Source organism: Flavobacterium zhairuonense, from assembly GCF_004352915.1.
Classification (GTDB): Bacteria; Bacteroidota; Bacteroidia; order Flavobacteriales; family Flavobacteriaceae; genus Flavobacterium; species Flavobacterium zhairuonense.
Map to the genome: position 1 here is coordinate 115,344 of NZ_SJSY01000069.1, position 57,671 is coordinate 173,014.

At 32.3% G+C, this 57,671-nt stretch carries 51 protein-coding genes and 1 tRNA gene (2 of these 52 cut by a window edge); 37 read left to right on the top strand and 15 right to left on the bottom strand.

Annotated features, from left to right (window positions below; genetic code table 11):
- The 5 genes from gdhA to EYY60_RS07300 all read left to right on the top strand — a co-directional run.
- On the top strand, positions 1–469 hold the final stretch of the coding sequence (gdhA, locus tag EYY60_RS07280) for an NADP-specific glutamate dehydrogenase (RefSeq protein WP_132988724.1). The gene continues 875 nt to the left of window position 1, outside the view; only the last 469 of its 1,344 coding nucleotides appear in the window; its start codon lies off the left edge, out of view; it ends in the stop codon at positions 467–469.
- 131 nt (positions 470–600) lie between these two features.
- Positions 601–2,883 (top strand): type IX secretion system anionic LPS delivery protein PorZ, encoded by a 2,283-nt coding sequence (gene porZ / locus EYY60_RS07285; RefSeq protein WP_132988725.1) that lies wholly within the window; start codon positions 601–603, stop codon positions 2,881–2,883.
- An 86-nt stretch (positions 2,884–2,969) separates the two neighbouring features.
- Positions 2,970–3,683 (top strand): DNA repair protein RecO, encoded by a 714-nt coding sequence (gene recO / locus EYY60_RS07290; RefSeq protein ID WP_132988726.1) that lies wholly within the window; start codon positions 2,970–2,972, stop codon positions 3,681–3,683.
- A 130-nt stretch (positions 3,684–3,813) separates the two neighbouring features.
- Positions 3,814–7,215, top strand: a complete 3,402-nt coding sequence (ileS, locus tag EYY60_RS07295; RefSeq protein WP_132988727.1) for an isoleucine--tRNA ligase — start codon at positions 3,814–3,816, stop codon at positions 7,213–7,215.
- A 10-nt stretch (positions 7,216–7,225) separates the two neighbouring features.
- A complete protein-coding gene (locus EYY60_RS07300; protein WP_012022792.1) occupies positions 7,226–7,606 on the top strand; it encodes a TraR/DksA family transcriptional regulator in 381 nt (126 codons plus the stop codon).
- A 254-nt stretch (positions 7,607–7,860) separates the two neighbouring features.
- Here EYY60_RS07300 and EYY60_RS07305 read toward each other — a convergent pair whose 3' ends face one another.
- Both EYY60_RS07305 and EYY60_RS07310 read right to left on the bottom strand, forming a co-directional pair.
- Positions 7,861–8,241, bottom strand: a complete 381-nt coding sequence (locus tag EYY60_RS07305) for a hypothetical protein (protein WP_132988728.1) — start codon at positions 8,239–8,241, stop codon at positions 7,861–7,863.
- Positions 8,242–8,275: 34 nt separating this feature from the next.
- Positions 8,276–8,632, bottom strand: a complete 357-nt coding sequence (locus EYY60_RS07310) for a roadblock/LC7 domain-containing protein (RefSeq protein WP_132988729.1) — start codon at positions 8,630–8,632, stop codon at positions 8,276–8,278.
- A 180-nt stretch (positions 8,633–8,812) separates the two neighbouring features.
- Between EYY60_RS07310 and EYY60_RS22495 the strand changes: the two genes are divergently transcribed.
- The 7 genes from EYY60_RS22495 (at position 8,813) to EYY60_RS07340 (ending at position 19,716) form a co-directional block, all read left to right on the top strand.
- Positions 8,813–8,947 (top strand): hypothetical protein, encoded by a 135-nt coding sequence (locus EYY60_RS22495; RefSeq protein ID WP_262711201.1) that lies wholly within the window; start codon positions 8,813–8,815, stop codon positions 8,945–8,947.
- A gap of 204 nt (positions 8,948–9,151) precedes the next feature.
- Positions 9,152–9,757 carry a lipoprotein signal peptidase gene (locus tag EYY60_RS07315; protein WP_132988730.1) on the top strand — a complete coding sequence of 202 codons (606 nt, stop codon included), beginning with the start codon at positions 9,152–9,154 and terminating at the stop codon, positions 9,755–9,757.
- Positions 9,758–9,896: 139 nt separating this feature from the next.
- Positions 9,897–13,055: a UvrD-helicase domain-containing protein gene (locus EYY60_RS07320; RefSeq protein ID WP_132988731.1), complete on the top strand. Its 3,159-nt coding sequence runs from the start codon at positions 9,897–9,899 to the stop codon at positions 13,053–13,055.
- A 79-nt stretch (positions 13,056–13,134) separates the two neighbouring features.
- Positions 13,135–14,328, top strand: a complete 1,194-nt coding sequence (gene kbl / locus EYY60_RS07325) for a glycine C-acetyltransferase (RefSeq protein WP_132988732.1) — start codon at positions 13,135–13,137, stop codon at positions 14,326–14,328.
- 113 nt (positions 14,329–14,441) lie between these two features.
- A complete protein-coding gene (locus EYY60_RS07330; protein ID WP_132988733.1) occupies positions 14,442–15,920 on the top strand; it encodes an OmpA family protein in 1,479 nt (492 codons plus the stop codon).
- A 63-nt stretch (positions 15,921–15,983) separates the two neighbouring features.
- Positions 15,984–18,749, top strand: a complete 2,766-nt coding sequence (locus EYY60_RS07335) for a PD-(D/E)XK nuclease family protein (RefSeq protein ID WP_132988734.1) — start codon at positions 15,984–15,986, stop codon at positions 18,747–18,749.
- Positions 18,750–19,041: 292 nt separating this feature from the next.
- On the top strand, positions 19,042–19,716 hold the full coding sequence (locus EYY60_RS07340; protein WP_132988735.1) for an ATP-binding cassette domain-containing protein: 675 nt from the start codon (positions 19,042–19,044) through the stop codon (positions 19,714–19,716).
- A 558-nt stretch (positions 19,717–20,274) separates the two neighbouring features.
- On the opposite strand, the gene EYY60_RS07345 is transcribed toward EYY60_RS07340, so the two are convergent.
- On the bottom strand, positions 20,275–21,051 hold the full coding sequence (locus EYY60_RS07345; RefSeq protein ID WP_132988736.1) for an alpha/beta fold hydrolase: 777 nt from the start codon (positions 21,049–21,051) through the stop codon (positions 20,275–20,277).
- 168 nt (positions 21,052–21,219) lie between these two features.
- Positions 21,220–22,023, bottom strand: a complete 804-nt coding sequence (locus EYY60_RS07350) for a TIGR00266 family protein (RefSeq protein ID WP_132988737.1) — start codon at positions 22,021–22,023, stop codon at positions 21,220–21,222.
- A gap of 179 nt (positions 22,024–22,202) precedes the next feature.
- Here EYY60_RS07350 and EYY60_RS07355 point away from each other — a divergent pair, with 179 nt between their 5' ends.
- Together EYY60_RS07355 and EYY60_RS07360 are read left to right on the top strand one after the other, a co-directional pair.
- Entirely contained in the window at positions 22,203–22,556 is a 354-nt protein-coding gene (locus EYY60_RS07355) for a hypothetical protein (RefSeq protein WP_026728297.1), read from the top strand.
- An 89-nt stretch (positions 22,557–22,645) separates the two neighbouring features.
- Complete coding sequence (locus EYY60_RS07360; RefSeq protein ID WP_132988738.1) at positions 22,646–23,161, top strand: ferritin; 516 nt, start codon at positions 22,646–22,648, stop codon at positions 23,159–23,161.
- A gap of 62 nt (positions 23,162–23,223) precedes the next feature.
- Here EYY60_RS07360 and EYY60_RS07365 read toward each other — a convergent pair whose 3' ends face one another.
- On the bottom strand, positions 23,224–24,516 hold the full coding sequence (locus tag EYY60_RS07365) for an aminopeptidase P family protein (RefSeq protein WP_132988739.1): 1,293 nt from the start codon (positions 24,514–24,516) through the stop codon (positions 23,224–23,226).
- 230 nt (positions 24,517–24,746) lie between these two features.
- Here EYY60_RS07365 and EYY60_RS07370 point away from each other — a divergent pair, with 230 nt between their 5' ends.
- The 7 genes from EYY60_RS07370 (at position 24,747) to EYY60_RS07400 (ending at position 29,825) form a co-directional block, all read left to right on the top strand.
- Complete coding sequence (locus EYY60_RS07370; RefSeq protein WP_132988740.1) at positions 24,747–25,922, top strand: DUF5018 domain-containing protein; 1,176 nt, start codon at positions 24,747–24,749, stop codon at positions 25,920–25,922.
- A 328-nt stretch (positions 25,923–26,250) separates the two neighbouring features.
- On the top strand, positions 26,251–26,880 hold the full coding sequence (locus tag EYY60_RS07375; RefSeq protein ID WP_132988741.1) for a hypothetical protein: 630 nt from the start codon (positions 26,251–26,253) through the stop codon (positions 26,878–26,880).
- Positions 26,881–26,915: 35 nt separating this feature from the next.
- Positions 26,916–27,356 (top strand): GNAT family N-acetyltransferase, encoded by a 441-nt coding sequence (locus EYY60_RS07380; RefSeq protein WP_132988824.1) that lies wholly within the window; start codon positions 26,916–26,918, stop codon positions 27,354–27,356.
- 149 nt (positions 27,357–27,505) lie between these two features.
- The gene (locus EYY60_RS07385) at positions 27,506–28,246 is read left to right on the top strand and encodes a LytTR family DNA-binding domain-containing protein (protein WP_132988742.1); all 741 of its coding nucleotides are present in this window, start codon (positions 27,506–27,508) and stop codon (positions 28,244–28,246) included.
- A 101-nt stretch (positions 28,247–28,347) separates the two neighbouring features.
- Entirely contained in the window at positions 28,348–28,896 is a 549-nt protein-coding gene (locus EYY60_RS07390; protein WP_132988743.1) for a hypothetical protein, read from the top strand.
- Between the two features lie 315 nt (positions 28,897–29,211).
- The gene (locus EYY60_RS07395) at positions 29,212–29,583 is read left to right on the top strand and encodes a hypothetical protein (protein ID WP_132988744.1); all 372 of its coding nucleotides are present in this window, start codon (positions 29,212–29,214) and stop codon (positions 29,581–29,583) included.
- Positions 29,584–29,669: 86 nt separating this feature from the next.
- On the top strand, positions 29,670–29,825 hold the full coding sequence (locus tag EYY60_RS07400) for a hypothetical protein (protein ID WP_394346640.1): 156 nt from the start codon (positions 29,670–29,672) through the stop codon (positions 29,823–29,825).
- Between the two features lie 262 nt (positions 29,826–30,087).
- Here EYY60_RS07400 and EYY60_RS07405 read toward each other — a convergent pair whose 3' ends face one another.
- Positions 30,088–31,449 carry a hydroxymethylglutaryl-CoA synthase family protein gene (locus tag EYY60_RS07405; RefSeq protein WP_132988746.1) on the bottom strand — a complete coding sequence of 454 codons (1,362 nt, stop codon included), beginning with the start codon at positions 31,447–31,449 and terminating at the stop codon, positions 30,088–30,090.
- Positions 31,450–31,784: 335 nt separating this feature from the next.
- On the opposite strand from EYY60_RS07405, the gene EYY60_RS07410 reads away from it, so the two are divergent.
- From EYY60_RS07410 to EYY60_RS07420, 3 genes are all read left to right on the top strand, one after another.
- Positions 31,785–32,450 (top strand): succinate dehydrogenase cytochrome b subunit, encoded by a 666-nt coding sequence (locus EYY60_RS07410; protein ID WP_132988747.1) that lies wholly within the window; start codon positions 31,785–31,787, stop codon positions 32,448–32,450.
- Positions 32,451–32,461: 11 nt separating this feature from the next.
- A complete protein-coding gene (locus EYY60_RS07415) occupies positions 32,462–34,462 on the top strand; it encodes a fumarate reductase/succinate dehydrogenase flavoprotein subunit (RefSeq protein ID WP_132988748.1) in 2,001 nt (666 codons plus the stop codon).
- Between the two features lie 95 nt (positions 34,463–34,557).
- Entirely contained in the window at positions 34,558–35,304 is a 747-nt protein-coding gene (locus tag EYY60_RS07420; RefSeq protein WP_026728310.1) for a succinate dehydrogenase/fumarate reductase iron-sulfur subunit, read from the top strand.
- A gap of 280 nt (positions 35,305–35,584) precedes the next feature.
- Here the strand turns inward: EYY60_RS07420 and EYY60_RS07425 are convergent, their stop codons facing one another.
- The gene (locus EYY60_RS07425; protein WP_132988749.1) at positions 35,585–37,879 is read right to left on the bottom strand and encodes a family 20 glycosylhydrolase; all 2,295 of its coding nucleotides are present in this window, start codon (positions 37,877–37,879) and stop codon (positions 35,585–35,587) included.
- Positions 37,880–38,023: 144 nt separating this feature from the next.
- Here EYY60_RS07425 and EYY60_RS07430 point away from each other — a divergent pair, with 144 nt between their 5' ends.
- Together EYY60_RS07430 and EYY60_RS07435 are read left to right on the top strand one after the other, a co-directional pair.
- Entirely contained in the window at positions 38,024–38,800 is a 777-nt protein-coding gene (locus EYY60_RS07430; protein WP_132988750.1) for a DeoR/GlpR family DNA-binding transcription regulator, read from the top strand.
- A 36-nt stretch (positions 38,801–38,836) separates the two neighbouring features.
- Positions 38,837–39,604 carry a nitrilase family protein gene (locus EYY60_RS07435; protein ID WP_132988751.1) on the top strand — a complete coding sequence of 256 codons (768 nt, stop codon included), beginning with the start codon at positions 38,837–38,839 and terminating at the stop codon, positions 39,602–39,604.
- Here the strand turns inward: EYY60_RS07435 and EYY60_RS07440 are convergent.
- A complete protein-coding gene (locus tag EYY60_RS07440; RefSeq protein WP_132988752.1) occupies positions 39,601–41,289 on the bottom strand; it encodes an Ig-like domain-containing protein in 1,689 nt (562 codons plus the stop codon). The genes EYY60_RS07435 and EYY60_RS07440 overlap by 4 nt on opposite strands.
- 283 nt (positions 41,290–41,572) lie before the next feature.
- Between EYY60_RS07440 and EYY60_RS07445 the strand changes: the two genes are divergently transcribed.
- The 4 genes from EYY60_RS07445 (at position 41,573) to EYY60_RS07460 (ending at position 45,402) form a co-directional block, all read left to right on the top strand.
- Positions 41,573–42,448, top strand: coding sequence for a hypothetical protein (locus EYY60_RS07445; RefSeq protein ID WP_235832304.1), 876 nt, complete (start codon positions 41,573–41,575; stop codon positions 42,446–42,448).
- On the top strand, positions 42,408–44,765 hold the full coding sequence (locus EYY60_RS07450) for a hypothetical protein (protein ID WP_132988754.1): 2,358 nt from the start codon (positions 42,408–42,410) through the stop codon (positions 44,763–44,765). The genes EYY60_RS07445 and EYY60_RS07450 overlap by 41 nt, the downstream gene beginning before the upstream one ends.
- A gap of 10 nt (positions 44,766–44,775) precedes the next feature.
- On the top strand, positions 44,776–45,180 hold the full coding sequence (mce, locus tag EYY60_RS07455; RefSeq protein WP_132988755.1) for a methylmalonyl-CoA epimerase: 405 nt from the start codon (positions 44,776–44,778) through the stop codon (positions 45,178–45,180).
- Between the two features lie 148 nt (positions 45,181–45,328).
- Positions 45,329–45,402 (top strand) — tRNA-Ile (locus tag EYY60_RS07460).
- 120 nt (positions 45,403–45,522) lie between these two features.
- Here EYY60_RS07460 and EYY60_RS07465 read toward each other — a convergent pair.
- The 5 genes from EYY60_RS07465 to EYY60_RS07485 form a co-directional block, all read right to left on the bottom strand.
- Positions 45,523–46,809, bottom strand: coding sequence for a tyrosine-type recombinase/integrase (locus EYY60_RS07465; protein WP_132988756.1), 1,287 nt, complete (start codon positions 46,807–46,809; stop codon positions 45,523–45,525).
- A 27-nt stretch (positions 46,810–46,836) separates the two neighbouring features.
- A complete protein-coding gene (locus tag EYY60_RS07470; RefSeq protein WP_132988757.1) occupies positions 46,837–47,184 on the bottom strand; it encodes a hypothetical protein in 348 nt (115 codons plus the stop codon).
- Positions 47,185–47,362: 178 nt separating this feature from the next.
- Positions 47,363–47,671 (bottom strand): hypothetical protein, encoded by a 309-nt coding sequence (locus EYY60_RS07475; protein ID WP_132988758.1) that lies wholly within the window; start codon positions 47,669–47,671, stop codon positions 47,363–47,365.
- Positions 47,672–47,891: 220 nt separating this feature from the next.
- Positions 47,892–48,371, bottom strand: a complete 480-nt coding sequence (locus EYY60_RS07480; protein WP_132988759.1) for a hypothetical protein — start codon at positions 48,369–48,371, stop codon at positions 47,892–47,894.
- A gap of 150 nt (positions 48,372–48,521) precedes the next feature.
- On the bottom strand, positions 48,522–48,839 hold the full coding sequence (locus tag EYY60_RS07485; RefSeq protein ID WP_132988760.1) for a hypothetical protein: 318 nt from the start codon (positions 48,837–48,839) through the stop codon (positions 48,522–48,524).
- Between the two features lie 382 nt (positions 48,840–49,221).
- On the opposite strand from EYY60_RS07485, the gene EYY60_RS07490 reads away from it, so the two are divergent.
- Positions 49,222–50,607 carry a hypothetical protein gene (locus tag EYY60_RS07490; RefSeq protein WP_132988761.1) on the top strand — a complete coding sequence of 462 codons (1,386 nt, stop codon included), beginning with the start codon at positions 49,222–49,224 and terminating at the stop codon, positions 50,605–50,607.
- Between the two features lie 23 nt (positions 50,608–50,630).
- Here the strand turns inward: EYY60_RS07490 and EYY60_RS07495 are convergent, their stop codons facing one another.
- On the bottom strand, positions 50,631–50,903 hold the full coding sequence (locus tag EYY60_RS07495; RefSeq protein ID WP_132988762.1) for a helix-turn-helix transcriptional regulator: 273 nt from the start codon (positions 50,901–50,903) through the stop codon (positions 50,631–50,633).
- Positions 50,904–51,021: 118 nt separating this feature from the next.
- Between EYY60_RS07495 and EYY60_RS07500 the strand changes: the two genes are divergently transcribed.
- Both EYY60_RS07500 and EYY60_RS07505 read left to right on the top strand, forming a co-directional pair.
- Entirely contained in the window at positions 51,022–51,996 is a 975-nt protein-coding gene (locus tag EYY60_RS07500; protein WP_132988763.1) for a hypothetical protein, read from the top strand.
- Positions 51,997–52,069: 73 nt separating this feature from the next.
- A complete protein-coding gene (locus EYY60_RS07505; protein WP_132988764.1) occupies positions 52,070–53,173 on the top strand; it encodes a hypothetical protein in 1,104 nt (367 codons plus the stop codon).
- An 89-nt stretch (positions 53,174–53,262) separates the two neighbouring features.
- Here the strand turns inward: EYY60_RS07505 and EYY60_RS07510 are convergent, their stop codons facing one another.
- Positions 53,263–53,889 carry a recombinase family protein gene (locus EYY60_RS07510; protein ID WP_132988765.1) on the bottom strand — a complete coding sequence of 209 codons (627 nt, stop codon included), beginning with the start codon at positions 53,887–53,889 and terminating at the stop codon, positions 53,263–53,265.
- Between the two features lie 302 nt (positions 53,890–54,191).
- On the opposite strand from EYY60_RS07510, the gene EYY60_RS07515 reads away from it, so the two are divergent.
- The 4 genes from EYY60_RS07515 to EYY60_RS07525 form a co-directional block, all read left to right on the top strand.
- Complete coding sequence (locus EYY60_RS07515) at positions 54,192–55,190, top strand: DNA cytosine methyltransferase (protein WP_132988766.1); 999 nt, start codon at positions 54,192–54,194, stop codon at positions 55,188–55,190.
- Between the two features lie 357 nt (positions 55,191–55,547).
- Positions 55,548–56,942 carry a hypothetical protein gene (locus tag EYY60_RS07520; protein ID WP_132988767.1) on the top strand — a complete coding sequence of 465 codons (1,395 nt, stop codon included), beginning with the start codon at positions 55,548–55,550 and terminating at the stop codon, positions 56,940–56,942.
- A gap of 461 nt (positions 56,943–57,403) precedes the next feature.
- The gene (locus EYY60_RS22260) at positions 57,404–57,562 is read left to right on the top strand and encodes a hypothetical protein (protein ID WP_162847860.1); all 159 of its coding nucleotides are present in this window, start codon (positions 57,404–57,406) and stop codon (positions 57,560–57,562) included.
- 58 nt (positions 57,563–57,620) lie between these two features.
- A protein-coding gene (locus EYY60_RS07525) for a DUF3883 domain-containing protein (protein ID WP_132988768.1) crosses the window boundary here: on the top strand, positions 57,621–57,671 show its 5' end (the start). Its footprint extends 4,764 nt past the window's final position; the window shows 51 of its 4,815 coding nt (coding positions 1–51); the start codon lies at positions 57,621–57,623; its stop codon lies beyond the right edge, outside the window.

Genomic DNA, 57,671 nt, shown 5'->3' on the forward strand with positions numbered 1-57,671 from the left:
AAGATATTTGGAGAAATATCCAAACGCAATTTTCCATAAAGGAAAAAGCCCTTGGGAAGTAAAAGTAGATATCGCAATTCCATGTGCTACTCAAAATGAATTAAATGGTGATGATGCTAAGAAATTAATTGACAATGGTGTTTTGTGTGTAACTGAAGCCGCGAATATGCCTTCTACATTAGATGCAATTAAACTTTTCTTAGATAATAAAGTTCTTTTTGCTCCTGGAAAAGCGGCTAATGCTGGTGGTGTTGCTGCTTCTGGATTAGAAATGACTCAAAATTCTATCCGTTTGAACTGGACGAGTGAAGAAGTTGATTTAAGATTAAAAGACATTATGGTTGGAATTCACAATCAATGTAAAAAATATGGCGCTGAAGAAGATGGCTATGTGAACTACGTAAAAGGAGCAAACATTGCAGGATTTGTTAAAGTTGCCGATGCTATGCTTGCACAAGGTGTAGTGTAATTTTTAGTTATAGTTTTTTTGAAATGTCTTCATTTGTCATTGACAATTGAAGGCATTTTTTTTATTTATAAAAAGAACAAAAAGCAAATACTTCTGTTTGTGTTATATTTGCTATCTGAACACATAAAATAATGAGAGGAAAGTTTCTGTATATTTTGTTTTTAATCCTGTTTCAATTTAGCTTTTCGCAGAATAAATTGTCATGGCAGGGTTATTTCTCGTTTAACGAAATAAAAGATATTTCAGAATCTTCAACAACCGTTTATGTGGCTTCAGAGAATGCTTTGTTTTCTAAAAATGCTTCATCAAATACGGTTAAAACCACCACTACAATTGACGGGCTTTCAGGTCAGACTATTTCGGCGGTTTATTATAGCGAGGCATTTAAAAAAACAATTATTGGTTACGAAAATGGCTTGATGATCGTAGTAAATGAAGCCGATGGAAGTATGCTAAAAATAGTTGATATTATCAATAAACAATTGGCGCCAAATCTTAAAAAAATCAATCATTTTATGGAACATAATGGGTTGGTTTATGTTTCCTGCGATTTCGGGATTGTTCAATTTAATTTAACGACTTCACAATTTGGAGACACTTATTTTATTGGTGATAATGGTGCCGAAATTAGTGTCAAGCAAACAGCCTTTTTTAACGGATTTATTTATGCCGCAACTTCCAGCGGAATAAGAAGAGCAGATATCACAAATCCAAATTTAAATGATTTTAAGCAGTGGACTGTTGTGAATGCAGGAAACTGGTATGGTGTAGAAGCGTTAGATACAGAGTTGATTGCCGTAAATAATTCGGGCTATGTGCATCGATTCAATTCAAGCGTATTTGTAGGTTTTTCGCAATTGCCACAAACGGCTGTTGATATCAGAGCCAAAAATCACAATTTGTTTATTACGACTGCAAATACAGTTTATGTTTACAATAATCAAATGGTTCTGATTCGACAAATTGCAAACACGCAGGTTTTAGATAATACAATTAATTTTACTTCTGCAACTGCAGTTGGAAGTTCGATTTATATCGGAACAAAAGAAAAAGGGTTGTTTTCATCATCGCTTTCAAATAGCGCCGCTTTTATTAACGATACACCTTCTGGTCCGGCTCGAAATAATGTTTTTTCTATGGATGTTACTCCAAGTGTGCTTTGGACGGTTTATGGAGATTATGACACCTATTATAATCCGTATGATTTGGATAGTTATGGTGTCAGTAAATACAATACTTCAGGCTGGCTTAATATTCCATATTCCGATGTTTATAATGCGAAGTCAATGACCAGAATTATTGTTAATCCAAAAAATGAAAAGCAAGTTTATGCGAGTTCTTTTTTCTCTGGATTATTGCGAATCGATGATGATGTTCCGAATTATTTGTATAATGAAAAAAACAGTGGTTTAGAATCGATTACTACTGAAGGTCCAAATTACATTGATGTTCGTATCAATGCCACAGCTTTTGATAAAACCGGGAATTTGTGGGTGACAAATAGCCGAATAAAAAACGGCTTGAAAGTTTTAAAAACGAATGGACAATGGGGAAGTTATGCCATGACGTCAATTTTAGATGATGCTCAAGCCAGTAGTTATGGTGCAATTCTCGTAGATCGAAACAATGTAAAATGGATTGCGACAAATCGCGATGGTGTTGTTGGTTTTAATGAAACAAATAATACGTTCAAAAAAATGACTTTTGGCGCCGATGCAGGAAACCTTCCAGTTGCCGATGTCAGAGCGCTTGCAATTGATAATAAAAATCAACTTTGGATTGGAACAACAAAAGGATTGCGCGTTTTGTCGAATGTGAGCAATTTTCAGAATGAAAGTCAGCTAAAAGCAAATCCGATAATTATTATGGAAGATAATTTAGCTCAAGAACTTCTGTATGAGCAATTCATAACTTCTATCGCTGTTGACGGCGCAAACAATAAATGGATTGGAACAAGTGACTCTGGAGTTTTTATGGTTTCGCCTAATGGTCAGGAAACGAAATATCATTTTACAAACAGCAATTCGCCTTTGCCAAGTAACGCTATAAATGATATCAAAATCAATAGCACAACGGGTGAAGTCTTTATAGCAACCAACAAAGGAATGATTTCTTTTGGCGGAATTTCAACGGAAGCCAATGAAGATTTGAATAATGTGTATGTATATCCAAATCCAGTTCGTCCAACGTATTCCGGAACCGTAAAAGTTGCTGGGCTTTTGGATAAAGCCAATATTAAAATCACAGACATTGAAGGGAATTTAGTTTACGAAACAACTTCAGAAGGGGGGACAATTGAATGGGACACAACTGCTTTTGGAAAATATAAAGTTTCTTCAGGCGTATATATGATTTTTATTTCGGCGCAAGACGGCAGTGAAACAAAAGTCAAGAAAGTTATGATTATTCGTTAGTATTCAGTCGCAGTTTTCGGTCACAGTCTCAGTTTTTAGTTTTGGATAGGGATCTAAAATCTAAAATCTACAATCTAAAATTAAAAATGCTCGTAAAAACCAAAGCCATAGTAATCTCCTCTTTAAAATTTCAGGAAAAAAGCTTGATCGTAAAATGTTTTACACTTTCAAGCGGACTGAAGTCTTATTTTGTGCGCGATGCTTTTTCGAGCCGAAAAGCAAGTCAAAAGATTGCTTATTTTCAGCCATTTTCGATTTTAGAAATCGAAGCCGTTCATAAAAACAAAGGAACGTTGGAGAATTTCAAGGAGATAAAAAGCGCTGTTCCTTTTCAGAGTATTCATACTGATATTGTGAAAAGTACAATGGTGATGTTTTTATCTGAAATGCTTCATTATTCCATTCAGGAAGAAGAAAAAAACGAACAACTTTTCCTCTTTTTAGAAACCGCTCTGACTTGGCTGGATCATCATGAAGAAATTTCCAATTTTCATTTAATTCTACTTTTAGAAATCACAAAATATTTAGGTTTTTATCCCGATGTTTCAGAAATAAATTTGCCTCATTTTGAAATGATTGATGGTGTTTTTACACATTTTTCTGGAGTGAATACGCTTTCAGAACACGAAACAAGTTTGCTTAGAAAACTACTCGATTTGAAATTCGATAATGATCAAAAAGTCTTTCATGTTTTAGAAAGACAAATTCTTCTAAAAATTATAATTGATTATTACAGTCTTCACCTAGAAGGATTCAAAAAACCTAAATCTTTAGAGATTTTAAAAGAAGTTTTCTCTTAAATCAATTAAAACGACAATATTTGTTGCGGAATCTACTCGAAATTTCCTGAAATCGGTCTTTTTTCCGTTATATTTTCTCTATTTTACTCAAAATTCCTTACTTTCGCACCTCGTTTAAGAAAAGGATAAAATGAGTACAAAATTTACTGAATACAAAGGACTTGACTTACCAACTGTAGCGTCTGAAGTTCTTGATTTTTGGAAGAAAGAAAATATATTTGAAAAGAGTGTGACAACTCGCGAAGGTGCTGAGCCTTTCGTATTTTTTGAAGGCCCACCTTCAGCAAACGGATTACCTGGAATTCACCACGTAATGGCACGTGCGATTAAAGATATTTTTTGCAGATATAAAACTCAAAAAGGCTTTCAAGTAAAAAGAAAAGCTGGATGGGATACTCACGGTTTGCCTGTTGAATTAGGAACCGAAAAAGAATTAGGAATTACAAAAGAAGATATTGGCAAGACCATTTCGATCGAAGAATATAACGAAGCGTGTAAAAAAACCGTTATGCGTTATACTGACGTATGGAATGATTTGACCGAAAAAATGGGGTATTGGGTTGATATGGATGATCCATATGTGACTTATAAACCAAAATATATGGAGTCTGTTTGGTGGCTTTTGAAACAAATCTACGATAAAGGTTTGTTGTACAAAGGTTATACAATTCAACCATACTCACCAAAAGCAGGAACAGGATTGTCTTCTCACGAGGTAAATCAGCCTGGAGCTTATAGAGATGTTACAGATACTACAATTGTAGCGCAGTTTAAAACTTTACCAGAAACGCTTCCAAGATTTTTACAAGGTTTTGGGGATATTCACATTTTAGCTTGGACGACAACTCCTTGGACATTGCCATCAAATACCGCTTTGACAGTTGGTCCAAAAATCGATTATGTTTTAGTTAAAACTTTCAATCAATATACTTTTGAGCCAATCAATGTGATTTTGGCTAAAAACTTAGTTGGAAAACAATTCGGAAAAGGATATTTCGTAAGTGAAGATGACGCTGATTTTGACAATGTTAAAAACGGTGATAAAAAACTTCCATACAAAATCTTAACCGAAGCAAAAGGAGCAGATTTAGTAGAAATCCGTTACGAGCAATTATTGCCTTATGTATTGCCATATCAAAATGCTGAAAATGCATTTAGAGTAATTTCAGGAGATTTCGTTACAACAGAAGATGGAACAGGAATCGTGCATACAGCGCCAACTTTTGGTGCAGATGATGCTAAAGTAGCAAAAGAAGCGAAACCAGAAGTTCCGCCAATGTTGGTTCTTGATGAAAACGGAACAGCAGTTCCTTTGGTTGATTTACAAGGAAAATTCACTTCTCATGTTGGTGATTTGGCTGGTAAATACGTTAAAAACGAATATTACGATGCAGGACAAGCTCCAGAGAAATCTGTAGATGTTGAAATCGCTATTCGTCTTAAAGAAGAAAACAAAGCTTTTAAAGTTGAAAAATACGTGCACAGTTATCCACACAGCTGGAGAACAGATGAGCCGTTATTATACTATCCATTAGATTCGTGGTTTATTAAAGTAACCGACGTAAAAGATAGAATGTTCGACCTGAACGAAACTATCAATTGGAAACCTAAATCTACTGGTGAAGGACGTTTTGGAAATTGGCTTAAAAATGCTAACGACTGGAACTTATCTCGTTCTAGATATTGGGGTATTCCTTTGCCAATTTGGAGAACAGAAGATAAAACAGAAGAAGTTATTATCGGTTCTGTTGAAGAATTGTACAATGCAATCGAAAAATCAATCGAAGCAGGTTTCCAAAAAGAAAATCCATTTAAAGGATTTGAAATCGGAAATATGTCTGAGTCAAATTATGATTTAATTGACTTGCACAAAAATGTTGTTGATGCCATCACTTTGGTTTCAGCTTCTGGAAAACCAATGAAGCGCGAAAGTGATCTAATCGACGTTTGGTTCGATTCTGGGGCAATGCCTTACGCACAATGGCACTATCCTTTTGAGAACAAAGACAAAATTGATGGAAACAAAGATTTTCCAGCGAACTTCATTGCCGAAGGAGTAGACCAAACACGTGGATGGTTCTATACATTACACGCTATTGGAACTTTGGTTTTTGATAAAATTGCATACAAAAATGTAGTTTCAAACGGTCTTGTTTTGGATAAAAATGGAATTAAAATGTCTAAGAGTAAAGGAAATACCATAGACCCATTTAAAACCATTGCAGAAAATGGTCCAGATGCTACACGCTGGTATATGATTATGAATGCAAATCCGTGGGATAACTTGAAGTTTGACCTTGAAGGAATTGCTGAGGTTAAACGTAAATTCTTTGGAACACTTTACAATACCTATTCGTTCTTCTCGTTATATGCAAACATCGACGGATTCAAATATGCTGAAGCTGAGATTCCGTTAAACGAAAGACCAGAAATCGATCAGTGGATTATTTCTGAATTACATTCGTTAATCAAATTTGTTGACGAATGTTATGAAGATTATGAGCCAACGAAAGCTACAAGAGCCATTTCTGACTTCGTTCAGGAAAACTTAAGTAACTGGTACGTTCGTTTGTGTCGTCGTCGTTTCTGGAAAGGAGAATATGCAAAAGATAAAATTGCAGCTTACCAAACGCTTTATACTTGTTTGCTTACAATCAGTAAATTAAGCGCTCCAGTAGCTCCATTTTTTATGGATAAATTATACAGAGATTTGACATCATCTACGGGAACCGAGGATTTTGCTAGTGTTCACTTGGCTGAATTCCCGAAATTTGTCGAAAACTTTGTTAATAAAACGTTAGAAAGCAAAATGCAGAAGGCTCAAACGATCTCATCTTTGGTTTTATCACTACGTAAAAAAGAGATGATCAAAGTTCGTCAACCTCTGCAAAAGGTAATGATTCCGGTACTTGACGATAATCAGCGTGCTGAAATCGAGGCGATTTCTGACCTTGTAAAAGCCGAAGTAAACGTGAAAGAAATCGAACTTTTAGACGATGCTTCAGGTATTTTGGTAAAACAGATTAAGCCAAATTTTAAAGCTCTTGGACCACGTTTTGGTAAAGATATGGGTCTGATTTCTAAGGAGATACAAGGCTTTTCTGCAGATCAGATCAACCAGCTGGAAAAGCAAGGAACGCTAGATATTGTTATTTCTGGAAATAATGTAACTTTATCATTAGAAGACGTCGAAATAACATCTCAGGATATTGAAGGTTGGCTGGTTGCAAATTCAAACGGAATTACGGTTGCACTTGACATTACAATATCTGAAGAATTGAAAAATGAAGGTATCGCGAGAGAATTAGTAAACAGAATTCAGAATATCCGTAAAGATTCAGGATTTGAAGTTACTGATAAAATTAAGGTACAGATAAAGAGAGACAGCATTTTAGAAGATGCAGTTTTGAAAAACTTAGACTATATTAAGTCTGAGACACTAACAGATGATTTGGTTTTTGTGGATACTTTAGAAAACGGCACAGAAATTGAGTTTGATGATATTAGAACAATGATATTAATTTCAAAATAAGTATAATACCATGATAGATGAAATTACAAGATACTCAGACGCTGACTTAGCGGAGTTCAAAGAGATAATCCAAGCAAAAATTAAAAAAGCACAAGAAGATCTTGATTTGATCAAAAGTGCCTATATGAACGATTTGAATAACGGAACTGACGATACTTCTCCAACTTTTAAAGCTTTTGAAGAAGGAAGTGAGACCATGTCTAAAGAAGCAAACTCTCAGTTGGCTATCAGACAAGAGAAATTCATTCGTGACTTAAAAAATGCTTTATTCCGTGTAGAAAATAAAACTTACGGTATCTGCAAAGTAACAGGTAAATTAATTAGCAAGGAAAGGCTTAAAATCGTTCCTCATGCAACAATGAGTATCGAAGCTAAAAACTTGCAGAGATAATTATAAAATATCTTTAGATAGAACAAAAAACGCTCCTAAAAAGGGGCGTTTTTTTGTTTAATGTTTGCGTGCGAAAAAAATAACCATATAATGGGGATTTATGAGCGAAATTATTTATAATTTAATGAAGTCAGTTGGTTTTAAGGTTTGCTTTTTTTGTAAGAATAAAAACAAGCAGAATGGCCTAAGATTTTTTAGAATAATTTCATAAAAAAACCGCCTTAGTTAGAGGCGGTTTCTTTTAAGTAAAATTGTTATGCAAGATTTTTTTCAACATCAGCTTTGTGTTTTCTTAAAATGGCTCTTGTCATTCCAAGATTTGCTTTAGATGAATCTGCTGCAAGGTAAATCATGAATTTTTTGTTTGGTGAAATGTCGATAATGTGAATTTGATTTGTAAGTGTAATCAAAATATCTTCGATATTTTGATCTAGACCTAAGGCTTTTACAGCATTCAATTTAGCTTTTACAACTTCAAGGTTGTATGCGGCAGCCAATTCTGGATCAAATTCAGAATCAATTGTTAAATTGCCAAAACTTAATCCAGATTCAATTTCTGTTACTGCTACAGCGATAAAGCCGTTTACGTTGGTTTTCATTTCATTCAAAAACACGTTTAAAAAATCGTTGCTCATAATTTAGTGGGTTTGTTGGGTTAATAGATTTATGTTATTTCAATAGTGAATTCTTGCTCAACTCAGTTGATAATTCTTCTGTTGAACGCATTAATAAAGCTAAATTGCTTCCTTCTTTAGAAAAAGCAATTACAAAATTGGTACCGCTGATTTTGTTTCCAACCATAACTCCTTGTGAAGTTTTTAGTAGAAGCTGTTTCAGAGCGCCTTTGTCTAAGTCGGTCAAAAACTTTTCACTCATTGATAAAATAGCGGCACTCATTGCGGCTACGCTGTCGCTGTAATCAACATGCAACGAAGTAATCATTTTTCCTTTTCCGTTTAAAATTAATGCAGAGGTGGATTTGGTATTAACTAAAAAATCGTTTAAAGTAGAAGTTATTTCATTCATTTTTTTGTAGGATTTAGAAGTTTTTGTTGAACTGTTTTAAGGCTGATGGCTGTTTAGGGGCTTTTTCTGTGTTTTTAAGTGAACAATTGTTAAATTTTTATTAACAAATATAGATTAAATTATGTATCATTGTAGTATCAATCTGTTAATTATTTTGTTTTAATATAAAAAACTTATATTATGGCTAAAATATTGAAATTCAAAGATATGAATTCTGATGTCGAACATAGAATGAAGAATTTTGAAAAAATGCGTTTAAAATTGAAGGCAGATATTAAAAAGGACGAGGCTAAAAAGACAAATACAGAAAAATAGAACAAAGGTTTGTTAAAATCTATTTCTGGCCTCTTTACGAAGACTCCATAGGCTTCTGCAAACGTCTCAGATAAGAAATATGCTTTTTTGTGGCTTAAAATATATGTTTAAGCTGTAATTGCTATTATTGTAAAAGAATTAACGCTCTATATGGAGCGTTTTTTTTGATTTAATTGTTATTTTTGCCCATCAAAAATTTATAAAATGTCATTACGAAAAGCGTATTTCCTTATATTCCTAGTTTTAATTGTTGATCAGTGGTCAAAAATTTATGTCAAAACAAATTTTTTTCTTGGTGATGAAGTAAAAGTGATGGGAGCTGAGTGGTTCAAAATTCACTTTATTGAAAATGAAGGAATGGCTTGGGGGACAAAAATTCCTGGAGAATATGGAAAACTGATTTTGACAGTTTTTAGGATTTTTGCCGTTTTCGGAATCGGGTGGTGGCTTGCAGATGCAGTTAAAAAGCGCCATTCTACTTATTTGATAGTTGCAATCGCATTAATTTTTGCCGGAGCGGCGGGTAATATTATAGACTCAGTTTTTTACGGAGTTATATTTGACGGAAGCGAACATAATGTTGCAACGCTTTTTTCTCCTAATCCATACGGAACTTGGTTTCATGGTTTGGTGGTTGATATGTTTTATTTCCCGATTTGGGAAGGAAATCTGCCAACTTGGCTTCCTGTTTTTGGAGGAAAACATTTTGCATTCTTCAATGCTATTTTTAACGTTGCCGATGTAGCGATTTCTACAGGAGTTGGTATTTTATTAGTTTTCAATAAAAGGGCTTTCCCAAAGCATTCATAAATTTAAAAATTCCAATATTTTCAAAATTCCAAATTCCAATATTTGAGGCATTCGCAGCAAACAGATATTGGAATTTGGAATTTTTCATTATTGAGGGTTAAATATTTTGTGTTATTTTTACAAGACAAAAAAACTAACTATGCAAAGTCCGTCTTTCTCTATTTATGATGCTTCTGCAGGATCTGGAAAGACCTATACTTTGGTTAAAGAATATCTTAAAATTATTCTCTCTTCGCCAAAAAATGATGCTTATCGAAATATTTTGGCGATAACCTTTACCAATAAAGCGGTTCATGAAATGAAAAGCCGTATTGTTGGAAGTTTGTCTGAATTTGCAAAAGATGAACCTTCAGAAAAATCCATTGCTTTAATGGAGGATTTGTCTCGAGAAACTGGACTTTCGATTATTAAAATCAAAACAAAATCTCAAAATATTATAAAGCATCTTATTCATAATTATGCTGCTTTTGATATTTCTACTATTGATAAATTTACCCATAAAGTGATTCGCGCTTTCGCTCATGATTTAAATCTTCCAATGACTTTTGAAGTTACATTGGATACTGAAAATCTATTGGTTGAAGCGGTTGATGCCATTATTGCCCAAGCTGGCCAAGATGAAACTTTGACAAAATTGCTTATCGATTTTACGATGGAAAAAACCGATGACGACAAAAGTTGGGATGTTTCTCGTGAAATTTTGGAAACCGGAAGATTGGTTTTGAACGAAAATAATCGGAACGAGATTTTGCATTTTCACGATAAATCGATCGAAGAGTTTATTGAGATCAAAAAGAAAATGCTCGCTCTTTGCAAAGATTTAGAGTTAGAGAATGAAAATTGGGCAAAAGATGCACTTGAATTAATCGATAAAAACGGAATTGATTTAAAATCATTTTCTCGCGGTACTTTTCCAAATCATTTAGAAAGTATTCGTGACGGAAAATTCAATCCAAGAAACAAGACTTTTCACGAGTTCGATGATATTGCGATTAATAAAACTGCAAAAGACAGGGCTTTAATTGAAAATATAATTCCAGAACTGCTCCAGATTTTAAGCAAGATTTATAAGAATTTTGAAAAAAGAGATTTTTACAAAGCCTTTCTTAAAAATATAACGCCGCTTTCTTTGCTAAATACAGTGAGCAATGAGTTGGCAAAAATTCAATCGGAACAAAATATTTTGTCGATTTCAGAATTCAATGCAATTATCCATCGCGAAATTCAAAATCAGCCTGCGCCTTTTATCTATGAGCGTTTAGGTGAGCGGTATCGTCATTTTTTTATTGATGAATTTCAGGATACTTCTGAAATGCAATGGCAAAATTTAATACCGCTGATTGACAATTCGCTTTCTGGTTTAGATGATTTAGGAAATAAAGGAACACTAATGATTGTTGGTGATCCAAAACAATCTATTTATCGCTGGCGCGGAGGAAAAGCAGAACAATTTATTGAACTTAGTAAAGACACAAATCCATTTAATAATCCAGATAAGCAAATTCGGCATTTAAATACTAACTATAGAAGTTATAGTGAAGTCATTGATTTCAACAATAAATTTTTCAAGCTTATTGCTTCGGAATTTTCAAATGAAGATTATAAAGATTTGTATGAAAATCACAGCTTTCAGAATGCAAATTCAAAAGAAGGCGGTTATGTAAATATTTCATTTCTACCTATTATTGAAAAAACAGATTCAGATGATGAGGATGAGGCGCTTGAAAAATCAGACTTATATGTTTTAGCAACTTTAAATACGATTTTGAAAGTTGTTCGAGAAGGATTTCAATATAGAGATATCGTTGTGCTGACCCGAAAAAGAGATCAAGGAATTGCGATCGCAAATTATTTGACAGAACAAAATATTCCGCTTTTGTCTTCGGAAACTCTAATGATTCAAAATGCGACAGAAGTCCGACTAATTATTCATCTTTTAAAATATTTGAACAATAGCGCTGATTTAGAGTCGAAAGCAAATTTTCTTCATTTTTTGGCTTCAAATGTAAATTCTGAAATGCCAATTCATGATTTTATTGCTCAAGGAATGGCAAATAAATCTGAAGCTGATTTTGAAAAATGGCTTTTGACTTTTGATGTTTCGTTGTCTTTTGGAGATGTTCGGAAAAAGTCACTATATGAAGCTGTAGAAATCATTATTTCTAAATTTATTTTGCCTTCTGAAGGAAATGCGTATGTCCAGTTTTTTATGGATATAGTTTTAGAAAGAGATATCAGAAATCAGGCTGGCGTTGCTGATTTTTTGGTTTACTGGGAAAAAAATGCAGAGAAATTTAGTATTCCGTCGCCAGAAGGAAATAACGCTGTCCGAATTATGACGATTCATAAATCGAAAGGTTTGGAGTTTCCGGTCGTGATAATGCCTTTTGCCGAAGAAGATTATAATCGAAAGCCAAAAGATAAATTATGGCTTGACACCGAAGATGCAGCTTTAGATGTTCCCAAAGCTTTGATTGACAACAGCAGTGCGGTCGAAGGTTTTGGCGAAAGTGCTTCGGCAGTTTTTAATTTGAAAAAACAAGAAGAGCTTCTGGATAATATCAATGTTTTATATGTGGCTTTGACACGTGCAGAAGAGCAGTTGTATGTTATTTCGCAATCTTTGAAAGAGAGAAAAGATGGTGAATTCCCAAATAATATGGCTTCTTTTTTTATTAAATATTTGGTTCGCCAGAATATTTACGACCCAGAAAAATTGGAGTATGAATTTGGGAATCCGGTGAAATTATCAGCTTCTGTTGAAGTGATTAATTCTGTAAAAGAAATTCCAATTGTAAAAGAAGTTTTAAATCCAAAAAATATAAAAATTGCGCAGCGCGAGGCTTTAATGTGGGGGACGCATCAGCAGGAAGCGATATCTTATGGGAATATCATTCATGAGATTTTAGCTTTTATCAAAGATAAATCTGATGTTGAATTGGCAATTACTAAAGCAATTGAAGGAGGTTTGATAAGGCTTGATCAGAAAGATCAGGTTTTTAAAACACTACAAGAAATTGTAAATCATTCTGAATTGAGTGTTTGTTTTGAAGGGAGTAATAAAATTTTGAACGAACAAACGATAGTTCAAAAAGAAGGAAAAATCCTTAAACCGGATCGGGTTGTCCTGACTGCTGCTAAAAATGCTTATTTATTGGATTATAAAACGGGCGCAATAAATCCGAAATACAAGCAACAAATTCAAGAATATCAAGATGCTATTGAAGATTTAGGATATAAAGTGTTAAAAAAGGCTTTGGTGTATATAGGGACCGAAATCGATGTAGTAAATTTGTGAAAAAATTAATCAGAAGTTAAAGAATTAATGACTTTTTTATGGTTAAGTTGTTAATTTTTAACGTTTTAAATATAAGGAAATGTACGGTAAAATTAAAGAGCATCTGCAAAATGAATTGCAGACTATTGAAGAAAATGGAATTTTCAAAAAAGAGCGTATCATAACTTCAGCTCAAGGAGCTGAAATTAAAATTTCAACAGGAGAGACTGTTTTGAATTTTTGTGCGAACAATTATTTAGGGCTTTCTTCTCACCCTGAAGTTGTTCAGGCAGCAAAAGACGCAATGGATACTCATGGTTTTGGAATGTCTTCTGTTCGTTTTATTTGTGGAACACAAGATATTCACAAGACTTTAGAAAAAAAGATTGCCGATTTTTATGGGACAGAAGATACTATATTGTATGCGGCGGCTTTTGATGCAAATGGTGGTGTATTTGAGCCATTATTAGGAGAAAACGATGCAATTATTTCTGATAGTCTAAATCATGCTTCAATTATAGACGGAGTTCGTTTGTGTAAAGCGGCTCGTTATCGCTATGAAAACAGCAATATGGAAGATTTAGAGCAGCAATTGATTAAAGCTACAGAAGCTGGTTCTCGCTTTAAGTTGATTGTTACTGATGGTGTTTTCTCTATGGATGGTTTAGTGGCTCCTTTAGATAAAATTTGTGATTTAGCAGACAAATACGATGCGATGGTAATGGTTGACGAATGTCATGCTGCTGGATTTATTGGTGCAACAGGCAAAGGAACTCTTGAAGCGAAAGGCGTAATGGGACGTGTTGATATTATAACAGGTACATTAGGTAAAGCTTTAGGAGGCGCGATGGGAGGTTATACAACAGGGAAAAAAGAAATTATTGAGATCTTGCGTCAGCGTTCAAGACCGTATTTGTTTTCAAATTCATTGGCTCCCGCGATTGTTGGTGCTTCTATTAAGGTTTTTGAATTATTAGAAAAAGATACTACCCTAAGAGATAAATTGGAATGGAATACCAACTATTTTAAAGAAGGTATGAAAAAAGCCGGTTTTGATATTATTGATGGTGATTCTGCAATTGTTCCTGTTATGTTATATGATGCAAAATTGTCACAAACTATGGCCAATGAATTGCTAAAAGAAGGAATTTACGTAATCGGATTCTTTTTTCCTGTGGTTCCAAAAGATAAGGCAAGAATACGAGTGCAGCTTTCTGCAGCGCATACTAAAGAGCACTTGGACAAGGCGATAGAAGCCTTTACATTAACAGGCAAAATGTTAAAAGTTATATAATTACCATATTCTGTAAATTTTTGTAGGTTTTTTTTAACATTTCATTTTGTATTTAAAAAATTTGGTGTTACTTTTGCTTGTAATTAACTAAATTGTAATTAAAAAAATTAAGTATGAAACATCTTAACAAACTTTTAGTTGCTGTGATGATGGTGATGGGTTTAAGTTCTCACGCACAAGACAGCAACAATCCATGGGCGATCTCTTTTGGAGTTAATGCAGTGGATACTAGAACAAGTTCTGGAGCAGGACATGGGTTCTTTGATCAGCACTTTTCTCAGCCATTTGCAGTAAAAGACAACTGGAACATTTTGCCTTCTTTGTCTTATATTGGAGTGTCTAGATATGTTGGTCACGGTTTCTCTGTTGGTTTGCAAGGTTCTGTAAACAAAATTGATAAAGCAGTTTATTTCAGACCAACTGCTCCAGGGCATGATGGAAGAGGTAATGTGGTGACTAATCCTGGTGATTTAATGTACTACGGAATTGATGCTACTATCAAATACAGCTTCCAAGAATTAATCAAATCTAAAGTAATTGATCCTTCGTTATCTATTGGTGGAGGTTATGTTTTCTTAGGTGATGATAGTTTTGGTGTTGTAAACCCAGGTGCAGGAGTTACTTTTTGGTTTACTGATGCTATTGGTCTTGAATTGGCTACAAAATACAAATGGGCAGTTGCTGCTGGTGATGGTGTTCCTGGAAGAAATGATTATAATGGAGAAATCGATTCTCCATCTCACTTCCAACACACAGCTGGTCTTATCTTCAAATTCGGAGGTAAAGATACAGACGGAGACGGAATCTACGATAAAGATGATGCTTGTCCAGATGTTGCTGGTTTAAAACAATTCAACGGATGTCCTGATACAGACGGAGACGGAATCGTTGATGCTTCTGACGCTTGTCCAGATGTATTTGGTTTAGCTGCATTAAACGGATGTCCTGATACAGACGGAGACGGAATTGCTGATAAAGATGATGCTTGTCCAGATGTTGCTGGTTTAGCTGCTTTAAAAGGTTGTCCTGATACTGACGGAGACGGAATCGCTGATAAAGATGATAAATGTCCTACAGTTGCTGGTCCAAAAGAAAACGGTGGTTGTCCTTTCTTAGACGCTGATAAAGATGGTGTTGCTGATAAAGATGACGATTGTCCTACAGTTTACGGTCCTGCTAGTAACAGAGGTTGTCCAGAAGTAACTTCTGAGGCTTTAGAAGATCTTAAAGTTCAAGCAAGAGCGGTTTACTTCAACTCAGGTAAAGCTACTTTCAAAACTGGTGACAAAGAAACTCCAGCTAGATTAGATGCTATTAAAGAAATCCTTAAAAACTATCCAAACGCGAAATTCTCTATCGAAGGACACACAGATAGTACAGGTTCTGCTAAAATCAACCAAAAACTTTCTGAAGACAGAGCTAAAGCTGTTATGGATGCATTAATCGAAAGAGGTGTTAACCCAGAAAACTTAGAGTCTAAAGGATTTGGTTCTAGCCAACCAGTTGCAAGTAACAAAACTGCTGCAGGTAAAGCACAAAACAGAAGAACTGAAATTAGACACATTGGTTCTAAATACCAAGGTAAACTATAATTTACTTTGTAAATAATACTTAAAAGCCATTCTTAATTGAATGGCTTTTTTTATTTTTATAAAATGATAAATAATTCTTTTTTAGATAAAATTGCTACAATAGTTGTTCAGGATTATGGAAGAAAGCTTGATGAAACAACAATTATCCTGCCTAATAAAAGAGCTAAAGTATTTTTAATCGAAGCTTTAAAAAAACAGACTGAAAAAACAATTCTTTCGCCAGAGATAATTAGTATTGAGGATTTTGTACAAGATGTAGCTTCAATACGTTCAGTAGATTCAATTGAGCTCTTGTTTGAATTTTACGAAGTGTATTTGTCTGTTACTGAAAAGCAACATCAACAATCTTTTGAATTATTCGCGAATTGGGCAAAAACACTTTTACAAGATTTTAATGAGATCGATCGATATCTTCTCGATCCGATTCATGTTTTGTCTTATTTAAAAGATATTGAGGATATAAAAAAATGGGGCATTGAGGTTGAAAATAAAACAAAACTTTTAGAAAATTATATCGACTTCTGGAAATTGTTGCCTTTGTATTATGATGCATTGTATAATCATTTGCTAAACAAAGGTATTGGATATCAAGGATTGATTTATCGTGAGGCAGTAAACAATCTAAATCATTTTTCAAATTCAGTTGCTAATCGATCTTTTATTTTTGCAGGTTTTAATGCTTTGAATGCGGCAGAAGAAAAAATTGTGCAGCATTTATTAGCGTTAGATCAAGCGAAAATATACTGGGATGCAGATCAGACCTTTTTGAATGATCCGTATCACGATGCCGGTCTTTTTTTAAGACGATTTAAAGAAAGTTGGAAGCATTATAAATTTCATCCTTTTGAATGGATTGTGGATGATTTTTCGCAATCTAAAAACATTCAAGTGATTGGGTCTCCAAAAACTATTGGTCAGGCAAAAATAGCAGGAAGTATTATAGAAAAACTTATCGATGAAAATCCTCTGGGATCACTTGACAAAGTTGCTGTTGTTTTGGGAGAAGAAAATTTGCTGATTCCGGTTTTGTATTCGCTGCCTTCTTCAGTAGGTGCATTGAATATTACCATGGGTTATTCGGGGAAAAACAATCCTTCTCAAATCTTGATTGCAAAATTGTTTAAAATGCATACAAATGCGCTTTCACGAAAGGGAGAAAGTTATGTGTTTTATTACAAGGATGTTTTGGATGTTTTAACGCATCCTCTTGTGGCGCCTTATGCAAATGCCAGCCATTTAGTGAGAATTATCAAAGAGAATAACTATACTTTTATTACTCAAAACAGGATTGTTGAGCTATATGGAAAGTCTTCGGACTTGTTTGATATGCTTTTCAATAAATGGGAAAATGGTTCAGTAGCGGTTCTTGAAAATATTTCAGAACTTCTGCTTTTGATCAAGAAGAATTTTGACAATGATAATGAAGCAGAAAAAATAGCAAAATCTTTTGTTTATGCTGTTTTTAAGGTAATAAACAAACTGATTAATTATTATTCCAATCATAATCACATTGATAATATTGATACGCTTCATGCTATTTACAAGCAAATTATTGATGTTGCTGAAGTTTCGTTTGAAGGAGAGCCTTTGCGCGGTCTCCAGATAATGGGAGTTCTTGAAAGCCGTGTATTGGATTTTGATACGGTAATTATCACGTCAATGAATGAAGGAAAGTTTCCGGCTGGAAAGTCTCAAAATTCATTTATTCCTTATGATGTGAAAAAGGAATTGGGCTTGCCGACTTTTAAAGAAAAAGATGCTATTTATACCTATCATTTTTATCATTTACTTCAAAGAGCAAAAAATATTTATCTGATTTACAATACTGAAAACGATGGGCTAGATGCTGGGGAAAGAAGCCGATTTATTACGCAGTTGGAAGTTGAAAGACAGATCAAGCATAATTTGACTTTTGATATTTATAATCCCGTTTTGCCATCAACAGCTTATCTTCCTATGGTGATTCCGAAATCGGAGGAAGTTATGGTTCGTTTGAAAGAAATTGCTACAGCAGGTTTTTCTCCGTCAGCTTTGACAAGTTATATTCGGAATCCAATTGATTTTTATTTTCAAAAAATACTTCGCATTCGTGAAGTTGAAGAAGTGGAGGAAAATATTGCTCTAAATACACTCGGAACTATTATTCACGAAACTCTAAAAGGACTTTATGAGCCTTTTATTGGGAAGTTTATATCAGAAGAAGATATTACAAAATGTTTTACGCTTCTTGATGACGAGGTTTTAAAGCAGTTTAAAGTAGTTTATAAAGAAGGCGAAATTAAAAAAGGTCGAAACCTTTTGGCTTTTGAAGTGGCAAAACGAAATGTTTTTAATTTTCTGAAAATGGAATTAGAGGCAATTAAAAATGGAGATGCAATTAAGATCATTGCTTTGGAACAGACTTATCAACGTGAATTAGTACATCCAAGTTTGCCATTTCCGGTTCTCATAAAGGGAAATGTCGACCGTATCGAACAACGAAACGGGAAAATAAGAATTATTGATTATAAGACCGGAAAAGTTGAAAAGAACAATGTTGTATTGAAAACATGGAATGGGTTGGCTAAAGAGCTTAAAAATGATAAAATTATTCAAGTTTTGGCTTATGCATTTATGTTTGAAAAAGAAGCAGGAGAAATGCCAATAGAAGTTGGGATTATTTCTTTTAAAAATCTAAAGTCTGGGTTTTTGCCTTTTGCATTCAAAGATGATAAAGATTTGGATATGATTGTCTCACATCAAATTCTGAATTCTTATTTGGAAGAAATCGTTTTGCTTTTAAATGAAATTTTTGATGTTGCAATTCCTTTTGAAGAGAAAACAAATTAATAATGAGGAAATTTTTAAATGTATTGGAGTTTTTTAAAACCACTTTGTGGGTGAATTTGCTAGTTTGCTTTGGTGCTGTTTTTTTAGGCGGTTTTGACTATTTCTTTATATATTTTCTAAGTTTTGGTTTTATTGCTAGCGTGATTTATAAGGAATATTATCGAAAGAATGATTATTTGTTTTATTTCAATAATGGAGTTTCTAAATTGCAACTTTTGATTTTCAGTTATATTTTGACTTTTTTCACGGCGGTTTTATTTGGTTTGATCATCTTTTTGAAAAATAAATTATTTTGAATAAACATATTTTAGAGATCAGTGGAATTCAGAAGAGGTTTGACGAAAGATCAATTCTTTCAGATATTTATTTAAAGTGCGAGACTTCTGAAATTATTGGATTATTAGGACGAAATGGTTCTGGAAAATCAACTTTGTTGAAAATTGTAGCAGGACTTGAACCTGCTCCTGACAGATGTGTAAGGATAAATTCAGATTCATTAAATGCTAAAAATGTACTGATGAATATGGTTAGTTATTTAGGGCAAGATCAGTTTTTACCAAATCACTTGTCTGTTCAAAAAGTCATTTCGTTATCAATTGATAAAAAGAATAGAATAAGTTTTTGTGAAGATGAATTTATTAAAGGCTTGCTTGGGAAAAAAATCAAACATTTATCGACCGGTGAGTTGCGTTATCTCGAAGTAAAGCTTGTGCTTTCTAATCCTTCCTTGTTTGTTTTGCTGGATGAACCCTATAATGGCCTTTCTCCGTTGATGATTGAAAAGATTACCGAAATGATTAATGTCAACTTAAACAAAAAAGGGATTATTGTTACGGATCACAACTATCAGAATGTAATCAAAATTGCAGACAAGCTTGTTTTAATTAAAGACGGGAAGACACATCAAATAAAGGAAAAAAGTGAACTCGTAGCGAAAGGATATCTTTCCGATATGGTTTTTATTTAAAAACTGTAATTAAATATTTTTAAAGAAGTCTTTCTTTTTGTGTCTTTTACATTTGTTGTTTGTGTTTTTGTTTTCAACTTAAGCTTTTTCTTTTTTAACTCAAAACCGACGTTATCCTGACGTTTTTATTTTGTCTTTTTTTGGAAAAATCGGTTTTAAAAACTTCATTTTGTGTTATTTACATGAAATTATGAATTTTTCAAATGAATTTAATGAAAGAAAATGTTACGTTTTTAAACAAATCTCTTTTTCTTGTTGGATTTTTTTATACATCTTCTTTTAATAAATGCGAATTATTATACTATAAATAAAAGTGATTTAAAGAGCGTTTTTAGATGAATTTTTAACAAGTGTTTATCGCACAATAATGTTAATTAAAATATCTTTGACGCTTCTTAAAAAGAAAACCAATATTGAATTAACAACAGCAATTTTGCCAAAATTTTAGAAGACATGATTGCTTTATTATAATTTTTTGCCCCCACAAAAGAAGAAAAGGCTGTTTCGATGTTTATTCGAAATGGCCTTTTCTGATTTTTAAAGATTTGTTTAGTTATTTTAATTGAAAAAATCGGATAGGATTTTTTTGAGTTCTTCTTTGTTTTCAATGTGGCTCATATGGCCGTCTTCAAAAGAAACCAATTCGACAGTTGTGTCTTCAATTTGTGAAAGACTGTCTTCATAACTTAGGACAGGATCTTTTTTTCCTAAAATAAGCAAAACGGGAAAACGGTTTTGGTGTAAAAGACTTTCTCTGTCTTTTCTGATTTTCATACCCTCCAGAGAGGCAATAATTCCTTGCAAAGGTGTTTTTAAGGCTTCTTCTTTTACTTTTTCAATTTCGTTAGCAAGACGAATTCGGTTATTTTCACTGAATAAATTTGCGATAGCTAAGCTTACAAAACCTATGTAGTTTTGTTTTACTGCTTTTATCGCACGAGTTCGGTTTAGTTTTTTCTCGGCAGTGTCTTCTTTTGAAGTAGAATTCAGCAAAACCAATTTTTTGATTTTGTTTGGAAATAATTCGGCGAAAGCCAAACCAACATAACCGCCCATTGAATGACCTAGAATAATGGCTTTTTCAATTTTCAAATGTTCCAAAACTTCATTGACAACATTGGCGTTATCTTCCATTTCATGGACATAACCCAAGCATTCAGTTTCGCCGTGACCTAATAAATCAATTGTAATAATTCGGTTGTTTTTTGAGAAAAGATCGACATATTCTGTCCACATTTTTTTGTTTTCCAAAAAGCCGTGAAGTAATACAATTGCATTTCCTTCTCCCGAATCTGAGTACGATATTTTGGTGTTTTTGTATATAAGCGTTTTCAAAATGAACTTTTTTTGTTGTGAAGGGCAAAGTTAAGAAAGCTGAAATAAAATATCGAAATGTCTTGATTTAATTGGGAAATCTTTAGAATAGGAATAAATTTATTTATGGCAGAATGTTATTTGTGATCTAATAAAAAATGGCTTTCGTTTCTGAAAGCCATTCTTAAATTAAAATCGATTATCTCCATCCAGCAGATTTCCTAATCCGCCAAGCAAGCTTCCTTCTTCGCGACTGTTTCCTCCAGATCTTGGTGCCGATGCTATTATTCTGTCTGCCAATCTTGAGAATGGCAACGATTGTATGTAAACTGTTCCCGGACCTTTTAAAGTGGCATAAAATAATCCTTCGCCACCAAAAATTGAATTTTTGATTCCGCCAATAAATTCAATATCATAATCTACATCTTTGGTAAAGCCAATAATGCATCCCGTATCTACTTTTAGAACTTCGCCGTGAGCTAATACTTTTTTAGCCATTGTTCCTCCTGAATGTACGAAAGCCATTCCGTCTCCTTCGATTTTCTGCATGATGAAGCCTTCACCACCAAATAAACCACGTCCTAGTTTTTGAGAAAATTCAATTCCTACTGAAACGCCTTTGGCGGCACATAAAAATGAACTTTTTTGACAGATGAATTTGCCTTGAAATTCTGTTAAATCAATTGGAAGAATTTTTCCTGGATAAGGCGATGCAAAAGAAACTTTGCTTTTGGTGTTGCCTTGGTTTAAAAATGCAGTCATAAATAAGCTTTCGCCTGTAAGAACTCTTTTTCCAGCATTTAAAAGTTTGCCAAACAAACCTGATCCCTGTTGCTGAGAACCATCTCCAAATATGGTTTCCATCTGGATATTGTTTTCCATCATCATAAAACTGCCAGCTTCGGCAATTACTATTTCTTGCGGATCCAACTCGATCTCGACATATTGCATTTCTTCTCCAAAAATCTGATAATCTATTTCGTGTGCTTGCATGATTTCTAAGTTATTTGTTTTTAAAATTAGACTCAGGATGCTTTAGAATGTTACAGTTTTTAATGCATTTCAGTTGTTTTTAAAAACATTAACAGACTTTGTTATTTTAAATTAGTCTTAATTATGTGTTTAATTGGTTGGAATTATATATTTTTGCGTCGTTATTATATTTTATTAGAATGCTAGTTAGTGATTTGACCACCAAAGTATTATTTGAAACAGAAAAAGGATACAGTTATCAATGTGATTTGACCAATAGTATAATTATCAATTTTGTTGATACTGTGTCAAGTTATAAAATTCACGACTTTTTGATTTTTCAAAGAAAGGTTAATAGCGTTGACATTCTTAACATGCTTTATGACTTGTCTGATCAATCTGATGCACAGTTAATAGAAACTACTAAAAGAAATTTTTCCAGAAATCTTACCATTTGCGAAATAGTGCAATTAAGAGATTTATTAAACGGAACAAAATTCACCCTCAATTTACATTCTCTGCTTTGTAATACGGTTAACGTAGAGCTTATTTAGATTCTTACTTAGATTAAATCCAAATTTTCAGGCAGTTAGATATGCCTGCTTTAATTTTTGTAATTTTACACGTATAAAAATTTAAGGTTATGAAAGATTTACTAAGAACACGTACTTCATTAGTTGAAGGTGTAGAAAATATATTGAACTTACAGGCAAAATTAGAAAGCGATGCTTCTAACAAATATTTAGCTATGGCAGCATGGTTGGATAGAAATGGTTATGCCAATACAGCATCTTATTTGTACAAGCAAGCCGAAGAAGAAAGAGAGCACTTTTTAAAAGTTTTCAAATATATTACAGATATGGGAGGGATTGCTGTTACGCCATCTATTCCTGAAGTGCAGCAAGAATTTGCTTCTTTAAGAGAAGTATTTGAAATTGCTTTGCAAAACGAAATTGCAGTTACACAAGCAGTGAATAAAGTAATCGCAAAATGTAGAGCTGAAAACGATTATGCTACAGAGGATTTTATGATGTGGTATGTTGCTGAGCAGAGAGAAGAAGAGAAAAACGCTAGAAGAGCCTTAGAGCTTTTTGATTTGATCGATGAAAATGAAGCTGCTGGTAAATTCCAATTAGATGTACAGATCGCAAAAATCTGATAATAAACGATTTATAAAATTAAAAAAGCCCTTAATGATTTTATTAAGGGCTTTATTTTTATCTATTCATTCATCAAGCTTTCAATCTCGTCAGCTTCAACAGGAATGTTTCGCATTAAGTTGAAAGGTTCTCCTTTTTCTTGAACCACAACGTTATCTTCTAAACGGATTCCGAATTTTTCTGCCGGAATATAAATTCCTGGCTCAACCGTGAAAACCATATTTGCTTTCATTGGCTCGTGAAGCAAACCGTAATCGTGCGTGTCAAGTCCTAAATGGTGAGACGTTCCGTGCATGAAATATTTTTTATAAGCTGGCCATTCTGGATTTTCGTTCTGAACATCGGCTTTGTCTATTAAACCTAAACCAAGTAATTCAGAAGTCATGATTTTACCAACTTCAACGTGATATTGTTTCCAAAGTGTTCCTGGAGTCAACATTTTAGTTGCTTCATTTTTAACTCTTAAAACAGCATTGTAAACCGCTTTCTGACGATCTGTAAAACGTCCAGAAACTGGAATTGTTCTCGTCATATCGCTTGAATAGTTTGCGTATTCTGCAGCAACGTCTAATAATAACAAATCACCTTCTTTACATTGCTGATTGTTTTCGATATAATGCAAAACATTCGCATTGTTTCCAGAAGCAATAATTGGCGTATATGCAAAACCTTTAGAACGGTTACGAATGAATTCGTGTGCTAATTCAGCTTCAACTTCATATTCGGTAACATTTGGTTTTACAAATCCTAACAATCTGCGGAAACCTTTTTCTGTAATATCACAAGCGTGCTGAATCAAATCGATTTCTTCGCTTTCTTTTACAGAACGAAGTCTTTGTAAAATTGGGTTGCTTTTTGCAACATTATGCGCTGGATAACGCTCTTTCCACCATTTTACAAAACGAGCTTCGCGAGTTTCAGTTTCAACAGTTGCGCGGTAATGTTCGTTGGTGTTGATGTACATCGTATCGGCATACGTCATCATTTCGTTCAAAACTTTATGAAAATCCTGCAACCAATAAACGGTTCTAATTCCTGAAACCTGAAAAGCACGTTCTTTAGTCAGTTTTTCACCTTCCCAAACTGCGATATGATCGTTTGTTTCTCTCAGGAATAGAATTTCTCTTTGGCTTTCATAAGGCGCATCCGGAAACAAAAGCAAAACGCTTTCTTCTTGATCTACACCACTCAGGTAAAAAATATCTCGATGTTGTGCAAATGGCAAAGTACTGTCGGCACTAATTGGGTAAATGTCATTTGAATTGAACACGGCAACCGAATTAGGTTTCATTTCTGCCATGAATTTTCTGCGGTTTTTTACAAAAAGAGCGCTGTTTATTTGATGATATTTCATAATTATTTCGTTTTTGAACTTCGAATTTCAAAATTAATGATTTTTGAATTAGTGGCATATACTAGATTTATTAAAGTTTTCTTATTTGTTTTGGTTCTAATTTTTTAGCCACAGATTGCACAGATGAAAAAGGTTTTTTTTCTCATTTTATATGAAAATACGGTTTCCCGTAAAGAAATGATTTTGTAAAGAACAATATTTGCAGCAAATAAAACAGCCTCAAATAATTCATGAAAAATAAAATTAACCTATTTGGAATCTTCCTTTTTATCGCTGTCTTAATGACTTCTTGTGTTTCAGAAGTAACGTTAAGTTCTGATAACAAAATCCAATCTTTCTCTATAACAAGAGAAAATGTAGCTAAGGATTTTGTAATTGGCGAAAAATCAATCGTAGGTTCTGTAGAAAGTACGTTTGAACTAGAAAACATAAACTTAACAATTGCGATTCCAAAAGGAGCAAAAATAAGTCCAGATCCAGCAACCATTAAATCTATTACGGGTCCATTAGCTTTTGTAGTTACAGCTGAAAATGGCGAAATAAAAAATTATGACGTAGATATAAAAAGAGAATTAAGCACTGATAATTTTATTTTAGAGGCAAATGTTAAAACGCCAAATTTAGTGTTGAGTGGAGATATTGCTAAGGAAACAGGATTAGTAACAAAACGAATTCCGGAGAGCAACGACCTTAAAAATTTAATTGTCGAAATTAAGTTTTCAAAACATGCCACGATAACGCCAGATCCTAACACGATAAAAGATTATTCAGCACCAGTAAATTTTACAGTTAAGTCGGAATCAGGTGTAGAAAAAGTATATCAAGTAAAATTACAGCTTATGGACAGCTACATTTCAAGATCATGTTCTGAAGCAAATGCTTGGAAATGGTTTGGTGGAGATAACAGAAATAATGCACCAGATATAGTGGCTTTTGATAGAAATGTGGGAACTGGACAAACTGTAATTGTAAATAAAAATTTAGTTCCTTCTACTTTCAGGATTCACCTTCGCGAAGGATTTTCATATGACAATGAGAAACAAGCATACAATAAGCCAGTAACATTGAAATTAATTGTTAGAGATGCAAGCTTAAATGTTTTAGCGACTACAACAACAGATATTTCTGCACAATTCAATGGCGGTTTTATTCCATTTGATCTTCAAAAACTTAATTTGTTTTTAGAAGCAAATAAAACATACAACTTTTATTGGTATTTGGTTGATGGCGAAAAACTGGGGGTTACAGCAAGCAGTTCAGGTAACACCAATTCAGGAACTGGATTCTGTTTTAACAGCGGTTATTCTGGAGAATCTAAAATAAGCAAAAAAAATACTCTTGATGATGCAAACGTTTGGACTAAACATGAATGGCATTTTAATATTGAATTAGAAGGTAAAGAGTAATTCTGAAAGCGAGGTTTAAAATTTAAACTTCGCTTTTTTTTATGCATTATATTTTGCTTTTGAAACTTCGAATATTTCAAACCACAATTATAAAAACTTAGCAACTTAAAGTCTTAGCATCTCAGAATCTTAATAATGGCGTGTCCCTCCGGGCCGGGCTTTCGGCTATATTCCCGATTTATAAAAACTACGGCTAAAAAGCCTTGTTTTTATAAATCGGGAGATACCGCCTCTATCCCTCGCGCTTACGGTTTCACAAGACGTTTAATGGTTGAATAATGTTTTAATTATCCAATTTTGTATATTGTGATGAATTATTGAGGTAAAAATGAAAGAACTAATAATTGAAAGTAAAGGAATAAGAACCAATCAATATTTTATACCGCCTTTTGAGTTGAGAGAAGGAGAGTTGGTTGTTTTGTATTTGGAAGTAGGATGTCATTTTGATGATATGAAAGAGCAATTGATTGCTGTTTTTACAGGGAAAGTTCAACACGAAAATGTAAAAATAATAAAACCTTTAACTTTCGCAGAACCTTTTAAAGAATCGATTTCTAAAAAAATATTCAATCCAATTACAGTGGAACATTATTTAAAAAAGCATGCAAATGTAAATGCTCCAATTGTATCGAAAATTTTTGAAATAGATACTTTTACTAAAAAAACTAAAGTAAAAGATTTAGGAATAAGTGAACAAAAAAGGCTTTCATTAACAGCTGTTTTTTCAAAAACAAAAAATGTGGTTTTTGATTTAAGAGGAGAAGGTGCTTCTTGTTTTTTTAAAACATATGAGTTTGCTAAAGATGAAATTAAAACTGAAGGTGCTGCAATTTTGATTGACTGGTCTAATGAACTAAAAAATGATTGTTCGAAATTTATAGCTATTGAATGGTTAGTAGGTATCGATGAACAAATAAAAATTGGCAATAGAAGTGTGAGTCTTTCAAAAATGTATTAATGAATTAATATTGCTAATTCTTTATTTAATTGAAGATGATAAAGTCGGGAATCAAAATCAGAAAAATAAAAATTCAAGACCTAGACTTCGTCTACAAATCAATCTGCGAACTCGAAAATGAAATTTTAGATTTTGAAGTTTTCAAAGAAATTTTCAATGAAAACATTTCAAACCCAAAAAATCTGTATCTAATTGTCGAAAATGAAAATGAAGGTTTAGGATTTATTAGTTTTCACACTCAAAATCTTCTTCATCACTGCGGATTAGTTGGTGAAATTCAAGAGTTTTTTATTCATCAAAAATATCGTGGTCAAGGTGTTGGAAGATTATTGTTAAATGAGATTCTAGAATTTGCAGAGAAAAATAATCTAAAAAGTATTGAAGTAACAACAAATAAAAAACGAGTAGAAAATGTCGCAATCTATGAAAATCTAGGTTTTACTTTGAGTCACAATAAGTTTACGATTTATAGGTAAATCAAGAATTATCAGTCTAGTTTGTCATTTCGACCGAAGGGAGAAATCACACAAGAAGCTCCGCATGCAAAATCACCAATCTTTGTCGAGTCACTAGTGTGATTTCTCCCTTCGGTCGAAATGACAAGATTGTGAAAAAAACGATTAGAATGTATAAACTAAATTCATCAATAAAGCATCATTTGGTAATTGCCATTCTCATAAGTTTATGGCTTTTCGTTTTTGCTTTCATTATAAAACCTTTTGACGACGGAACTATAAATTTCAAAGCTTGGCTTTTTATAAGTTTTGGTTTTAGCGTTATGGCGTTTTTATGTTATGGCCTTTTGGCAATTATTCAAAAAAGCTTTTATAAAAGAATTGAGAAATGGAGTATTAGTTTAGAAATTGTTGCTATTTTTCTCTTTTATTTAATGTATTTAATTGGAGTTTTTGCTTTTTACAAAAGCCCAATTTTAAATGGCGGATATACTTTTTACCAATTCTTTTCGGTAATATTTATAAAAGTCGCCTTGATTTTAACTCCGGTAATTATTCTCGCAAGAAGATATTTGCTTAAACTCATTCCTATAAAAGAGGATATTTTGTTATTTAAAGGAGAAAACAAATTAGATATTCTAAAAATCAAAAAATCCGATTTAGTTTGTATCTCGAATGCACAGAATTATGTTGAGATTTTTTACATCGAAAATGACAAACTCCATTCAAAACTTATTCGGTCGTCGCTTAAAAAAGTTCAAGATGATTTTGATTTTTTGGTTCAAATACATCGTTCGCATTTAATAAATCCTTCGCATTTTAAATCTTGGAGAAATCCAAATACAATTATTTTGACCCAAATAGAACTTCCGGTTTCAAAAAATTATAAAGAAACTTTATTGGCCTTATAATTTCGTACCTAAAACAAAACGTTTTGTACCTAAGTCAATAAAATAAGCTTTTAAGCCACATTTACATTTTAGTTTTGCTTCATCAATTTTAAAAACAAATTATGAAAACAAAACAACTTTGCCTTCTCGGATTATTATTTTTTCTGATCAGTTATTTATTCTTTGCTAAAGTTTTGCCCAATTTTCAAAAACCAATTGACATTGCGCATTGGTTTAATTTAATTGGAGCCTGTTTGCTGTTGTCATTTAATGATGTATTTCTGAAAAACTCTTGGAGTTTTATAGCTTCTATTGTAACGGCTTTGGGTGTTATTGGTCATATTGGTCTTTGTACAATCGATTTTATCATGTCGAGTTACGGAACTGATGAAATTGCAAAAGAAATATTAAGTATTCAAATTGGGAGAACGCCGGCTATTTTTTATCCCTTTATTGCCGTCGGTCCGTCATTGCTTTTTATTGGTTTGACATTGCATGCTTTGCGTTTTATTAAAACGAATTTTGTAATTGTTTTAATGATTATTCTGAGCTCCGTATTCATTGGATTTTCATTTTTTGTTTTGAAAGACGGAATTTGTATGTTGTTGAGCTGTGCTATTTTTGTTTCGGGTTTAGGGTATTTGCTTCATAGAAAAGGGATTAATGGTTAAAAAACAGAAGTTTTCTACAACAGAACCAAAATATTAAAAAGTAATAATTGTTTACATTAGGACCTTTGTCAAAGTTTTAAACTTTGACAAAGGTTTTGCACGCAAAGGTTGTCATCCTGAGCGAAGTCGAAGGACACTCTAGTAGCTCTACAAAGATTGGCGACATTCTGTACGGAGTTTCTTGTGCAGATTTCTCCTTTCAATCGAAATGACAAACTGTATGAAATTAAAAAAAAAACGAAGTATTTTCTTCGGTTTCTTTATTTGAAATATGTATTTTCGCTTAAAGAATCCAGCATTCAAAAATAAAATCAATTGAAAAAACATATAAAATACCTAATTACACTCTTTCTGACATTTGTCGTGATTGCGGGCGATGGTACTTTATATTCTCAATCTAAATCGGCTGAATATTACCAGTCTTCATTTGTAGTTTTAAGAAGAGAATCGAATACTAAAAGTTCTCGTTTATATAAATTCGGACAAGTTGTTTCTTGGAATCAAATACGATTTTCGATTCTTTTGAATTTTCTAAAAACCGAAAAGGTTTTGACTTTTCAAATCAAGAAATTGCTGAAACTTCAGAATATAATTCATCAAAAATTAACTTCATTTATAAATCAGTCGGTTTTTATAAATGAAATAATCACTTCAAAACATTTCGTTAAAAGTTTATACAACGCTTAAGAAAATTTATTTCTAAGCACAGATGATACAATAATGTCTAATCATTTATCATTTTCAAAATGTATAAACAAAATAAAAAATCTCGCTTGGAGCAATCTAAGCGACCACTTTTTCATTGGATAAAAAGAAAATTTATAATTATAATTACAGCCTTCATGCTTGGAATGGCAAACGGAATGCATACAGAAGATACCCGAATTAAAGGAAATCAAAACTATACTGAACAGCATAAAAAAGATTAAGGCTTTAATTAGAAAATTAGATAATTATTTTTTTGTCTTGTGATCTTTGTCAAAGTTTTAAACTTTGACAAAGGTTTTAAGCGCAATCTTGTCATTTCGACTGAAAGGAGAGATCACACTAGAAGCTCTACAAAGCTTAGCGATTCTGCATGTCGAATTACTTGTGTGATCTCTCCTTTCAGTCGAAATGACAAACTGTGCGGGTATAAATAAAAAAAACCGAAACAAAATGTTTCGGTTTTTTTTTATTTACTGGGATTTATTAATCAATCCATTTATAATATCTCGCTCCAATCAAAACAGGAATTTCTTTTTCAATTCGGTCAAGAACCCATTCGTTTTTTGGAGTTCTCACGCTTTGTTTTTTCTCTTTTTTATGAAGACTTTCGTAAGTGTTGAAATCAATTTCTACGCTTTCAGCTAAATTTTCAAAAAGTTTTACGTTTTCTAAAGCCGATTTCCATTCTGACTGAATTGTTCCTTCAAAAACTTTCGATTTAGATCCACTTCCGTAAGCTAAGAAACCGAATTTAGTTCCGGCAACTTCTTTATTTGTATCGTAAAAATGAGCCAAAGTCGATAATAATCCCATGAAAATAGAACCTGTATAAAGGTTTCCAATTAATGAAGAAGCCAATTCAGCAGGTTGTAATTTCTCAGTTACAAAACTTCTGTAATCCTCAGATTTTGCTACTTCCTTAATTTTTGTCTGATAATCTGCAGGTGCAATATCATCGGCAATAATTTTTTCGGCACTGTCTAAAGCGTAAATTTCGGACAACATTCTACGGCCTTGGAACGAATACGGCAAGTGCATTACAATACTATGCCAAGTGTTATATAGAGTTTCGGTAGTGTTTTTTAGTTTTTTGAATGAAAAGTAAGCATTACGCGTACGATCCATATAACATTGGTTGGAATATTGTCCGTCAAAAACCGGTTGATCTTTGTGGATTTCGATTTCAGCTTCTAAATTGTCAAACCAAGAATCGTTGTTTGCATTTTTAGTGATTTCTTCTTTAGAAATCGTTCTGTATGGTTTAAAGAAATCGAAAACGCCTTTTGTGCTCGTTGCCCAATTATCATCAAAAGCAATGATTTTTGGATTTGCAGTAATCAGCATCGCAACAGCTCCGGCTCCTTGAGTGTATTCTCCGCCAGAATTCAAATCATATTTTGCAAAGTCAGAAGTAACTACAATTGCTTTTTTAGTTGGATTCAATTTTACGAAATCCAGACAGTTTTGCATCGCGTCAACACCGCCAATACAAGCGAAAGTAAAGTCAACAACATCACATTCTGCCAAAGAATCTTCACCAAATTTCTGCTCCATTAAACTAATTAAATAAGAAGCAATTGGTTTAGAACTGTCGATGCCGCTTTCGGTACCAACATAAATTCGGCTGATTTCTTTTAAGTCAATTTTATTGTTGATTATAAGTTTGGTTAAAGCGTTTGCTCCAAAAACAACTGCATCCTGATGAACGTCTGGAAAAGTCATTTTTAGTAATCCAAGACCTTTTTCTAATTTTTCTGGTTCAATATTTCTGGCAACAGCCAAAGTTTTTATGGGTAAATGTATGTTTGCTACATCAAACGAGATAGCATCAATTCCTGTTTTCATTCTTAATTTTTTGAGCCGCTAAAGGTAAAACTATGTTATGGAATGACAATTTTTTGCTTTGATAAAATTAAGTGCAATAGGCACTTTTGAAGAAAACAAACCAAAACTTTGAATAAAATAACAATATGATAAATTTTTAGTAATCTGAATACGTATTAAAATTTGGGGAAAATGACTGTAAAGCAATTTTTTAGATTTTCTATACTAAATTTATACGTAAAAATACGTATACGTAGTCTATTTTAAAATGATTATAAATAACAACGAAATGGTTGTAGTTCTTTGTTAATTGAGTTATTTTTGTGTAATTTTTTAAAACAAACTACTTAACACTTATGGCACAATCTGCACAGTTGAATGCTTCCATCTTAAAGAAAGTAGCTATGGCTCTTTCGGGAATATTCTTAATCACGTTTTTAGCGCTGCATGTTTCCTTAAATTTTATTTCTATTTTGAGTGAAGACGTTTTCAATCAAGCTTCTCACTTTATGGGATACAATCCGCTGATACAATATGTAATGCAGCCAGTTTTAGCATTCGGAGTAATTTTCCATTTTGTAATGGGATTTGTTCTTACAGCTCAAAACAGCGCAGCAAGACCAATTGCATACGCAAAATACAACGGAGCAGCTAATGCTTCTTGGAGTTCTAGAAATATGATTATTTCTGGATTGGTTATTTTGGCTTTCTTAGGATTGCACTTTTATGATTTCTGGTTTCCTGAAGTTACCTATAAATATATTGCAGGTACAGCTCCAGATGCTACAAGGTATTATGGTGAGTTAGTTCACAAATTCCACGACCCAATTCGTACAGGATTGTATTGTGTGGCTTTTGTGCTTTTAGGTTTTCACCTTTGGCACGGGTTTGCATCTTCTCTTCAATCAATGGGAATGCACAACAAATACTCTAGATTTTTAAGTAAAGTTGGTTACGGATTCGCAGTTGTAGTTCCAGCGCTTTTCATAATTATCGCATTATTTCATCATTTCAATAATTAATATCAATTATAATGGCATTAGATTCAAAAATTCCAAATGGTCCTATAGCGGACAAATGGACAAATTATAAAGATCATATTAATTTAGTAAACCCTGCTAACAAACGTAATTTAGATATTATCGTTGTTGGTACAGGTTTGGCTGGAGGTTCGGCTGCGGCTACTTTGGCAGAGTTAGGATATAACGTAAAAGCATTCTGCTTCCAAGATTCTCCACGTCGTGCGCACTCTATTGCGGCACAAGGAGGTATCAACGCAGCAAAAAATTATAAAGGTGACGGTGACTCAGTTTACAGATTGTTCTACGATACTGTAAAAGGAGGTGACTACCGTGCACGTGAGGCAAACGTTCACCGTTTGGCTGAAGTTTCTGCAAATATTATTGACCAATGTGTGGCTCAAGGGGTGCCGTTGGCTCGTGAATATGGCGGACTTTTAGATAACCGTTCTTTTGGAGGAACTTTGGTTTCTCGTACATTTTACGCACAAGGACAAACTGGGCAGCAATTATTGTTAGGAGCTTATTCTGCAATGAACCGTCAAATTGGTCGTGGAAAAATCAAAATGTACAACCGTCACGAAATGCTTGACATTGTAATCGTGAACGGAAAAGCGAGAGGTATTATCGCTCGTGACTTAATCACAGGAAAAATAGAAAGACATTCTGCTCACGCGGTAGTAATTGGTTCTGGAGGATACGGAAACGTATTTTTCCTTTCAACAAATGCTATGGGAAGTAACGCAACAGCAGCTTGGAAAATTCATAAAAAAGGAGCGTTTTTCGCAAATCCTTGTTATACACAAATTCACCCAACATGTATTCCGGTTTCAGGAGATCACCAGTCTAAATTGACTTTGATGTCTGAATCTTTACGTAATGACGGTCGTATTTGGGTGCCTAAAAAATTAGAAGATGCTCAGGCAATCCGTGAAGGAAAGAAAAAAGCAATTGATTTATCTGAAGACGAAAGAGATTATTTCTTAGAAAGAAGATATCCTGCTTTTGGTAACTTAGTTCCTCGTGACGTTGCATCTCGTGCTGCTAAAGAAAGATGTGATGCTGGTTTTGGAGTTAACAAAACTGGAGAAGCAGTTTATTTAGATTTCGCTGCCGCTATCGAACGTTATGGAAAAGAAGCTGCTCACGTAAAAGGATTGAATGAAAATGACAAAGCTTTAGTTACTAAATTAGGAACTGACATCGTGAAAAGTAAATACGGAAACTTATTCCAAATGTACTTGAAAATTGTTGACGAAGATCCTTATGTAACGCCAATGATGATTTACCCAGCAGTTCACTACACAATGGGTGGAACTTGGGTTGATTATAACTTAATGACTACAATTCCTGGATGTTTCTCAATTGGAGAGTCTAACTTCTCTGATCACGGAGCAAACAGACTTGGAGCTTCTGCTTTAATGCAAGGTTTAGCTGATGGATATTTCGTATTACCTTACACTATCGGAGATTATTTAGCTCCAGATATTAAAATGGGACCAATTTCTACAGATTTGCCAGAATTCGTTGAAGCTGAGAAAGCGGTTGTAGATCAAATCAATAAATTTATCAATAATAACGGAACACATTCTGTAGATTATTTCCATAAAAAACTTGGAAAAATTATGTGGAATAAAGTAGGTATGGCTCGTAACGCTAAAGGTTTAACCGAAGCTATCGAAGAAATTGCTGCTTTACGTGAAGAGTTTTATAAAGATGTAAAAGTTCCTGGAAGTGCTTTTGAATTTAATCAGGAATTAGAAAAAGCGACTCGTGTTGCCGATTTCTTAGAATTAGGAGAGTTGTTCGCAAAAGATGCTTTACACCGTAACGAATCTTGTGGAGGTCACTTCCGTGAGGAATACCAAACAGAAGAAGGAGAAGCACTTCGTGATGATGATAACTTTGCTTACGTTGCAGCTTGGGAATACAAAGGAAAACCAAGTGATGCAGTATTACACAAAGAACCTCTTAATTACGAAAACATTAAATTAGTTCAAAGAAGTTATAAATAAGAATTTGGTCGAAAGCCCAAAGTCTTAAAGTCAAAAGGCAAAATGTGCCAAGCGACTTTCGACTTTCGACTTTATGACTTTCAAACGAAAAAGGTATGAAACTTACATTAAAAATATGGCGTCAAAAAAACGCTCAAGATAAAGGAGGGATTGTAGAATATCCTATCGATGGAATCGAACCAGACATGTCTTTCCTTGAAATGTTAGACGTTCTTAACGAAGGTTTAATCAACAAAGGGGAAGAGCCAGTAGCATTTGATCACGATTGTCGTGAAGGAATCTGCGGAATGTGTTCTTTATTCATCAATGGTGAAGCGCACGGACCAGATAGAGGTGTTACAACTTGTCAGTTGCACATGCGTATGTTTAAAGATGGTGATACGATTTTTATCGAGCCATTTAGAGCAAAAGCTTTCCCAGTAATTAAAGACTTAGTTGTTGACAGAAGTTCTTTTGACAGAATTCAACACGCAGGAGGATTTATCTCGGTAAATACTTCAGGAAATACAATTGATGCGAATGCAATTCCAGTTCCAAAAGACGATGCAGATAAATCATTTGATGCTGCAGCTTGTATTGGTTGTGGAGCTTGTGTTGCAACTTGTAAAAACTCTTCAGCAATGTTATTCGTTTCTGCAAAAGTTTCTCAATATGCATTATTGCCACAAGGTAAAGTTGAAGCAACTGATCGTGTATTAAACATGGTTCACCAAATGGATTTGGAAGGTTTTGGAAACTGTACAAACACTGGAGCTTGCGAAGTTGAATGTCCAAAAGGAATTTCTCTTGAAAATATCGCACGTATGAACCGTGAGTATTTAGCAGCAAGTTTAAAAGGTTAATTTATCTTTTATATAAAATTAAAAAGAGTTGTCTCAAAAAGACAGCTCTTTTTTTTATAAGCTTCGTAGAAGCGAAATATTTATAGCAAAGAATAACCATTTTCAATTTAAAGCTCCGGAGGAGCGACATGTTTTTGTAACGTAATATATGTCGCTCCGCTGGAGCTTTTTTTATATTTCTTTATTGATATTCTATAAATATTTTACCCCGCTGGGGTTTTGAGGATAAAGCAGTTTTTATAAATTCCATCCAATCAAAAGAGTTGTTCTTTTTTGTTTTCTATTCGTAGTAAAGTTGTGAAACATTGATCTCTTCTTTATTCTGGCCTTCCTTCTGTATAAAACAATTTAAAATTGTGCCACCAGTTAAATCAAAATAGCTGATGTTGAGTTTGTGAAAACCTTTTTCCAGTTTAACAGCTCCGTAAGCTTCATTTGCCCAATGAATGCCATCATTGTCCATAATTAATTCATCGTCTATAAAAAGCTTCGATCCGTCATCTGAAAGCGTCGAAAAGGTGTAATTTCCAGTTTCTGGAATATAGATGTATCCGTTGAATTTTAAGCCGATATAACGCTCTAATTTCGTTTTCCATTTTTCGGCACTGATTTTGCCTTCTAAAACTCCAGAATTAACAGGTTTTGAAAGTTCTAAATCTTGAACTTGAGAAAAGTTTCCTGTAAAATATTCATATTTCAAACCATTTTTCGTTGGTTGAATGGCTAAAGTTGGTTTTAAATCAGGATTTCGAATAATAATTTTATTGATCGAGCTTCTTTTACCGCTTTCGCTAATTTGAATTATTTTTATAATTCTATATTCTCCTTTCGGAATATTTATAGGTACGGGATTTTGGTATAAGCTTGCTGTTTCATCAGGATTGTATCCGTCAATTGTATAAAAGATTTTTCCGTTTTTTATCGTTGGTTTTAGGTCTAAAATATATTTGGAAGCTATTAAAGCTTTTTCTTCGGATCCAAAAGGCGCTGGAACTTTATATGATCTTTTTTCTTTTTCTAATTTTTCTAAATGATATGGTAATTGATTTTGAATAAAATGATCGTAATTTTTATTTGGAGTTTCTGTCCAGGCAATTTCAGCCAAAGCGAAAAATCTCGGATAAAGCATATAATTCAATTTGGCAGGATTGGTTAAATATTCCGACCAAAGATTGGCTTGAACGCCAATAATATATTTTTGTTCTTCAATAGTTAAACTATCAACGGGAGTTGGATTGTAATTATAAACTTTTTCCAAAGTACTTAATCTGCCAACTGTAAGCGGTTCATTTGGAGAATATCCTTGATTATAATCTAAATACACAGTGTTTTCAGGAGTCATTACAACTGGATGTTTCAGTTTTGCGGCATGAATTCCTCCTGATTCTCCTCTCCAAGACATAACAGCTGCGTTTGGTGCCAATCCGCCTTCAAGAATTTCATCCCAGCCAAAAATTTGTCTTCCATTGGCATTCAAAAATTTTTCGATTCTCTTGATGAAATAACTTTGTAATTCATGTTCGTCTTTCAAACCCAAATCTTTAATTCTTTTTTGGCAATTCGGGCAAGCTTTCCATCTTGTTTTTGGGCATTCGTCTCCGCCAATATGAATGTTCTTGTTTGGAAATAACGCTATTACTTCTGTCAAAACATCTTCTAAAAAAGTAAAAGTTTCGTCTTTTCCAGCACAAAATACATCCTCAAAAACGCCCCAAGATTCTGCCACTTTATAATTTCGTTCTGGAAAACAAGCCAGATTTGGATAAGCAGTTATTGCCGCCGAAGCATGTCCTGGCATTTCGATCTCGGGAATTATATTCACATAATGATCTTCGGCAAATTTGACAACTTCCTTAATTTCTTCTTGAGTATAAAATCCTCCGTATGGATTTCCGTCGAAGAAAAAAGGTGTTCTTTCAAATTTATTTCCAATTAATGTTTGATTTCTTTTTGAACCAATTTCCGTTAGTTTTGGATATTTTTTGATCTCAATTCTCCAGCCTTGATCATCTGTTAAGTGCCAATGAAACTCATTTAGCTTATAACAGGACATTTGTGCGATAAAATCTTTTATAACATCAATAGAGAAAAAATGACGGCAGACGTCTAAATGCAAGCCTCGGTAAGAATATCGCGGTTGATCTTCGATGATTAGGCAAGGAATTTTAATTTCTGTCCCTGAAGGTTCGTTCGGAAGAAGTTGCAACAAAGATTGAACGGCATAAAAAAGGCCTTCTTCTTGTCCTTCGATCATAATTTTGTTGGAAGTGATTTCAATTTTGTAACCTTCTTTTGATGAAAGATTTTTGCTTGAGTCAAATTCAATTTTAAGATTTGATTTTTTCGAGGGAGCAGAAATGTTTAAAGCCGATTCTAAAATTTTAGCCGATTTTAATTCCTTTTCGCTGTAATTTTTGTTTTTAAAATTAATCTGAACTTTTCCATTTATCCGAATACTATCTCCAGTACGTTTGAAAAAATTTGGAGTAGGAATTATAGAATTGTTCTGCTGAAAATTTTGGGAATTTCCGATGAAATGAAAAAGAACAAAAAATAAAAAAAGGAATTTTTTCATAAGAGAAAAACTTTAGATTTTTATAAAAAAGAAGTTTTAAAGATATGCAAATGGTTTGAAAACTTGATTATTGGACTTTTTATAGCAACACAATTTTTGGATTGAAGGAATTGTTTATTTTTGTAAGTAGAAAAAATAAATGGCATGAGTACTGAAAATGAAGTTTTAAATTACAGCAAAGAAGAACGCAAAAATCATATTCTGAAAGAAATCAATTTACATACGCGCGTAAGTTTTGAGACTCTTTCAGCAAAACTTGGCGTTTCTGAAGATACTGTTCGACGTGATATAAATGAATTAGACGCTGAATCGCTTTTGATTAAAGTAAAAGGTGGTGCAATGACTAAAGGATATCACTATTCTTCATCGAATCAAACTTATGCGGTTGAAGCAAAACAGGTCATTGCGCAAAAAGCGGTTGGTCTTCTTCATGACGGAATGGTTTTGGTTGTAGATGGCGGAACTACGATTCGAGAATTTATTCGTTTGATTCCGAATGATCTTAATTTGACTGTTTTTACCATTACCGCTTTAACGGCGGTGCAGCTTTTGGATAAACCAAATATTAAAACCATTATGATTGGGGGAAGCATTTCTTCTTATAGCCAAATGTGTATAAGCGGAGAAACTTTTCATCAGTTAGCCAACATAAAAGCCGATCTTTTGGTTTTAGGGACAAACGCTTTAGATGTAGATGGCGGTTATTCGGATTCTGATTGGGAAACGGTTCAAGTGAAAAAAGCAATGATTCAGGCTTCAAAGAAAACTGCAGTTTTGACTATTACAGAAAAATTAAATACAGTTCTTAAAATGAAAATTGCGAGTTTGTCTGACATTAATTATGTAATTACCGAAGAAGAGCCAACTCACGAAAAATTGCAACCTTATAAAAAAGCTGTTCCAAACTTAGTTGTAATCTGATTTGAAACTGTTTTTGACTTTTATACCAATATAAAAATGAAAATTGCCTTAATCCAAACCGATCTTTTTTGGGAGAATGCTTCTAAAAACCGAGAAAACTTCGATTCGAAAATAAACGAAATCGCTTCGGAAGTAAATTTAATTGTGCTTCCTGAAATGTTTTCGACCGGTTTTACAATGAATGCTTCTGAAGTTGCTGAAACAATGCAAGGCGAGACGATTGCTTGGATGAAATTGAAAGCAAAACAAAAAAATGCAGCTATAACTGGAAGCGTCGTTATTGCAGAAAACGGAAAATATTATAACCGAATGTTGTTCGTTTTTCCGTCAGGAGAAGTGCAATATTATAATAAGCGCCATTTGTTTACATTGGCGGGAGAAAATCAATTTTATACGGCAGGAACCGAAAAGGTAATTGTAAATTATTTAGATTGGAAAATTTGCCTTCAGGTTTGTTATGATTTGAGATTTCCAGTTTTTGCCCGAAATGCTGAAAACTACGATTTGCTTTTATATGTTGCCAATTGGCCAAAAGTACGCACAAATGCATGGGATGCCTTGCTTAAAGCGCGCGCAATTGAAAATTTGAGCTATACGATTGGCGTTAACAGACTTGGTCTTGATGCCAATAATTATGAACACATAGGCCATTCGCAGGCAGTTGATTTTCTAGGGCATTATATTCTTGAACCACAAGAAACAGCAGGTGTTTTTGTGGTTGAATTGGATAAAGATAAAATGATGGAAACTCGAAAAAAACTTGATTTTTTAAGTGATCAAGATGTTTTTGAAGTTAAATTCTAGAAAGCTTTCCGTTTCTTTTCGGCTTCTTTTTGCTTTTTCTTGTCTGTTTTTTTCTCGACTTCCGGACTAAAAGGAATGCTTAAATCAATAGGTTGATCGACATCCCAATTGGATCGGACATCGACTTCTTTTTGAAAATAAAAGACTTCCTCAGCATAGGTTTTGGTTAGGAAATCTCCAGTGTCGTACATTTTGTTTTTGTTGTCATCATAAATGACGCGTACGGAAAATGCCTCAGGCTCCAGCAAGTTGAATTCGATTTTGGTTTCACCTTCAGAATAAGCGCTGGCTAATACTTTGTCGCCTTTTTTGTTGGTGATTTCAACAATAATTGGGAAGCGTTTCACATTCTGTAAATTCAAAACTAAATTCCCGTAATCTTCCAGTTCTTTTGTTGTTAATTTATAAGACAAAGTATCGTTCGTTTTGTCATAAAAATCGGTTAAAGCACCTGGCAATAATGTAAAACGGTATTTTTCTAAAGGCTCTTTTTTGAAGTCGAAATATAATTTCTGTTCAAATTCATCATATTCAGTAGTAAATTTCACAGCAACAGAATCTTTGTTGACTAAGGCAATTTTTGTATTGTCAAATTTTACCAAAGGCGTTTCTGATTCAAGCGTAAATCGTTCTCTAAAATTAAGTACACCATTTTGAACTGGTTTGATATTCAGTGTGTCTTTTTTGAGGTCTTTGATTTTGAAAGCGAATTTCTTGTTGTATTTTTCGGCATTGACTTCTAATGAAAGCGAATCGGTTTTTATTGGTTTGTACCAAATTTGCAGCGAATCTTTTTTAGGGAATTGCGTTACGATTGTTTCCAGAGTTTCAGAATGATTTTTAAGCGTAATTTTTGGTTTTAAAACCTTGAAATTCTGTTTTCCGTCATACGGAAGATATAATCTATTTCCAGATGCCTGAATTGGTTTGAATGTTTTTAAAGGCAAAGTTTCCTTAAACAATTCCAATTCAAAAATAGTGTCATTCGGAATCGTGATAGAGTGTTTTATAAAGCCAATTTTGTCATCTTTTGGATTAAATTTATTATTGTTTGATTTGTCTTTCATAGCAACCAAAAGATATTTTCCTGCCTTTAGGTTTTCTAACTGAAAAGTGCGCAAACTGTCCAAAGTGTTTGTAATGTATCGTGGAAATTCTTTATAAATAGTCGAATCTTTGTATTTGTCATTTACCTCATAAAGCATTACAGAGACAAAATTATCGACATATTTTTCATAAGAATCTTTAATAATTCCTTTTACAGAAAGCGAATCAATGTAGGATCCAGTCGAAAAAACGTATTTAAACTGATTGATTGCATTTCCTTCGTTATTGTCAGCAAGACTTTGGCCAAAATTTATGCTATAAGTTGTATTTGGCTGTAAAGTGTCTTTGATTTTTATAGTGATAAATTTGCTCGCATTTGATGGAAGAATCAGCGGCTCATGCTTCATTGGAGGCGAAATAATCAGCTGTTTGTTCAAGTTTTTCAGCTTCACATATTCGTCAAATACCAATTTGATTTCGGTTTCTTTAAAATTAGTGCTGAAATTTTTCGGATAACTTGAAACCAGTGTTGGAGGAATTGTGTCTTTTAACCCGCCTGTAATACTGCCTCTTTTGGCACAGCTCATCATTAAAAATACCAATAAAAGTGAAATGTATTTCAGAGTGTTTTTCAACATAATCGTTTTTGAATTTGATTGCACAAAATAACGATTATTATTGCTTTAATTGAAATTTTTTATCTATTTATTAGGATTTGCAAATTTTGACTTTTCTACTTTTTTACGGTAATATTTTCTTACTTTTGGTTTCAAAATGTAATACTGCTTAGTTTTGTTAAAAAGGTATTTTTGGATTTCATTCTTTCTTTTGCTGACCGCCTGCAGTAAAAATGACCAGCCCGCAATCGCTTTTTATTATTGGAAAACTGATCTGAAATTTTCGGAAAAAGAAAAAGAAGTTTTGAAAGAAAACAACGTTCGCAAATTGTATGTTCGGTATTTTGATGTTGGATTACATCCAGAAACACAAATTCCGTTTCCTATAAGTCCAATTCATTTCAAGGAAAATATGCAGGATTTTGAAGTTGTTCCGGTAGTTTTTATTCAAAATAAAGTCATGCTTCAGCCAAATCTTGATGTCGAAGATTTGGCAAAAAAGACTATTCGTTTGATCAATGAAATTAATTCAGAAAATAAAATAAACGACACTCAAATTCAGATTGATTGTGATTGGACATTAAAAAGCAAAGAGAATTATCTTCACTTTATTGAACAAATTAAGAAGCTTTCGCAGAAAAAACTTTCGGCTACAATTCGGCTTCATCAAGTCAAGTATTTCAGGAAAACGAAAATACCAAATGTCGATTCTGGCGTTTTGATGTTTTACAATATGGGAAGTATTGCGCCAGATTCTCTGAATTCAATTTATAGTAGGAAGATTTCGGAAAAATATATTAAAAGCCTAAAAAAATATCCGCTTCATTTGGATTATGCGCTTCCAATATATTCTTGGGCAATTCATATTCGGGACAAAAAAGTTTTGGGACTTCGATCGAAATTGAATTTTGCGGCGCTCAAAAAAGATAAAAATTTTCAGCAAACAAGCCCAATTTTTTTTAAAGTCAAGCAATCTAATTACAAAAATGGGGTTTATTATGAAGAAAATGATTTGCTCAAAATTGAAGCAATTTCGCCAGATGATTTAAAAGAAATGGCTGAAGATTTGAGTGAAAATACTGTTCAGCCCCCAAAAGAAATTATATTTTACGATTTAGACGAATTCAATTTAAATAATTATGAAAAGAATATTTTCAAAGAAACTGTTTCTTGCTTTTAGTATTGGCCTTCTTTCGATTTATGGTGTGATTTATGCCTGTGCTGGCGGTGACGATTGGGATTTTTTTGGGGAGAATTCTAATTTTACGCCAGAAACTTTTGCCGACAAATCGTATTCTCCATTGTTTTTGTCGGGTTCTATTTTTTACGGAATTGGTTTTGATACCGAACATAATTCAAGATTTAATAAAAATATAAAATCTGATTGGGCTTCTTACTTAAAAGGGAAGGCCGATACTACGACGGTGAATTATTTTTTAATTGGAGATGAAAAACCAAGATATTATTCGGACGATAAAAATGTGATTAAAAACAAAGAAGAAATTGTGGATCTTCATGCTTTTTACAAGAATAAAAAAGAGAATAAAACTTCTTTAAAATGGACGAAAAAGTTAAATCTGAAAGATGATAAAATAAAGGCTTTTGTTGAGTTTTTGTATCTGGCGCAAAAAATAGAAACGGTTTCAATTGGTGATGATTATTGGGGTTATGATCCTGTTGTAGCAAAAACTTTCAAAGATGCAAAAATGATTCAGTCAATCGAGAATGTTTACAATACGAATTCTGATCCGTTTTTGAAAAATCGTTACTGGTTTTTAACGATGAAAGCTCGTTTTTACAGCAATGACAAACAAAAAGCAATCGATTTTTTTAATAAAACCGAAAGTTCAGTTCCAAAAAACGTTCTGTATTACAGGGCGCTTTCGTATGTGGCAGGAATCAATTATAAACAGAAAAAATATGCTGTTTCTAATTATTTATATGCACAGGTTTTTGATAAATGTCCAGAATTGCGAGTGGTGACTGCCTATAGTTTTCGTCCCAAAAATGAATCAGATTGGACGAAATCGTTGGCAATGGCAAAAGATAATAAGCAAAAAGCGGCACTTTGGGCAATTCATGGCTATTACAAAGACGAAAAACAAGCCATTGAAAAGATTTATGAATTAGATCCGAAAAGCGAGCATTTGAATTATCTGGCAACTCGATTAGTGAATAGGCAAGAACAAGCGCTAAATAATTCATTTAAGCAAAATGGTGGGGAAAATGTTCCAATGAAAGTTCAGACTGTTGCTGAAAATAAAACAGAAAATCTGAGTAAACTTAATGCTGATGCATTTGCTTTGATTGCTAAAATTTCTAATGCTGGAAATACACAAAAACCGTATTTGTGGGATTTGTCGTTGGGCTATCTTCAAACGTTGAAAGGCGATTATGCAAATGCAGATAAAAGTTTTGATAAAGCCGAAAAAACACTTCCTAAAACAGAATTGGCAGGATTTCAAATCCGAATTCTGCGCTTCGTAAATAATTTGAGCAAAATTGATAAGCTCACAGACTCAAATGTGAAAACAATTTTGGCAGATTTGAATTGGCTTTATTATGAACTTCCAAAAACATATAAAGGAGGAGGGTTTCGTTATGGGAATGCATCTTTATGGAGCAGAAGTTATTTGTCAACACTTTATAGAGAAAAAGGAAATTTGGTAATGGCTGAAATTTTTGGAGAATCTCCATATAGTTATTGGAACGATGGAAACGCATTTTATGACAATGAACAGAATTTGTTAGGAATAAAGTCGTTTTTGGAGAAATCTAATAAAACTGAAATCGAGAGAATCGGAGCGGGAATTTACAGTTTGAAACTGAAAGATATTAATAATTTCCAGGCTGTTCAGGCTACTTTCAACAATAAGATTCCAGAAGCAATCGAATTTATGCAAAAAACAGACTCGGTTCAATATTACAAGTTTTTAGGAAATCCGTTTAACGGAAATATAAAAGATTGTCATGATTGCGAACACGCGGCATATCAAAAAAAGAAATATACTTATATGGATTTCTTGACGACTATAAAATCGATGCAAGATAAATTGGCGCAAAAAGAAGATGTTTACACCAATAGTCTGTTGTTAGGAAATGCGTTTTATAATATTTCTCATTTCGGAAATGGTAGAACTTTTTATGAGAATGATATTGTAGGTTATGGATCAAGTCCGTATTCATTTAGAAATACGATGAAGGAAATGATTACCAATAATTCGGTTTCGAAAATGTATTATCAAAAAGCTTTTGAAGCGGCTGCAAATAAAGAGCAAAAAGCGAAATGTTTGTATTTGATTTCGAAATGTGAGCGAAATGATTATTACAATAAAAAATACAATACGATTACTAACTATTGGGAAATTCAAGATGATAAAATTAATTTTATCGCGTGGAATTCTTTTAAGACTTTAAGAAAAGAGTATTCGGATACTAAATATTATCAAGATGTAATTGCAGAATGCGGTTACTTTAATACATATGTGAGTCAATAAATTTAAGACGATGGTAAATAAAATAGAGCATATTGGAATAGCTGTAAAAAATATGGACGATGCGAATGTTTTGTTCGAAAAAATGCTAGGCGTTCCATCTTATAAAATGGAAGCAGTAGAAAGTGAAGGTGTGCTGACTTCTTTTTTTCAGACAGGAAATAATAAAATCGAGCTTCTAGTGGCGACAAATCCAGAAAGCCCGATTGCAAAATTTTTAGAAAAAAAAGGAGAAGGAATTCATCATATTGCTTTTGATGTTGATGATATTGAAGCAGAAATTATTCGTTTGAAAAAAGAAGGTTTTGTACTTATCAATGAAGTTCCAAAGAAAGGAGCTGACAATAAATTGGTGGTTTTTTTGCATCCAAAGAATACAAATGGCGTTTTGGTAGAGCTTTGCCAAGAAATTAGATAAAAAAAATATCATTTTAATTTTTAAATAAGGCATTGAAAATCAATTTCGTTTTTGAAGATTGAGGAAAGTTTTAAAAATTAAATACAAATGATGTCTTAAAATATTTGGAGTGAATGAAAAATAGTAGTAATATTGCATCCTCTAAACCGGTCCTATAGCTCAGCTGGTTAGAGCACCTGACTCATAATCAGGTGGTCCCTGGTTCGAGCCCAGGTGGGACCACGTTAAAAATCAAAGCCTTACAGAAATGTAAGGCTTTTTTATTTGGTCTAAGTGTACTTTTTAAGTGTACTTTCATCATCACTCTGAATTTTATTCTAGTTATATTTTGTTGAGGTTGATTTAAATCACATCTGGATTAAATAATCTAAATCCTTTTCCTTTAACAGCTCTAGCAACTTCGGGTTTTACCAAATAGTTATTCTGAATTACACTTTTTGTTTTTTGATAACCTAGAGATTCGACCAATCCAGTTTGAGTCTCTATTTTTGTTAAAAATGATTTTCTTAAATGCTTTAGCCCAATAGGGCTTGTGATGCCAGCTTTATTTCTATAAAATCCAAACGAATGAGAAAGCTGTTTAGCCATAGATTCTCTACTGATATTTTCATCAGCTCCAATTAAATATCTGTCTTCACCTAGATGATTCTTGTAATTGAGTCTTTTTAATAAATCTTCTAATTCTGGAGAGTAGGGAATAGGAACGATTTTTTTAGGTTTAGATTTGTCATGATTATGAGCTTTTTCATATTTATAGTCAACTCCAATGACATAGTCGATTTCTCCACTTTTGGTCAATATAATATCAGAATATTTAATTGAGATTGCCTCGGTTATTCTCATTCCCGAATATGCTATCAATTCAAAAGCTTCTTTAATGTATGGTCTGTATCTGTTCTTCCTCACTCCATTTTTATAAATCTGAATAGAATTTTCTTCAGTCAAACAATTCATTATTTTGTAGAAATCATTATCATCAACATTAATTGGATTAGGTGCTTCATTTTTTAATTTAGCGTACTGTAAAGGATTGATTATGTCATAACCTTTAGTTGCTATTAAAAATTTATAAAAGCCTTTCAAAGCTCTTATATTGTGGTTGTAGGTTGCAATGCTTTTACTTTTTTGATAAAGTTCTTCGAAATACTTATTTACAATAGTTTTATCTACTTGGTAAATTGTCATTTTATCAGTTTTGTGACCACTATTTTCTAAATATGTTTTTAGTTTACAAACGTAACCTACAGTATCACGAATGTATTCTTTAGTTCTAATTTTTTGTTCAAAAAAAGGAACATCGATATTTTCCAACCAATCGCTGAACATGAGAATGCAATCATTTAATAATTCATGTTTAGATTCTTTTTTCGGAATATTGGAAATGAATTTAATCGGATTGGCTAATTCTTTTTTGAATTCTACTAATTCTTCAATTGCATCATCATAGTTTAAAGCTTTTAAATCTCTAGTTTTACGGCTTCCGTTATGTTTTATTATGGCTTTGTATTTCTGCCTTTCTAATGGATGCTTACAGTCTTTGTAAGCATCCTGCGAATTCTCGATAAGTTTATTGCATTTTTTGCAAACTATATGGAGACCACTAAATTTTTTATATTTTAATATCTTCATAAATCTATAATTTAATGCGAGTGTAATTTATTTCTGGGACCTGCCAAATAATTTTGAGGACAATTTACCTTTTGGTACATATCCAATTTTTTCAACTTTCTTTAATTGACGAGAATCTAATATTTTGTGTAATTGATTTTTATTGTAAGCATGGTAATACTCCTCCCAATTATCACCATACAACAACTTCAAATCATCTATCAAAAGCCTATCAAAAACTAAATCGAAATCATTTAGGAAAGCAAACTCGCCCGATGAATCCTTATAGACTTTTAAATGATTTTTCTTGCACCATCTCTTTACAGTCCTAATGTCTTTTCGATTTATTAGTTTAGTCATTTCACTCAAATACATTCTTTTTATATATAACATCATTGATTTATTTTAAGTTTAAACAATAGAAATCCTAACCCAATAAGATGAGTTTCAAAAAATTTCATTTTTTTTTTCACTTTGATTTACTAATTTCTGAACAGAAACTAAATAGATTTATAATAGAGAATTGTGCACCAGATTCTCTAATGCTTGAAAGTCTAAGCAGACTATATTTTGATTAGGCGATTACTCTAAATTTCATTTTGAATAGACCATCATAATCTTCTTGAGTCATATCCATTATCAATGGATTGAATCCTTTATTTGTTCCAACATATACCCTCGTTGCCATACTGCCATCTTGATTTGGGTGAATCATACAGAGTTGGACATTATAGGCAAAATCAGGAATGTCACTAAGTATCCCATCATTAACCAAGCCATCAATATCATAAGTTGCATTGAATTTAGCTTTAGTTGAGTTTTCATTAATAATTCTTAATTCTTTCACTGTCACACTTTTTAATTTTACCATTACTGTTTTCATTTTGCTTTTTTTTTAAATTTATTATTTTAATTGTTTATGATTATATTTACTAAGACATAGATAGTCCTATACCCAATTATTGGGTATTTCTTTTTTGTTGATAAAGTTGTTTTGGAACTTCTTTTCAGAAATGAAAAGAAATTAATTTAGTTAACGACTAGTATTTGTAACTAGATGAAGATAATATGAACTTAGTGCTTTTTATAGATTTAAAACACTCTTAAAGGTTATAGGTTAAAAAAAAATCAAGACTTTCCTCAATTACTTCAACCTCCTCATCTTCATAATTTTCAATTTTAATGAATTTGGTAATTTCAAACTCTTTTTTAAAAAAAATTGCTTCAATCTCAAGGCTCTCATATGTAATTTCTTCATCTCCGTAGATTTGATAATCATATTGCTCACCTTCATCCCCAATTACCAGATAGATGTCAATAGAATAAGCTTTAAAATTTCTAAAACTTTTGGCATGAGCTTCAGAAGGAGAAGAAAAGCTTTCGTCATTATCAAAAGAATTCATAATTTCTTGTGCTTTTTTAATTGCATTTCTTCTTTTTTGTAATAATTCTCCATCGTCAAAAACGTACTCTAAAGTTTTACCTTTACGTTTCCCCTTTTTATCTACTTGAAGGATGTGTGTAGATACTACATATTTACTTTTAATTGAATCTAAATTTTTTGTTGTCATTGAATTTTTCATAGTTTTTGATTTTAAATTTTAGGCAATAGACATGCAGTCCATATTGCAATAGATTTTTTTGTTTAAATAAATTTTGGATTGTTTGCTTTCCAGAATGGAAAGAGGAAATTAAATGATATCTTTTGTCAAAGTTTGGTAACTATTGTAACTTTATGCTGCATCTCTAAGTAATTTTCCTCCTCGCCCTTGTTGCATCTTTGAGTTGTAGTTTTCTTTAAGTAATTCATCGAATTGTTTTTTTGTTAGAGCCCCCATTCCAGATTGCAACAAATCGTGATTAACATTCGATTCCATATACAATGAAAATAATTTTTCGTTTTTTCCTATGTTTGATTTGCTTGTCTCCTTAAGTTTGGCATATTCTACACCAGTCAAGAACAGTAGCTTTGCATAAGAACCATTTAAACTTGGAATTACTACACTAATTACTTGGAAATCATTTACTGTTGTTGTCATTGAATTTTTCATAGTTTTAAATTTTTAGGGTTGAGTTAAGACAGTCCTATTCCTGTCCACATTTAAATAGATTTTTTTTGATTTAATAAATTGTTTGATTTTTTTGGCTTTCTAGAATTAGAAAGTCTTGTGAAGTTATTCAATCTATCTTCCGAGTAGTTGAATTTTTGTTTCATTAATTGAAATCATTTTTACATCTAATTTTTCATAGCTTCTATTTTTTTATTATTAATAATTGTTATTCCGATTTTGATATAGCAAATGTACTAGTTTTATGAAAGTTGAGAAAATTTTTTTTCTTTTTGGTTATATTTCACGCAATATATTTTCCCTTGTTTTATCTGTTATTTATCAATAAATTAGCCGATAATAATTAATTAAAAAAAACCATTTTATGTACAAAAACACGCATCCAATTGAAAAGTTTATAACTTTTGATGACTGTTTCAATAAATGTTACAAGAGTATAGGAGTTATTCGTGGTTCTAAAGAGATAATGATTAAGCAAATCATTTTAATACTCAGCCTAGCAACGGGATTAGAAATGAAATATGTTTGCAATATTAAGTGGAAAGAATTATTAACATTAGGAACTGAAAACAATGCTGTTGTAAAAGACGAGCTAAGAGTTCGCAAATATTACATACCCATTCATCCAAAAGTAAAGTTTCTGCTATCGGACTTTTATTGTCAATTAGGTTATCCGAACCTAGAATTAGAACTCATAAAAACAGTTCCTGAAATAACTAAATCAAAATTTCCAGATTATAACCTTTTTGAATGGATAGTAAGAGTGGGGGCTACTGATAGTCGTAATGAAATCAATTTAATGGATAAAAAACTTGTGAAAGCCTTTAATTTTGAAATATTTCCACAAATGCTTTTTGGAAGAAAAGTTTTCGAAGTAAATGGCTATACAAATGATATCAGTAAATTTCTAAAACTTCATTTTAAGCTTCATACAAATAAAGAACTGTTTTTCTTTCTTGGTTATAAATCTAAAGAAGATATTAAGTTCGATTTAGCAAACATAAACCTAGATGCAAATGGGGTATTTATTCAATTAGAAGATAAAAATTTCACATCAGGATATCCTTTTCAGAAATTTACTGCGTTCTCAAAATTTTTACTATCTGAAATTAGAGCTTATAAAAGCCCAGTTGTCAATAGCATTCGCTTATTATTATTAATCAGTTTATATAATGGTATCAGACCTTCAAAGTTGCTCGGATTAAAGTGGGTGGATGTTATCCAAATAGACGAGGAAGATAAAAAATCAGCCCAAATAAAGAAGAAAATTATTTTTGATAATCAAATAATTAAGATTAATAAAGGGTTTGAAAGTAGCCTTTTAACGCACTTTGTATATACTATGGATAAGTCTCGGGATATAGCCCGATTTTATTCTAAGAAAGGATGGTTTTATCCTGAAGATGCTAATTTTGATAGTAATGTATTTGTTACTAATAGATACAATTCTCTTACTCAGCCGAGTTTGTCACGAGAGATTAAAAAAGCATTACAAAATTTAAGGTTTCCTCATGCAGAACATTTAACCTCTACTTCAACTGTTATAATGTATGGAAGAAGGATAATGGAGATTAAGGGAGACCATAAACCAACAATTCAGAAATTAAAAGAACATTTTAATTTTAAAAGTAAAAAGGAGTTATTTGATTTCTTATATCTAACAGGTTCAAGAGAAAAAGACAAAGAAATATACAATTTCAAAGGAAAAGTTAGAAAAAATATTTTTGAGGGTATTCTTTATGATTTTTGAGAAAGCAATTTAGAATCTTAGGTTTATTTTTTTTTGATTGCAACTAATTCAAAATCAAATAGTTCTTTAGGTGATACCTCTAAACCTCTAGCAATCTTAAATATAGTACTAACTGTAGGGTTTATTTTTGCAGTTTCAATTCTTGCAATCTGTGACAATGTTATATCAGATTTATCTGCCAAGTCTTCTTGTGACATTTTTTTTTCTGAACGTACCTCTTTTAATCGTTTAGCTAACGATTGTAATCCTTCTTCATCAAAGATTAATTTTCTAGATTTTGAATCATTCTTTTCCACTATCCAAAATGAAGATATTTTAGATGAAATTATTATAGCACTTGTGCTATAATCGTATATATTTGTAAAAAATACATTCTGAATCTTTAAATCGAAAAACTAAACGCTGACTATAAAAATGAAAATTACCACTAAAATTATTGTATCTATTTCAGTATTATTTTTCCTGCAATCATGTATCTCCAATTCTAAGAAAGATAACATTGCTATTCCAACTGAGAAAAATGAAACCAAATTTAATGGAGAAGAAGAACTCTCAAACATCAACCATTATATTCTTAAAAAACTTGGTGACAGTGTCTCAAATAATAATTATAAATATTGGCTGAAAGATGGTAAGATAATTAAATTGAATGTTCTAGCAGGAGATGGTGAAGATTATATTACAGACGAAGATTATTACTTTACAGATGATAATAATGTTTTTGCATATCAAAAAAAGAAGATGGATTATTCTAATGCAATAGATTATAAGGCATTAATTTATTTCAACAATTCAAAAGTAACTAAAGAAGACTATTGGATTAGTGATATAAAAATAATAAAAGATTCTGTTGAAAATAAATTAAAAAGAGTTGGTCAAAAAATTCAAAATGAAATTATCCTTGATAAAGAGACAAATAAATCTAAAGGATTATTAACACTTTTAGATTTGTCAAAACGATATGGTTTTGATTTCCAAACAAACAAAAAAAATAATAATTTGGAAAGTCAAACAAACGGTTATAGTAGCTCTAATTCTACAAAACAGTTCAATGAAATACAGTTAACTTTAACAGATGGTTCACTTAAAAAAGCTAAAATATATTTAGGTGAACCCAATAAATATGAACGTTATTTCGGTCATATTGCTAAAGGTTTTGCTATTTACTATAATATAGTCGCTAATCAAGGTGGAAAACCTAAACATTTGATTCTTTTTTTAAGAAAGGACCCAAAGGGAAAGAGTGATGAAGAAAAAATTGAAGAGATTTATAGCATTGAAGATAACCAAAAAACTTGTTTTGGTATCCATTGTATTATGATTAAAAACCAAGAGATATATACTAATGCACTTGACTTAATTTATGACAGAGGATATAAGTCATTATGATTTTAAAAAAATAACTAAAAACAAATTAGTACTATTCAAAAAGTTTACAATTATCAAAATCAAAAATTAAATTATGAAGCAATATATATGCATAATAGCTCTGCTTGGAATTTTTAAATCTTATTCCCAAGATAATTCTCCAGATACAATTTGGGATACTAAACCTTTGGAATTATATCACCAAGCCAGAGTTGACAGTATTATATTGAGAAGACAAATAATTATTGACACGAGTAAAATTGGTTCTTATATTACTTTTTACGAAATTGATAATCAATGCAATGGTAAATGGGTAAATATTAATAAAGGCTATTGGGGTTATTATTTTGGAAATAAAATTAAAACAGATACTAAGTTGAAGCCTTTAAACTGGGAAGAGTGGTATGAGGGTTACCAAAAAGGAACTATTCCTTCTCCTGCTGATGATGGAGTTGACAGTTACGAACATGATTATCTTAAGTATAAGGGAGATTTTAAAGGACATAAACCAAATGGCAATTGGATTATTAATTCAGAAATTAATGGAATAACTGTTAGCGGGAATTTTAATGAAGGAAAACCAAATGGGGAATGGATTTATTCGGTGAAAACTAAAGATGGTGACGGTGAAGGTGCGGTCGTAAAAGAAATAATTTTCAGAAAAGAGTTTTATAATAATGGTATTCCCGATGGCAAGTGGATATGCTCATTTAATGATATAATTATTGAAGAAAATTTTGTCAATGGTAAACCATCGGGTAGTAGGAATGTTTATCATAATCCCAACAAAGACATGAATATTTTAACTAAGGGAGATTTACTTAATCAATTAAATTTTGTAGATGGTTATCCTGATGGGCAATCTTACTTCTATGATTACTATATTAAAGGTGGTATAAAGAAAAAAATATTAATTATGAAAGCTTTGTATAAATTAGGAAAACCAGTAGAAGTAATTCGTTTTACAGGAGCGAGTGTGGCAAATAATGATTTTTGCAAAACTGAATTTATAGAAAGTTCAAATATTGTTCGTAATCACATTTACAAGGATGGAAAATTATTTAAGACTATTGAAATTAATAAGTTAAAAAATAATTTTAGTCTTCATTACAAGAATTTTAGAATTGATGATTATTCAATTTCTATAAGGAGACAATTTACGGCAGGATTTTCACTTTTGGGTATTAATTTTTATTAGGAAATCAAAATTAATAAAGAAAGATATTAGTACCTAAAACGGCTTCGGTAATGTAACCGAAGCCGTTTTTTAATTTAAGAGAAATCAATTCAAATCATATTTCTGTTTCTCATAACTTTTTTGACTTTTATTATTGTTGCGCTAGAAGCACCCGTAATCTCTGTAATTTCACGTACAGATAAGCCTTTTTGTAATTTCTTTGATACAGACTGATGGCGTTGTAATAATTTTTCATCTGATTGGGTGGTTCCAAATTTTCGTCCTGTAAATTTGCCCATAGCTTTGGCAATTGCTATTCCTTCCGCTGTTCTACTCTTAATTCTATTACGCTCCATTTCTCCAATACTAGCCATTACGCTAATTACAAGTTTTGCCATTGGATTTTCCTGACCATTGTCTAATAAAGTTGTGAAACCTTCTTTAAGAGATTTTAGGTTTATTTCATTTTTTGTAAATGTTTCGATTGTATGTAGAATATCCATTAGGTTTCTACCTAAGCGGTCCACAGAATCTACCACAACTGTACATCTTTCTTTGCTGTCTGTTATTTCATCAAACATTTTATTTGCTTCTGGTCTTTCAAAGAAAGGAATATTACCTTGGATTTTTTCAATGAATACTTTTTTAGCATCATAACCAATATGAGATTTGAAGTTTTCTAATTGTCGACTTGAATTTTGTTGTGCGGTTGATATTCTTGAATAGAAGTAGTACATAGATTTAGTTTTTATGTGTTTTTGTTTTAAAATAAGACTCGAAATTATTTTGAAACATTTGTTGGTGTTTATAAGGTTTTACGGTTTTTAGGTCGCTTCATTTTAATATTATAGTCTAAAACTAAAACTTGCTACGAGTGTACAAGGAATTTTCTTCCTGTGCCAGGGAGGATGAAATATTTTTATTTTTTTTCGGCTGTCAACTCCCGTAGATGTTGAGGTCTTTTAAAAATGTAAAATAGGAAGCCATTATTTTCTGTCTTTTTTGACATGGGGAAATATTTATCTAAAAAGAGATAAATATGAAACAAACCCCAATCAAACAAGAAGGAATAAATGTACTGTCATTATTTGATGGTATAAGTTGTGCGAAACTTGCACTTGAAAAAGCAGGAATTAAAATCAATAAATATTATAGTAGCGAAATCTGTCCCCATGCTTTAGCAATCCAAAATCATCATTACTCTGGCGATACAAACTTTATCCAATTGGGCGATGTCTGCAAGATTGATGGTATTGACTTAAGAAACGAAATTGACTTGGTTGTTTTCGGAAGTCCTTGCACTAACCTTAGTAGTATTAATCCTATAGACCGAAGAGGGCTTGAAGGAACAGAATCAAAATTGTTTTATGAAGCCAAAAGAATTCTACATGATATTTATGCTTTTGCACCAATTCACAAAAAAATATATTTTCTAATGGAGAATGTTGCTAGTATGACCGCAAAGGACCGAGACATAATTACTAATGAGCTTTCAGAAATATTTACGGATGTAAAATTAGTGAAGATAAATTCGGCTGATGTTTCTCCAGCAAATAGAAGAAGGCTTTACTGGACCAATATTCCTAATGTTGAAGTTCCCAAACCTAAAAAAATCAAATATCAAGACATTGTAGTCAATGGTTATGTAGATAAAGAAAAGGCTAACGTACTATTAGGTAGCAATTGTACCCTAACGAATGGGATTTTTAGATACTATAAAATGAATATTGGAAACCTTATATATAAGGACAAAGTATTTGCCGAACAACCAACCGAAAAAAAATTAGTTGAATATCCATTTATACTTCACAAATCGGGATACATTGGAAAATCTCGTTCAGGTTTTGGAGAGTATGATTTTCCAAACGGATGTTATCGTTTGCCTAGCGTATTAGAATCTGAAAGACTTATGACCATTCCAGATGGTTATTTGTCGGATGTGCCAAATGTTTCAAAAACCAACAAACTAAAGGCAATTGGACTGGCAATGACTATTAATGTTATAGCAGGATTATTAGAGAATCTGAAAGAAAATTAAAATGTTGCAGAAGTTGAAATCTCTTGAAAGCCTTATTCTCATTGATATTAACAGGTTTTCAAATTAAAAAAAGGATACTATAAGGGAGTTCTGTAGATTCCTTATAGTATCCTTTTTTTAAATAAAATCACTGGAAAGGCTTACTATACTTGAGATTCAAGGAATATCAACTTCTGCAACATGATTTTTTAAGCAATTACACAAGATAAGCACTTGACTATTCTAAAATAAAGAAGTATAGTTGTTCATAATCAAAAAAAAGTTTTGATTATCTGGTTCCAACTGGGGATAAGCTCCCAGTTGGTCTCTATCCAGAAACAAAAAGAGAAATAACGAAAAATAGAGATAATATGAGAAATGAACAAAAAGAAACAATTCAATCGTTACATCCCAATTCCTATAAAAGAGGAATTAGATAAATTGTGCCATACAAGAAAAGATAACCTTTACACAATTATTGACCTTATAAACAGAAAAGAAATCTACTTCAAAAGTGATTTACAAAAAAAATATGGCTATACTGAAATTTCGCTAGCTCAATTTAAAGAGCTTTTGCCTTCAAGTAATAATCTTAATTCTGATTTAGATTTTCTAATAGAAGAAGGATTCATCAGGAGAAATAATTTTTACACCATTGGATTTAAAAGTAAAGGATATAAGATTTCTTCTGAATACTTAGGAAAATCGATTGGAATAAAAATTCAAAACGAAAATATCAATAAGCGAATTTCAAAGCAGATTGATAAAAATAAAAGAATGAAAGTTAAAAACCTTGAATTTGCTAAAACACAATACTTCAAGAATTTTAAAATAGACATACAAGGAGCAAACAGTGCAATACTTGAAAAAGCTATAGCTGAGATTGCAGATTTATGTAACATCCTCAATCTAAGATTTCAAAGAAAAGATTTTATAGATATTATTGACTGTACACCAAATTCATCTATCAATAGAAGTCAAATACTTATAAGAAAAGAAGGAAAAGAATTATTGAATATACTTCATCGATACATGGTTTATTCAACTAGAATAAATGCAATAAACGATGGATTCTTATTCTTTAAACGCAATAAAACTAATGGAAGATTGGACAGTAATTTAACTTCACTGCCTAGTTTCCTGAGAAAATTTATAGTATCTGATGAACCTCTTATGAATATTGACATTAAGAATTCACAACCTTATTTTTTTTATACTCTAATTAAAAACAAGCCTGAAATAGAAAAGAGTGAGCTGGAAAAATATAAAGAATTGGTAGTTGATGGTGAATTATATGAATATTTAAAAAATGAATTCAATCAGATGAATAGCAAATCATTCTGTAGGGAACAGATAAAGAAAATGCTATTCAAAATATTTTACTCAAAACCAAATTCTTTTTTGAAATATAAAGAATTCTTCGGAAGTGTTTTTCCAACGATTATGGGATACATTAACAATACAAATAGTAAAAATCACAATACTCTTGCAATACAATTACAGACAATTGAATCTTTTACAATTTTGGACTTAATAATGCCAATGCTAGAACAAGAAGGCATTAGACCATATACTATACACGATAGTTTTGTTTGTAAGCAGTCGGAATCGGATAGGATTAAAGAAATATTCAACAGTAAATTCGCGGAATTATATGAGGCTCTACCATCATTACATGAAGATTTTATTGATTTAATAGAAGAGGAAGAGGGTGAAATCTCAGTTTGGGATGATGAATTTCTAGCTGAAATAAATGCTTGGGACACAGAATAGTCAATCCAAGTTTTGAACCAAAGCATAGTATTAGGAAGGGGGAGTCCCCTCCCTCGCTATTAATTGAATGTTTTTTAATATCAAATTAACCGTTACCCGCCAACTAATAGCATTTTTTCGAATATCGATATATGCACCTATTGAATGCTCGAAAAAAATATCTAGGAAAAATTGTTATTCAAAAAAACTATCGAAAAAAAATCAATTATTTTTTCGTCGGGTCAGAATCAAAAAAAATATTTTACAGGAAAATTTGGTTCTATTTTTAACCTTAATAATTTGTTTATCCGTACCTATTGGACTTAGACGCTCCTGTATTTGCTCTACTGAATTAATTCATATTTGCTCCCCTAGTTATTAATATCTTATATAGTGTGAGTGCATAGCTTTATTTTTGCGAATAAATTTATTTTCATTGGTGTTTCTATTCATTACAAGATATTTATCTTAAAAGAAAGATTATGAAACTAAAACTAACTGCTAAACAAATGAGGATGCTACTTGATAAAGTAGGTGTGCCAAAAGGGAAGATAATTTCAACTACTGGAGCAGTATTGAATAAAATATTATTGGAGAGCCAAAATAAAATAAATTATAAAATCAATAATTTAGGTTTTTAAACATCTGTAATTTTAATATTGTTAATTTTGAAAAACAACTATTAATAGGTTTTAAAACATGAATTCCATAAATGATTTTATTGAACAAGAATTAGAACAGAGAAAGATT

Coding starts and splice junctions, on each gene's coding strand:
- EYY60_RS07515 (WP_132988766.1), top strand. CDS start 54,192: ATGAAACAAACCCCAATCAAACAAGAAGGAATAAATGTACTGTCATTA.
- EYY60_RS07335 (WP_132988734.1), top strand. CDS start 15,984: ATGATAAATAATTCTTTTTTAGATAAAATTGCTACAATAGTTGTTCAG.
- EYY60_RS07380 (WP_132988824.1), top strand. CDS start 26,916: ATGATAAAGTCGGGAATCAAAATCAGAAAAATAAAAATTCAAGACCTA.
- EYY60_RS07310 (WP_132988729.1), bottom strand. CDS start 8,632: ATGAATGAAATAACTTCTACTTTAAACGATTTTTTAGTTAATACCAAA.
- recO (WP_132988726.1), top strand. CDS start 2,970: ATGCTCGTAAAAACCAAAGCCATAGTAATCTCCTCTTTAAAATTTCAG.
- EYY60_RS07510 (WP_132988765.1), bottom strand. CDS start 53,889: ATGTACTACTTCTATTCAAGAATATCAACCGCACAACAAAATTCAAGT.
- EYY60_RS07405 (WP_132988746.1), bottom strand. CDS start 31,449: ATGAAAACAGGAATTGATGCTATCTCGTTTGATGTAGCAAACATACAT.
- EYY60_RS07320 (WP_132988731.1), top strand. CDS start 9,897: ATGCAAAGTCCGTCTTTCTCTATTTATGATGCTTCTGCAGGATCTGGA.
- EYY60_RS07390 (WP_132988743.1), top strand. CDS start 28,348: ATGAAAACAAAACAACTTTGCCTTCTCGGATTATTATTTTTTCTGATC.
- EYY60_RS07305 (WP_132988728.1), bottom strand. CDS start 8,241: ATGAGCAACGATTTTTTAAACGTGTTTTTGAATGAAATGAAAACCAAC.
- EYY60_RS07410 (WP_132988747.1), top strand. CDS start 31,785: ATGGCACAATCTGCACAGTTGAATGCTTCCATCTTAAAGAAAGTAGCT.
- EYY60_RS22260 (WP_162847860.1), top strand. CDS start 57,404: ATGAAACTAAAACTAACTGCTAAACAAATGAGGATGCTACTTGATAAA.
- EYY60_RS07355 (WP_026728297.1), top strand. CDS start 22,203: ATGCTAGTTAGTGATTTGACCACCAAAGTATTATTTGAAACAGAAAAA.
- EYY60_RS07500 (WP_132988763.1), top strand. CDS start 51,022: ATGAAAATTACCACTAAAATTATTGTATCTATTTCAGTATTATTTTTC.
- kbl (WP_132988732.1), top strand. CDS start 13,135: ATGTACGGTAAAATTAAAGAGCATCTGCAAAATGAATTGCAGACTATT.
- EYY60_RS07300 (WP_012022792.1), top strand. CDS start 7,226: ATGATAGATGAAATTACAAGATACTCAGACGCTGACTTAGCGGAGTTC.
- EYY60_RS22495 (WP_262711201.1), top strand. CDS start 8,813: ATGGCTAAAATATTGAAATTCAAAGATATGAATTCTGATGTCGAACAT.
- EYY60_RS07385 (WP_132988742.1), top strand. CDS start 27,506: ATGTATAAACTAAATTCATCAATAAAGCATCATTTGGTAATTGCCATT.
- ileS (WP_132988727.1), top strand. CDS start 3,814: ATGAGTACAAAATTTACTGAATACAAAGGACTTGACTTACCAACTGTA.
- porZ (WP_132988725.1), top strand. CDS start 601: ATGAGAGGAAAGTTTCTGTATATTTTGTTTTTAATCCTGTTTCAATTT.
- EYY60_RS07435 (WP_132988751.1), top strand. CDS start 38,837: ATGAAAATTGCCTTAATCCAAACCGATCTTTTTTGGGAGAATGCTTCT.
- EYY60_RS07440 (WP_132988752.1), bottom strand. CDS start 41,289: ATGTTGAAAAACACTCTGAAATACATTTCACTTTTATTGGTATTTTTA.
- EYY60_RS07490 (WP_132988761.1), top strand. CDS start 49,222: ATGTACAAAAACACGCATCCAATTGAAAAGTTTATAACTTTTGATGAC.
- EYY60_RS07365 (WP_132988739.1), bottom strand. CDS start 24,516: ATGAAATATCATCAAATAAACAGCGCTCTTTTTGTAAAAAACCGCAGA.
- EYY60_RS07330 (WP_132988733.1), top strand. CDS start 14,442: ATGAAACATCTTAACAAACTTTTAGTTGCTGTGATGATGGTGATGGGT.
- mce (WP_132988755.1), top strand. CDS start 44,776: ATGGTAAATAAAATAGAGCATATTGGAATAGCTGTAAAAAATATGGAC.
- EYY60_RS07420 (WP_026728310.1), top strand. CDS start 34,558: ATGAAACTTACATTAAAAATATGGCGTCAAAAAAACGCTCAAGATAAA.
- EYY60_RS07350 (WP_132988737.1), bottom strand. CDS start 22,023: ATGCAAGCACACGAAATAGATTATCAGATTTTTGGAGAAGAAATGCAA.
- EYY60_RS07315 (WP_132988730.1), top strand. CDS start 9,152: ATGTCATTACGAAAAGCGTATTTCCTTATATTCCTAGTTTTAATTGTT.
- EYY60_RS07505 (WP_132988764.1), top strand. CDS start 52,070: ATGAAGCAATATATATGCATAATAGCTCTGCTTGGAATTTTTAAATCT.
- EYY60_RS07480 (WP_132988759.1), bottom strand. CDS start 48,371: ATGAAAAATTCAATGACAACAAAAAATTTAGATTCAATTAAAAGTAAA.
- EYY60_RS07520 (WP_132988767.1), top strand. CDS start 55,548: ATGAACAAAAAGAAACAATTCAATCGTTACATCCCAATTCCTATAAAA.
- EYY60_RS07465 (WP_132988756.1), bottom strand. CDS start 46,809: ATGAAGATATTAAAATATAAAAAATTTAGTGGTCTCCATATAGTTTGC.
- EYY60_RS07475 (WP_132988758.1), bottom strand. CDS start 47,671: ATGAAAACAGTAATGGTAAAATTAAAAAGTGTGACAGTGAAAGAATTA.
- EYY60_RS07430 (WP_132988750.1), top strand. CDS start 38,024: ATGAGTACTGAAAATGAAGTTTTAAATTACAGCAAAGAAGAACGCAAA.
- EYY60_RS07450 (WP_132988754.1), top strand. CDS start 42,408: ATGAAAAGAATATTTTCAAAGAAACTGTTTCTTGCTTTTAGTATTGGC.
- EYY60_RS07360 (WP_132988738.1), top strand. CDS start 22,646: ATGAAAGATTTACTAAGAACACGTACTTCATTAGTTGAAGGTGTAGAA.
- EYY60_RS07425 (WP_132988749.1), bottom strand. CDS start 37,879: ATGAAAAAATTCCTTTTTTTATTTTTTGTTCTTTTTCATTTCATCGGA.
- EYY60_RS07375 (WP_132988741.1), top strand. CDS start 26,251: ATGAAAGAACTAATAATTGAAAGTAAAGGAATAAGAACCAATCAATAT.
- EYY60_RS07485 (WP_132988760.1), bottom strand. CDS start 48,839: ATGAAAAATTCAATGACAACAACAGTAAATGATTTCCAAGTAATTAGT.
- EYY60_RS07370 (WP_132988740.1), top strand. CDS start 24,747: ATGAAAAATAAAATTAACCTATTTGGAATCTTCCTTTTTATCGCTGTC.
- EYY60_RS07415 (WP_132988748.1), top strand. CDS start 32,462: ATGGCATTAGATTCAAAAATTCCAAATGGTCCTATAGCGGACAAATGG.
- EYY60_RS07470 (WP_132988757.1), bottom strand. CDS start 47,184: ATGATGTTATATATAAAAAGAATGTATTTGAGTGAAATGACTAAACTA.